Origin of the sequence: Staphylococcus sp. 11007852 (genome assembly GCF_011394325.1) — a bacterium.
GTDB classification, from domain to species: domain Bacteria; phylum Bacillota; class Bacilli; order Staphylococcales; family Staphylococcaceae; genus Staphylococcus; species Staphylococcus agnetis.
This window is the reverse complement of sequence record NZ_JAANBJ010000004.1, coordinates 1-57,671: the sequence shown is the minus strand read 5'-3', so window position 1 is coordinate 57,671 and position 57,671 is coordinate 1. Positions and strand designations below refer to the sequence as shown.

The 57,671-nt window shown below is 36.4% G+C and carries 51 protein-coding genes; 39 read left to right on the top strand and 12 right to left on the bottom strand.

Going from position 1 to position 57,671, the window contains the following annotated elements; all coding sequences use genetic code 11:
* Nucleotides 1-88 precede the first annotated feature (88 nt).
* Together G8Y85_RS00745 and G8Y85_RS00740 are read right to left on the bottom strand one after the other, a co-directional pair.
* Nucleotides 89-961, bottom strand: coding sequence for an SDR family oxidoreductase (locus tag G8Y85_RS00745; RefSeq protein ID WP_370672140.1), 873 nt, complete (start codon nucleotides 959-961; stop codon nucleotides 89-91).
* A gap of 21 nt (nucleotides 962-982) precedes the next feature.
* Nucleotides 983-2,977 carry a catalase gene (locus G8Y85_RS00740; RefSeq protein WP_107401098.1) on the bottom strand — a complete coding sequence of 665 codons (1,995 nt, stop codon included), beginning with the start codon at nucleotides 2,975-2,977 and terminating at the stop codon, nucleotides 983-985.
* 218 nt (nucleotides 2,978-3,195) lie between these two features.
* On the opposite strand from G8Y85_RS00740, the gene G8Y85_RS00735 reads away from it, so the two are divergent.
* Together G8Y85_RS00735 and G8Y85_RS00730 are read left to right on the top strand one after the other, a co-directional pair.
* Nucleotides 3,196-4,320: a hypothetical protein gene (locus G8Y85_RS00735; protein WP_165805278.1), complete on the top strand. Its 1,125-nt coding sequence runs from the start codon at nucleotides 3,196-3,198 to the stop codon at nucleotides 4,318-4,320.
* Nucleotides 4,321-4,546: 226 nt separating this feature from the next.
* A complete protein-coding gene (locus G8Y85_RS00730) occupies nucleotides 4,547-5,692 on the top strand; it encodes a dicarboxylate/amino acid:cation symporter (RefSeq protein WP_107370899.1) in 1,146 nt (381 codons plus the stop codon).
* 149 nt (nucleotides 5,693-5,841) lie between these two features.
* Here G8Y85_RS00730 and G8Y85_RS00725 read toward each other — a convergent pair whose 3' ends face one another.
* Nucleotides 5,842-6,054, bottom strand: coding sequence for a hypothetical protein (locus G8Y85_RS00725; protein ID WP_103345146.1), 213 nt, complete (start codon nucleotides 6,052-6,054; stop codon nucleotides 5,842-5,844).
* Between the two features lie 209 nt (nucleotides 6,055-6,263).
* The gene (locus G8Y85_RS00720) at nucleotides 6,264-6,464 is read right to left on the bottom strand and encodes a VraH family peptide resistance protein (protein ID WP_037567265.1); all 201 of its coding nucleotides are present in this window, start codon (nucleotides 6,462-6,464) and stop codon (nucleotides 6,264-6,266) included.
* A gap of 131 nt (nucleotides 6,465-6,595) precedes the next feature.
* Between G8Y85_RS00720 and G8Y85_RS00715 the strand changes: the two genes are divergently transcribed.
* From G8Y85_RS00715 to G8Y85_RS00630, 18 genes are all read left to right on the top strand, one after another.
* Nucleotides 6,596-7,477 (top strand): SDR family oxidoreductase, encoded by an 882-nt coding sequence (locus G8Y85_RS00715; protein WP_103345145.1) that lies wholly within the window; start codon nucleotides 6,596-6,598, stop codon nucleotides 7,475-7,477.
* A 378-nt stretch (nucleotides 7,478-7,855) separates the two neighbouring features.
* On the top strand, nucleotides 7,856-9,313 hold the full coding sequence (locus G8Y85_RS00710) for a DUF6056 family protein (protein ID WP_165805277.1): 1,458 nt from the start codon (nucleotides 7,856-7,858) through the stop codon (nucleotides 9,311-9,313).
* A gap of 460 nt (nucleotides 9,314-9,773) precedes the next feature.
* Nucleotides 9,774-10,436 carry a Wzz/FepE/Etk N-terminal domain-containing protein gene (locus G8Y85_RS00705; RefSeq protein WP_060551792.1) on the top strand — a complete coding sequence of 221 codons (663 nt, stop codon included), beginning with the start codon at nucleotides 9,774-9,776 and terminating at the stop codon, nucleotides 10,434-10,436.
* A gap of 16 nt (nucleotides 10,437-10,452) precedes the next feature.
* The gene (locus G8Y85_RS00700; protein ID WP_165805276.1) at nucleotides 10,453-11,160 is read left to right on the top strand and encodes a polysaccharide biosynthesis tyrosine autokinase; all 708 of its coding nucleotides are present in this window, start codon (nucleotides 10,453-10,455) and stop codon (nucleotides 11,158-11,160) included.
* Nucleotides 11,157-11,927 carry a tyrosine-protein phosphatase gene (locus G8Y85_RS00695; protein WP_060551790.1) on the top strand — a complete coding sequence of 257 codons (771 nt, stop codon included), beginning with the start codon at nucleotides 11,157-11,159 and terminating at the stop codon, nucleotides 11,925-11,927. Before G8Y85_RS00700 ends, G8Y85_RS00695 begins: the two co-directional genes overlap by 4 nt.
* Before the next feature lie 28 nt (nucleotides 11,928-11,955).
* Nucleotides 11,956-13,764 carry a polysaccharide biosynthesis protein gene (locus G8Y85_RS00690; protein WP_165805275.1) on the top strand — a complete coding sequence of 603 codons (1,809 nt, stop codon included), beginning with the start codon at nucleotides 11,956-11,958 and terminating at the stop codon, nucleotides 13,762-13,764.
* A 10-nt stretch (nucleotides 13,765-13,774) separates the two neighbouring features.
* Nucleotides 13,775-14,809 (top strand): nucleoside-diphosphate sugar epimerase/dehydratase, encoded by a 1,035-nt coding sequence (locus tag G8Y85_RS00685; protein ID WP_103345140.1) that lies wholly within the window; start codon nucleotides 13,775-13,777, stop codon nucleotides 14,807-14,809.
* Between the two features lie 3 nt (nucleotides 14,810-14,812).
* Complete coding sequence (locus tag G8Y85_RS00680) at nucleotides 14,813-15,922, top strand: polysaccharide biosynthesis C-terminal domain-containing protein (protein ID WP_107401209.1); 1,110 nt, start codon at nucleotides 14,813-14,815, stop codon at nucleotides 15,920-15,922.
* Between the two features lie 2 nt (nucleotides 15,923-15,924).
* Nucleotides 15,925-17,052: a non-hydrolyzing UDP-N-acetylglucosamine 2-epimerase gene (wecB, locus tag G8Y85_RS00675; RefSeq protein WP_103345138.1), complete on the top strand. Its 1,128-nt coding sequence runs from the start codon at nucleotides 15,925-15,927 to the stop codon at nucleotides 17,050-17,052.
* Nucleotides 17,049-17,660 (top strand): CatB-related O-acetyltransferase, encoded by a 612-nt coding sequence (locus G8Y85_RS00670; protein WP_234022038.1) that lies wholly within the window; start codon nucleotides 17,049-17,051, stop codon nucleotides 17,658-17,660. The genes wecB and G8Y85_RS00670 overlap by 4 nt, the downstream gene beginning before the upstream one ends.
* A 17-nt stretch (nucleotides 17,661-17,677) precedes the next feature.
* On the top strand, nucleotides 17,678-18,787 hold the full coding sequence (locus G8Y85_RS00665) for a glycosyltransferase (protein ID WP_107401211.1): 1,110 nt from the start codon (nucleotides 17,678-17,680) through the stop codon (nucleotides 18,785-18,787).
* 21 nt (nucleotides 18,788-18,808) lie between these two features.
* A complete protein-coding gene (locus tag G8Y85_RS00660; protein ID WP_107390073.1) occupies nucleotides 18,809-19,996 on the top strand; it encodes an O-antigen ligase family protein in 1,188 nt (395 codons plus the stop codon).
* The gene (locus G8Y85_RS00655) at nucleotides 19,971-21,173 is read left to right on the top strand and encodes a polysaccharide biosynthesis protein (protein ID WP_107401212.1); all 1,203 of its coding nucleotides are present in this window, start codon (nucleotides 19,971-19,973) and stop codon (nucleotides 21,171-21,173) included. Before G8Y85_RS00660 ends, G8Y85_RS00655 begins: the two co-directional genes overlap by 26 nt.
* A 9-nt stretch (nucleotides 21,174-21,182) precedes the next feature.
* Nucleotides 21,183-22,388: a glycosyltransferase family 4 protein gene (locus tag G8Y85_RS00650; protein ID WP_107401213.1), complete on the top strand. Its 1,206-nt coding sequence runs from the start codon at nucleotides 21,183-21,185 to the stop codon at nucleotides 22,386-22,388.
* A gap of 14 nt (nucleotides 22,389-22,402) precedes the next feature.
* A complete protein-coding gene (locus G8Y85_RS00645) occupies nucleotides 22,403-22,966 on the top strand; it encodes a sugar transferase (RefSeq protein ID WP_107371355.1) in 564 nt (187 codons plus the stop codon).
* Entirely contained in the window at nucleotides 22,966-23,820 is an 855-nt protein-coding gene (locus G8Y85_RS00640) for an NAD-dependent epimerase/dehydratase family protein (RefSeq protein ID WP_165805274.1), read from the top strand. The genes G8Y85_RS00645 and G8Y85_RS00640 overlap by 1 nt, the downstream gene beginning before the upstream one ends.
* Before the next feature lie 122 nt (nucleotides 23,821-23,942).
* Nucleotides 23,943-25,091 carry an FAD/NAD(P)-binding protein gene (locus tag G8Y85_RS00635; RefSeq protein WP_165805273.1) on the top strand — a complete coding sequence of 383 codons (1,149 nt, stop codon included), beginning with the start codon at nucleotides 23,943-23,945 and terminating at the stop codon, nucleotides 25,089-25,091.
* Between the two features lie 66 nt (nucleotides 25,092-25,157).
* Nucleotides 25,158-25,541 (top strand): NUDIX hydrolase, encoded by a 384-nt coding sequence (locus G8Y85_RS00630; RefSeq protein WP_037567245.1) that lies wholly within the window; start codon nucleotides 25,158-25,160, stop codon nucleotides 25,539-25,541.
* Between the two features lie 32 nt (nucleotides 25,542-25,573).
* On the opposite strand, the gene G8Y85_RS00625 is transcribed toward G8Y85_RS00630, so the two are convergent.
* Together G8Y85_RS00625 and G8Y85_RS00620 are read right to left on the bottom strand one after the other, a co-directional pair.
* The gene (locus G8Y85_RS00625; protein WP_225906106.1) at nucleotides 25,574-25,981 is read right to left on the bottom strand and encodes a hypothetical protein; all 408 of its coding nucleotides are present in this window, start codon (nucleotides 25,979-25,981) and stop codon (nucleotides 25,574-25,576) included.
* A 138-nt stretch (nucleotides 25,982-26,119) separates the two neighbouring features.
* On the bottom strand, nucleotides 26,120-27,247 hold the full coding sequence (locus tag G8Y85_RS00620; protein ID WP_107371358.1) for a PucR family transcriptional regulator: 1,128 nt from the start codon (nucleotides 27,245-27,247) through the stop codon (nucleotides 26,120-26,122).
* A 751-nt stretch (nucleotides 27,248-27,998) separates the two neighbouring features.
* On the opposite strand from G8Y85_RS00620, the gene G8Y85_RS00615 reads away from it, so the two are divergent.
* The 9 genes from G8Y85_RS00615 (at nucleotide 27,999) to G8Y85_RS00575 (ending at nucleotide 37,272) form a co-directional block, all read left to right on the top strand.
* Nucleotides 27,999-29,636 (top strand): alpha-keto acid decarboxylase family protein, encoded by a 1,638-nt coding sequence (locus G8Y85_RS00615; protein WP_103345676.1) that lies wholly within the window; start codon nucleotides 27,999-28,001, stop codon nucleotides 29,634-29,636.
* 481 nt (nucleotides 29,637-30,117) lie between these two features.
* On the top strand, nucleotides 30,118-31,521 hold the full coding sequence (locus tag G8Y85_RS00610) for an anthranilate synthase component I (RefSeq protein ID WP_103345675.1): 1,404 nt from the start codon (nucleotides 30,118-30,120) through the stop codon (nucleotides 31,519-31,521).
* Entirely contained in the window at nucleotides 31,518-32,084 is a 567-nt protein-coding gene (locus G8Y85_RS00605; RefSeq protein ID WP_103345674.1) for an anthranilate synthase component II, read from the top strand. Before G8Y85_RS00610 ends, G8Y85_RS00605 begins: the two co-directional genes overlap by 4 nt.
* 1 nt (nucleotide 32,085) lies before the next feature.
* On the top strand, nucleotides 32,086-33,102 hold the full coding sequence (gene trpD / locus G8Y85_RS00600; protein WP_165805272.1) for an anthranilate phosphoribosyltransferase: 1,017 nt from the start codon (nucleotides 32,086-32,088) through the stop codon (nucleotides 33,100-33,102).
* Entirely contained in the window at nucleotides 33,086-33,877 is a 792-nt protein-coding gene (trpC, locus tag G8Y85_RS00595) for an indole-3-glycerol phosphate synthase TrpC (RefSeq protein WP_165805271.1), read from the top strand. The genes trpD and trpC overlap by 17 nt, the downstream gene beginning before the upstream one ends.
* Entirely contained in the window at nucleotides 33,868-34,497 is a 630-nt protein-coding gene (gene trpF / locus G8Y85_RS00590; protein WP_165805270.1) for a phosphoribosylanthranilate isomerase, read from the top strand. Before trpC ends, trpF begins: the two co-directional genes overlap by 10 nt.
* On the top strand, nucleotides 34,494-35,708 hold the full coding sequence (gene trpB / locus G8Y85_RS00585; RefSeq protein ID WP_165805269.1) for a tryptophan synthase subunit beta: 1,215 nt from the start codon (nucleotides 34,494-34,496) through the stop codon (nucleotides 35,706-35,708). Before trpF ends, trpB begins: the two co-directional genes overlap by 4 nt.
* Nucleotides 35,701-36,441, top strand: coding sequence for a tryptophan synthase subunit alpha (trpA, locus tag G8Y85_RS00580; protein ID WP_165805268.1), 741 nt, complete (start codon nucleotides 35,701-35,703; stop codon nucleotides 36,439-36,441). Before trpB ends, trpA begins: the two co-directional genes overlap by 8 nt.
* Nucleotides 36,442-36,558: 117 nt before the next feature.
* Entirely contained in the window at nucleotides 36,559-37,272 is a 714-nt protein-coding gene (locus G8Y85_RS00575) for an HAD family hydrolase (RefSeq protein ID WP_165805267.1), read from the top strand.
* Between the two features lie 106 nt (nucleotides 37,273-37,378).
* On the opposite strand, the gene G8Y85_RS00570 is transcribed toward G8Y85_RS00575, so the two are convergent.
* Nucleotides 37,379-37,807 carry a 6-pyruvoyl trahydropterin synthase family protein gene (locus G8Y85_RS00570; RefSeq protein ID WP_037567228.1) on the bottom strand — a complete coding sequence of 143 codons (429 nt, stop codon included), beginning with the start codon at nucleotides 37,805-37,807 and terminating at the stop codon, nucleotides 37,379-37,381.
* A 69-nt stretch (nucleotides 37,808-37,876) separates the two neighbouring features.
* On the opposite strand from G8Y85_RS00570, the gene G8Y85_RS00565 reads away from it, so the two are divergent.
* The 5 genes from G8Y85_RS00565 (at nucleotide 37,877) to G8Y85_RS00545 (ending at nucleotide 44,976) form a co-directional block, all read left to right on the top strand.
* Nucleotides 37,877-38,437: a cbb3-type cytochrome c oxidase subunit I gene (locus G8Y85_RS00565; RefSeq protein WP_245203085.1), complete on the top strand. Its 561-nt coding sequence runs from the start codon at nucleotides 37,877-37,879 to the stop codon at nucleotides 38,435-38,437.
* A 216-nt stretch (nucleotides 38,438-38,653) separates the two neighbouring features.
* Complete coding sequence (locus tag G8Y85_RS00560) at nucleotides 38,654-40,063, top strand: FAD-binding oxidoreductase (RefSeq protein WP_165805266.1); 1,410 nt, start codon at nucleotides 38,654-38,656, stop codon at nucleotides 40,061-40,063.
* Nucleotides 40,056-41,327: a (Fe-S)-binding protein gene (locus G8Y85_RS00555; protein ID WP_085622941.1), complete on the top strand. Its 1,272-nt coding sequence runs from the start codon at nucleotides 40,056-40,058 to the stop codon at nucleotides 41,325-41,327. The genes G8Y85_RS00560 and G8Y85_RS00555 overlap by 8 nt, the downstream gene beginning before the upstream one ends.
* Nucleotides 41,328-41,426: 99 nt before the next feature.
* Nucleotides 41,427-43,208, top strand: a complete 1,782-nt coding sequence (locus G8Y85_RS00550; protein ID WP_165805265.1) for an ABC transporter ATP-binding protein — start codon at nucleotides 41,427-41,429, stop codon at nucleotides 43,206-43,208.
* Between the two features lie 13 nt (nucleotides 43,209-43,221).
* Nucleotides 43,222-44,976, top strand: a complete 1,755-nt coding sequence (locus G8Y85_RS00545; protein ID WP_165805303.1) for an ABC transporter ATP-binding protein — start codon at nucleotides 43,222-43,224, stop codon at nucleotides 44,974-44,976.
* Nucleotides 44,977-45,134: 158 nt separating this feature from the next.
* Here G8Y85_RS00545 and G8Y85_RS00540 read toward each other — a convergent pair whose 3' ends face one another.
* The 4 genes from G8Y85_RS00540 to G8Y85_RS00525 all read right to left on the bottom strand — a co-directional run bounded on the left by G8Y85_RS00540 (nucleotide 45,135) and on the right by G8Y85_RS00525 (nucleotide 50,052).
* The gene (locus G8Y85_RS00540) at nucleotides 45,135-45,506 is read right to left on the bottom strand and encodes a VOC family protein (protein WP_060551763.1); all 372 of its coding nucleotides are present in this window, start codon (nucleotides 45,504-45,506) and stop codon (nucleotides 45,135-45,137) included.
* A 44-nt stretch (nucleotides 45,507-45,550) separates the two neighbouring features.
* On the bottom strand, nucleotides 45,551-45,982 hold the full coding sequence (locus G8Y85_RS00535; RefSeq protein WP_348981038.1) for a pyridoxamine 5'-phosphate oxidase family protein: 432 nt from the start codon (nucleotides 45,980-45,982) through the stop codon (nucleotides 45,551-45,553).
* Between the two features lie 86 nt (nucleotides 45,983-46,068).
* Nucleotides 46,069-47,457: an alanine/glycine:cation symporter family protein gene (locus G8Y85_RS00530; RefSeq protein WP_085622989.1), complete on the bottom strand. Its 1,389-nt coding sequence runs from the start codon at nucleotides 47,455-47,457 to the stop codon at nucleotides 46,069-46,071.
* Nucleotides 47,458-48,093: 636 nt separating this feature from the next.
* Nucleotides 48,094-50,052 (bottom strand): fructose-bisphosphatase class III, encoded by a 1,959-nt coding sequence (locus G8Y85_RS00525; RefSeq protein ID WP_060551760.1) that lies wholly within the window; start codon nucleotides 50,050-50,052, stop codon nucleotides 48,094-48,096.
* Nucleotides 50,053-50,310: 258 nt separating this feature from the next.
* On the opposite strand from G8Y85_RS00525, the gene G8Y85_RS00520 reads away from it, so the two are divergent.
* The 4 genes from G8Y85_RS00520 to G8Y85_RS00505 all read left to right on the top strand — a co-directional run bounded on the left by G8Y85_RS00520 (nucleotide 50,311) and on the right by G8Y85_RS00505 (nucleotide 55,368).
* Nucleotides 50,311-51,492 (top strand): MFS transporter, encoded by a 1,182-nt coding sequence (locus G8Y85_RS00520; protein ID WP_165805263.1) that lies wholly within the window; start codon nucleotides 50,311-50,313, stop codon nucleotides 51,490-51,492.
* Nucleotides 51,493-51,725: 233 nt separating this feature from the next.
* Nucleotides 51,726-53,009, top strand: coding sequence for a pyruvate MFS transporter (locus G8Y85_RS00515; RefSeq protein WP_037567765.1), 1,284 nt, complete (start codon nucleotides 51,726-51,728; stop codon nucleotides 53,007-53,009).
* 549 nt (nucleotides 53,010-53,558) lie between these two features.
* Entirely contained in the window at nucleotides 53,559-54,161 is a 603-nt protein-coding gene (gene srtA / locus G8Y85_RS00510; protein WP_060551757.1) for a class A sortase SrtA, read from the top strand.
* Nucleotides 54,162-54,228: 67 nt separating this feature from the next.
* A complete protein-coding gene (locus tag G8Y85_RS00505; protein ID WP_165805262.1) occupies nucleotides 54,229-55,368 on the top strand; it encodes a glycerate kinase in 1,140 nt (379 codons plus the stop codon).
* Nucleotides 55,369-55,488: 120 nt separating this feature from the next.
* On the opposite strand, the gene scdA is transcribed toward G8Y85_RS00505, so the two are convergent.
* Nucleotides 55,489-56,181 (bottom strand): iron-sulfur cluster repair di-iron protein ScdA, encoded by a 693-nt coding sequence (scdA, locus tag G8Y85_RS00500; RefSeq protein WP_165805261.1) that lies wholly within the window; start codon nucleotides 56,179-56,181, stop codon nucleotides 55,489-55,491.
* Between the two features lie 327 nt (nucleotides 56,182-56,508).
* On the opposite strand from scdA, the gene G8Y85_RS00495 reads away from it, so the two are divergent.
* Complete coding sequence (locus G8Y85_RS00495; RefSeq protein WP_103345663.1) at nucleotides 56,509-57,600, top strand: Glu/Leu/Phe/Val family dehydrogenase; 1,092 nt, start codon at nucleotides 56,509-56,511, stop codon at nucleotides 57,598-57,600.
* The last annotated feature ends 71 nt before the right edge of the window (nucleotides 57,601-57,671 follow it).

The window sequence follows — 57,671 nt, the reverse complement described above, 5'->3', positions numbered from 1 at the left end:
CAATATTGTCTTAGAACTTTTACATTAATTTAAAGCCTTCAAAGTCCATTTTTGTAAATGTACCTTGAAGGCTTTGTTATGAAATAAATTAAGATGTTAAGAAATCGCCACCATTTAAGTGTAATGTTTGACCTGTCATATAAGAGCTATCAGTGGACGCAAGAAAAACATACGATGGTGCGAGTTCAGCTGGTTGTCCGCGACGTGCCATAGGCGTATCGCTTCCTTGATTTTCCACTTTATCTGCATCAAAAGTAGCCGGAATAAGTGGTGTATAAATTGGACCAGGTGCTACAGCATTGACGTAAATGCCTTTTTCCATTAATGATGTCGCGAGTGAACGTGTAAATGAGACGATTGCACCTTTCGTAGATGAATAATCAATTAAATGTGCTGAACCTCGATAAGCTGTCACACTCGTTGAATTAATGATTTTGTCTCCTTCTGAAAGATGAGGCAGTGCGGCTTGTGTTAAATACATCATGCCATAAATATTTGTTTCAAATGTCGCTTTAATTTGTTCCGGTGTGACATCTAAAAAGTCATCTTGTGGGAATTGTACGCCACCGTTGTTCACAAGTATGTTTAAGCCACCGAAATCTGAAACAACTTTGTCAATTAATACCTTAGACTCATCGACATGACGCAAATCATGTGCATACGCTTTGGCTTTTACACCAATTTCTTCTAAACGCTTCACAGTCTCTTCAGCATCAATATGCTCATTTAAATAGCCGATAGCTACATCCGCGCCTTCTTTCGCAAATAAAATGGCAACTGCACGTCCAATGCCCGAATCACCACCAGTAATTAATGCGACTTTACCTTTAAGCTTCCCAGCTGCTTTATAGCTGTCTAATTCACATACTGGTTTCGGATGCATATCTTTTTCTGAACCGGGTTGTGTATCTTGAGTATAGCCTTTAATTTCATCATGTAATTTTTTAAAATCCAATTCAATTCACCTCAGTTAAAATTGTCTTCATTGTCGATCCCAATATCTTGGTTTAGTAAATGCTTGTACAATTGCTTCAGGATCATTAGATGTGATGACGCCAGGTTGCGACGAATCTACGCGACTGTTAGCTAATGCAGTTGCCGCATTTTCTGAAAGCACAAGCGGTTTAAAATGTTGATACGTTAATTCTGCAAATTCTTCTGTTTTATCAAAAATCGTTGTGTTATTTGAAAGGATGATTAAACTGTCGAATAATGTTGGATGTACAGTATCAAAAGTTTCGGTAATTCCAAAATCTTCTTCAATATTGCGTGGTTTATCTGAAATAAATGCATAGTTGAGTTGATGATTAACCATCGTTTTGGCATAAGATTTTAAAATGTCATTTGAAACTTCTCCATCAACAACGATACCCACCGCATGACCTCTTAAAGGACGGTCAAATTTATCCATCGTAAGCTGACTATCAGCTTTTTCTAGTTGTACTTCTTCGTTCGTTTCAGGAACTGAGACACCAATATTTTCAGCTACACGCTCAGCAAGTATGCGTGAGACTTTATTAAGTTGATTAACCGCATTTTGTTTAACATTTACGTCTACACATTTACCGAGCTCGAATGAGAATCCTGATACTGTATGATCGAATTCTGGTTCAGATAAACTATTTAAATACAAACGGGCTTGTGTATAATAATCTTTAAAACTTTCGCTACGCTTTTGAATTTTATAGGCATCAATTTTTTCTTGATAATGCTCGAAACCACCATCTTCAGGTGCTGTTGTATGTGGGTTATTCGCATTAAGCGCATTTTTATGATACGCGACTTGACCTTGATGAATGTGCATTTGATGCATGCCATCACGTTGGTTGTTGTGTACTGGACTCACAGGTCTATTGATAGGAATTTGATGGAAGTTAGGACCACCAAGTCTAGAAATTTGTGTATCTGTATAAGAAAATAAACGGCCTTGTAGCAGTGGATCATTTGTAAAATCTAAACCTGGTACGATATGTCCTGGATGAAATGCCACTTGTTCTGTTTCGGCAAAAACATTATCAACATTACGGTTTAACGTCATTTTACCGACGATTTTCACTGGTACTTCGTCCTCTGGCCAAATTTTAGTAGGGTCTAATATATCAAAATCAAACTGGAATTCGTCACTTTCGGGAATAATTTGAAGCCCTAGTTCCCATACTGGGTAATCGCCTTTATCGATTGCCTCATATAAGTCTTGACGATGAAAATCTGTATTTTTACCTGCGACAATTTGAGCCTCATCCCAAACCATAGACTCTAAACCTTGTTTAGGCTTCCAATGAAATTTCACAAAATGTGCCTCTCCATTTTTATTAATTAAACGGAATGTATGCACACCGAATCCTTCCATTTGACGAAAGTTTTTAGGAATACCACGATCACTCATGACCCACATAGTTGTATGCGTTGATTCTGGATTTTGTGCAAAGAAATCCCAAAAAGTGTCATGTGCAGAACCGCCCTGTGGCATTTCGTGATGGGGTTCAGGTTTTACAGCGTGCACTAAATCTGGAAATTTCATCGCATCTTGAATGAAAAATACAGGGATATTGTTGCCTACCAAGTCAAATACACCCTGATCTGTATAAAATTTTGTCGCAAAGCCTCTGACGTCTCGAACAGAGTCAGCTGAACCTTTTGAACCTTGTACCGTTGAGAATCTAACGAATACAGGCGTTTTCTTTGAGGGTTGTGTTAAGAAATCTGCGTACGTGTATGCTGATAAATCCTCATACACTTCGAATTCACCGTGTGCACCATAACCTCGAGCATGTACAATACGTTCTGGAATGCGTTCATGGTCAAAATGGGTCATTTTTTCTCTGAAATGAAAATCTTCAAGTAAACTTGGTCCGCGCTCACCAGCACGTAATGTATTTTCATCCTCTGACACTTTTAAACCTTGATTTGTCGTCATTGCTTTACCGTCATTATTTTTGCGAAATGATTCTAAATTTTGATCTTTTTTGTTCATTATCTCAGCTGCACTCCTTTCTATAGAAATTAAGATATTACATTTTGTGTTTACCATTGAAACGGAATAGTCAAACACTGAAAGCCAATGACTTGTAAATAAAGATTGATGTGACCTTTCACTATTGGACAACAAAATTGCGTGGGTTTTTGGTGTTCATACAAAATTTACATTTATACGTTAAAATGAGTATGGGGAAAGAATAAGGAGACGTGTGTATCATGAAAATTACGTTTGATGATGTTATCAATCAACAAGGGTTTATTCAAGCACATTATTATGATGACGATCATATGGGGGACATTCGTTTTGAACTGACGGATCCCATTGATGTTAGAAATGATCTTGTCGCTGAAGCGCTAGGGGCGTTATGTGGACAATATTATGATGAGATTGAAATAGCATTTAAAGTATCAACAGTGACGAAAGCAGAAATAGAAAAGCGAACCAATGCAAAGGTGATTTGTAGCACGGGAATACGTTTTTGGAATTTGAATAAAATGATAAGTAATGATGTGAAGACACTTAATTTTAGTGGAGATGTAGCCAACTTATCTGCATTAACTTTAACGCCTGGAGATACGAATCAAGTTTCATTAGATTTTGGTGCAGAATCGATACATATGTATGAGATGTTTGATCGATGGCATAGTCGTATTGTGAAAACAAACGTCATGGAAACACATTTTCCATTAATCACATCAGATTATTATGCCATTGGTGCGATTTTATATAAAGATTACTTTAATACGCGTTATATGATTACAGGGTTACAATTGAATCCAATTACGGCAAATATGACGAAAATTGAAGCGGAACAAGCCATCGCAGGAATGGTGAATCTACCTCATACGCTAGGTTTAACTGCCGTAGGGCATACTCAGATTGCATGTCGGCAATGGGGTGAGGAGTTGAATACAGCGATTCAAACCGTTAAAGCTTCTCAACCTGAAGTGGTTACACAACAACACCTACTTGTTATGATTGAAAATGACCGTAAACGGTTAGGATTACCCATTGATAACACCGCGTTAACACCTACACACATATCTTGGGGAGAAAATATGAAGTTAGATTTTCTAGCATTGTATGTTTTAAAGCATCGAGGTCGAGCATTTGCAACTTATCTCGTAAAAGACATACCAAAAGAAGCGGAGGCATGGGTTGACCATATCCACTTAGATTTTTATGAGCGCTATTATCCAGGCGTTTTAAGTTATATGCCTCATGAAATTAAGATGTACGTCCAACAACAACTCGCGCAATTTGAAATTGCATTATATACCGATGACGACTGGCATGCATTTCAAATGATACGAGAAAAACTATTGAAAACAAGAAAATAAAATGAGTGTACAAAATCCTAGTAAAGCAATTAAAAGTTGCTTGATAATACTAGGGTTTTATTTTGTTATGGTAGAAAAGTATTTTGAAATTTTTATAAAAAGTATCCTGAAATTATGTTGCCTTTATTATCTTTATGTAGCAAAATAGTAGAAAGCACTTATCTTGCATCATCTTATGATACATATTGCATTTAGGGGTTTTGTAAACAAGGGAGGTTCTACATTCATGAAGTTAGTAGGTAAACTTTTAGCAGGGATTATTTTGGGGATTGTCATTGGATTACTCGATATCGACATTTTAAACCGAATACTTGTTACGGTAAAAGGGGTCTTTGGACAATTTATTAACTATATGATTCCGTTAATCATCTTTTTCTTTATTGCAGCGGGAATCACATCATTAGGAAAGGGGTCAGGGCGACTTGTAGGGATGACAGTTGGTGTCGCATACACGTCTACAATTATAGCGGGATTGCTTGCATTAACTGTAGCATATAACTTTATGCCAATGATTGCATCTAATGGGAAGATTCCAGGTGAGCCGCCAGAAATTAAACCATTTTTTACATTCGAGTTTGATCCTTTAATGGGCGTGTTAACTGCATTAATTACAGCATTTGCGTTTGGTATTATTGCACATGCGGTGAATGCCTCAACAATCATTAAAGTGATTGATGAAGGACAACGAATTGTTGAAGTATTGATTGAAAAGGTTATTATACCGTTTTTACCTTTATATATCGCAACAATTTTTGCAGAAATGACCGCTCAAGGGACTGTTGTGAGTATTTTAAAAGTATTCGGTCTGGTCCTTGTTATTGCGATTGTATTACATTGGGTATGGTTATGTGTCCTTTATACAATTGCCGGTGTGATTAACAAACGTAATCCGTTTAGCATGTTGAAAACAATGCTACCAGCATATTTTACAGCAGTGGGTACGATGAGTAGTGCGGCGACAATACCGGTAACGCTTAAACAAACGAAAGCTAATAAAGTAACACCAGCACTTGCAGATTTTAGTATACCGTTGCTTGCGACGATTCACTTATCAGGTTCAACGATTACGCTCGTGAGTTGTTCAGTTGCGGCGATGATTGTGTTGCCAAGTTTATCGCTTGTGAGCATTCCTACAATGTTAGGATTTATACTCATGCTTGGTGTGATCATGATTGCAGCACCGGGTGTTCCTGGTGGATCAGTTATGGCAGCAAGCGGTATCTTAGGTTCTATTCTAGGGTTTAATGAAGCGGCCATTGGTTTAATGATTGCGCTTTATATGGCACAAGATAGTTTTGGAACAGCTACAAACGTGACAGGTGATGGTGCCATTTCAGCTATCGTTGACCGCTTAGGATATAAAAATAAATGATAATGAAAAATAGCGTTTTTTAATACGTTTTAATACAAAAATAGCCTTCAACGATCAGTTAAAATGACGTTGAAGGCTTTTTGTATTTAAAATGAAATGATGTTGTGTCGAATGAAGAAAATGATCAGTTATGACATTTATGGTGTGAGTTACTTCTGACGATGTTCATCAAGATCATCTTCCTCACTTTCGTCAGTCTCATTAACCATAAATAAGAAGATAAAAAATGCGAGACCCGCTGGAATACCAATGAAAGGTCCAAATAGGATAGAGAATAATGATGGGAAAAACATAAGGAAAATAACATCTGTAAGTGACCAACGATAATCCATAAATTTTTTTAAAAGTTCATTTAGAGACATGACGATGCCCTCCTAAATCAGTCTGATGAATTACAAGTTATTCTCAATGTGATATACAACACCATTGTGCTACATGTGATCAGAAGACCTATCAAAGTTCCAAAAAGTTGAACTGGGAAAATAATCATTGTCGGTATCATCAATACATCCAAGGCGGTAAACGGTAATTGTTTGAATCGAAGCCACAAGCGTTTCATAATGTCCCCGTACTAGTAACGTGAGCGATTACGCATCGCTTGTTTTTCCTCTTCGGAAATATTGAAATAATAAAATACACCTATACCTGCCGGGATTCCGATGAGAGGTGTCACAATCATGCTGATGACAATGGTATATACTAATATTAAAACGACCTCTTTTAACGTCCATTGACGATTAATCATTCCTTCAAAAAATTGTTTAATTGACATGATATTACTCCTTATATAAATTATGATTCGTTAAAATTGTTATCTATATTATAACATGATTGATACAACGTTTCTCGTATAGAGGAGTGGGAATACTAAGATTAGCAATTAAAAAGAAATGAGGGTATGACATGGCAAAACAAAATCCATTAAATCAATTCTACAGTGACAAATATGAAGAGCAACCACAATCCTATCCCGGTATACAAAGTGAAATGACGCCTGTTCCTGATTGTGGCGAAGAGACATATCAAGGTTCTAACAAATTGACAGACAAAAAAGCACTTGTGACAGGTGGTGATTCAGGTATCGGTAGAGCTGCCGCAATTGCGTATGCAAAAGAAGGCGCGGATGTTGCGATTGCGTACCATCCTGATGAACAAGCTGATGCAGAAGATGTTAAACAAGTCATTGAAAAAGCAGGGCGTAAAGCGGTATTACTTCCTGGAGATTTACGCGATGCAGCATATGCGAAACAAATGGTCAAAGATGCACATCATCAGTTAGGTGGCTTAGACATATTAGTACTCAATGCAGGTATGCAACAATATGAATATGATATTCAAAAGTTATCATCAGAACAACTTACTGATACTTTTGAAGTGAATGTGTTTTCAAATGTCTATTCTATTCAAGAGGCATTAAACTATATGGAACCTGGATCAAGTATTATTATTACATCGTCTATTCAAGGGGTTAAGCCAAGCGCACATTTACTTGATTATGCGATGACGAAATCATGTAACATTTCATTAACCAAAGGCCTTGCAGCACAACTTGGACCTAAAGGTATTCGTGTCAATTCTGTCGCACCTGGTCCAGTATGGACACCGCTTCAAATTTGTGGTGGACAACCACAAGAAAATATTCCTAACTTCGGTAAGAAAGAGCCACTTCAACGCGCTGGCCAACCTGTAGAACTTGCGGACGTTTATGTCCTACTCGCTTCCGAAAATGCAAGTTTCATCACGGGTCAAGTGTACGGTATTACAGGAGGTTCTCCAATCAACTAGGTTGAGTCGGTGAATGGCTAAAAGTGATTTAGCGTTATAAAACGAGATAAATGATAGTCTATCCCTACAAGTTATTAAGGTTGGGACTAACCATCCTGTTTAGAAAAGTCAACATAACATAAGCTGTTACCCCTTATAAAGTAATCACGTAAAAAATGAATACTTTATAAGGGGTTTTTGTATGTGGAATGAAAACAATGACTAGGATTGCTATCCAACTCATGTTTACTTTAAAAAATTGTTTTGATGATATATTAAAAATATGAAGGGGAGATTGAGTATATATTTAATTTTTGTTGATACATATGTTTAAGTTAGAAATTCATAAAAAGTTTTAATATAATATTTTCAAATTATTGAGTAAAGGAAATGGGTTGAATGATGACAACGATTTTTCGCCATCAGTGGTTGCTATTAATCATTTTTACGTTTTATTTAATCATGAGCATCTTAACGCCACTCATACATGACGATTTACAGTGGGGAAGTGCATATGGTATCGACATGTTAAGAGAAGGATTCCAGTCTCTAAATGGCCGTTACCTCGGCAACACCTTTGAAATCATTGCAGTACGCATCCCTATATTGAGATTCATCAGTTATAGTGTGTGTGCTTTGAGCGTGATTGCATTAATCTTTCAATTTCAGACAGATATGAAATCTCAATGCAGTGAAAGGAATTTCTCTTATCTTGTCATTTTTATGTTTATGTTGTTGATTCCAACCACAATGTATAGTCAAATCTATGGTTGGTTTGCAGGATTTTATAATTATGTTCCCGCAACGTTATGTACACTCTTTCTATTACGATGTTATTTAAAACTCTATGAAGGATGGTCATTGACACGGCTTGAACGATATGTTGCTTTACTTTTGGCACTTATAGGTCAATGGTTTATGGAAAATATGACCATTTTTAATGTCGTTATCATTGCCTTACTTATCATCATGCTATGGTTTAAATATAAAACGATATCTTTGACGACGATTGCTTTATTTTTTATGAGTTTTTGTGGGGCGATCATCATGTTTTTAAATCCAAATTACATGAATATTTTAGCTGGACACTCACATTATCAAAAAGTTTCAGATGATCAACATGGCATAATTGCCAAAGTCATCGGGACACTTTTTACACAATTTCCTGAGCACTTGATTTATGAACCTATTTTAATTTTAACGATTATTGCTCTATTTTTGGTGCTTTTTATACGTCATAGCACATGCACGCCGCTTCAACAATGGGGTTATACTATCGGTTTAATGTCCGCACCACTTTATACGTTGTTAGTTCGGATACCTTTTAATTTCCATGACAAGCATTCGGATGTCAGTGTTGCACTCATGAATGGCATTGTTGGGATGATTTTTTTAATCAGCCTCTTTATAACAATGAAAAAAGTGTTACCACCTGGACGAATGAAACGCTATAGTCTCGTATTAATGGGAGTCATACCGATAATGGTGGCGCCATTACTTGTTGTGCAACCCATAGGGCCGAGAAACTTTTTTGCGATCTATGTCATTTATGTCATTATTACGATGGGATTATTAACAAAGGTCAATTTGAAGCCACATCGATTGGTATTATGTGTGACAACTGTTATGGCAACAAGTTTTATTGTGATTTTTAGTATGATTTCAATTGCACAATATCAACGCATTCAATCTTTGGAAGCAGCGATTAAACAGAACCCATCTCTAACATCTTATACTGTCGCACGTTTACCATTCGAATCCTATATGCAACACTCTACACCGTATGACGCAAAAAAGACTGAAATTTTTAAAATATATTGGAATGTACCTAAAAAAGTTAAATTACACTTCGAATGATGTTTGAACAGAAGGGGGAAGTGTTATATCAAACTGAGGTTAAGATAAATATAACGCCTTATCCATGCAAATGCATAACAAATTATGAAGGTAACTTATTTTGAAAGTGCTTTCATAACGAGGGTGGGGTGACAATGTAGTCACTCCACTTATTGTTTGCAACATTTATTTATTGGTTTCAGATTTTGAGATTTATGCATTTAAATATTTATTTTTACTATTATTATTAGGAAACTTGATGTATAATTTCTCTTAAAACAACCTTTTGAAATTAATGTGCTTTTAAGTCAATTTTAATACATTAATAAGATAAGGTTGTAAGTTGTGGGTTTTAAAAGAGAAATAAAATTATTTGCTTATTTTGAAAATAGTGTTTTTATTTTTAGAGTTGAATCTAAATATGTGTTTGAATGCTTTTGATGTAATAACACTATTTAATTTTTTAATCTTGGAGGTCAACATGGACAGTACGTTAGATTTAAGCAGATTATTACATATTTTAAAGAAAAATTTGTGGTTACTTATTGGATTGCCATTGTTGTTTTTAATCATTAGCGCAATTGTGACTTTCTTTATCATGACGCCTAAGTATCAAGCAACAACACAAATTTTAGTCAATCCAAAACAAACGAACGATAATATGCTTCAACAAAACGTTCAAGGTACATTACAACAAGTGAATACATATGCAGAGATTGTGACGAGTCCTAGAATTTTAGACAAGACAGCAAAGAAATTAGACCATCGATATAAATCATCCGAACTTGCTGGAAAAGTTAATGTCGAAAGTTCAGCTGAATCACAAGTCATTAAAGTACATGTGGTAGATGTAAAAAAAGGCGAGTCTGAAAAAATCGCAAATGCGATTGCGAAAGTATATCGTGATGAAATGCCAGACATTATGAATGTGGATAACGTGACAATTTTATCTCATGCAGATAATACAGCTCAACAAGTTTCTCCTAAGACAATGCTTAATTTAGTCGTGGCTTTATTTTTAGGATTAATTTTAGCATTACTGTTTATTTTTATTAAAGAACTGACAGATACACGTATTAAAGATGAACAAGATATTGAAGATCATCTGAAATTACCAGTTTTAGGTTCAATTAAACGATTCTAGAAAGGATGAAACATCGATGTTTAAATCAAAAAAGCCAAAAAAAACGGTGAGTAATAAAAAGAAACTCATTGTAGATCATACGCCGAAATCTCCAATAAGTGAACAATTTAGAGGTATTCGAACAAATATCAGTTTTTCAAACGTGAATGATGATTTAACAAGTGTTGTCATTACCTCTGCGCGTCCTTCTTCTGGTAAGTCAACATTAAGCGCGAATTTAGCAATTACGTATGCGCAATCGAATTACCGAACGCTTATAATTGATGCGGATATGCGAAAACCGACACAACATTTTATCTTTGAACTGAGTAACAAAGAAGGTTTATCAAGCTTACTTTCAGGTCAATCTTCAGGGGATATCGCAATTAAACAAACACATATAGAAAATTTAGATGTACTTACATCTGGTCCTGTGCCACCAAATCCATCCGAAATGTTAAACTCAAAAGCGTTTAAAAATGTTTTTGAATCTGCGCAAGAAGTTTATGATTTTATCGTCATCGATACGCCACCAGTGAATTCCGTAACGGACTCACAACTTGTCGCAAAAGTATCGAAGCAAGTTGTATTAGTCATTGACGTTAACAATAATAACCGCAAAGAAATTCAACGCGCTAAAGAATTATTGGAAAAAACAGGCGCGAATCTCCTCGGTGTGGTGCTGAATAAGCTAAAAGGTAAAAGTGATGAATATTATGCGTATTATGGAGCAGAAGAACGATGACTGTGGACATTCATGCGCACGTCTTATATGGCATTGACGACGGACCTAAAACAGTTGAAGATCAACTTCAACTGTTGCGTCAAGCCGAGCAAGACGGCATCACGGATATTATTGCTACACCACATCACCTACATCCTATGTTTGATAACACATTTATAGAAATTGAACCGCAAGTGAAAGCATTAAATGAACGACTGATCAAAGAAGGTATCAACGTTAGTATTTATCCTGGTCAAGAAGTAAGAATCAGTGACCAGTTTTTAAAAGCACTTGACGAAGGTTTAATTCAAGGGCTCAATCATACGAAATATCTCCTCATTGAATTTCCTTCAAATCAAATACCAAATTATACGCAAGAATTATTTTATGAATTAAAAATATTAGGTTATGTACCAATCATTGCACATCCTGAACGCAATAAAATCATCATTGAAGATTTGTCATTATTATATAATCTTGTTGAAGCAGGCGCATTAAGTCAAGTGACTGTGGGCGCTTTGACTGGTAAACATGGCAAAAATATTCAAAAAGCAGCGATCACAATTATCGATAATCATCTGGCACATTTGATTGCCTCTGATGCGCATCATGTAGAGCGTCGACCCTTTAATTACCGAACATTACAAGATGCTAAATTAAATCAGACAACTTTAGATCGAATTGAACAGTTACAACATAACGCAAGATACATCCTTAATGGAGAAGAGATAGAAAAACTTCAGCCCGAAATGAACTTTAAAAAGAAAAAATGGTTTGGGTTGTTTTAAGGGTAAGTAGTTATAGGGGGAATGTCGAGTGTCTAAAGTACCCGCTCGCTTAAGATTTTTATTATTAATATTATTAGATTCCATCATTGTAACTGGATCTATTTTTATAGGTTACTACATATTAGAACCGTTTTTTGCAGGATATTCTGTAAGAGTACTATTATTATCATCTTTACTATTACTGTGTTCTCACCATTTGTTTGCATGGCTATTTGATTTGTACCATCGCGCATGGGAATATGCTAGTGTGAACGAATTGTTACTAATCGTAAGAGCAGTCACAGCATCAATATTGGTCACGGCATTACTCGTCCCATTGATAACCTTCAAGCCACCGTTTTTTAGACTTTATTTCATCACATGGATGATGCATCTGATTTTAATTGGTGGGTCAAGGTTATCTTGGCGCGTCTATCGTCGTGTATTTATGTCGGACAATGTAAAGAAGAAACCCACAATGATAGTGGGTGCAGGTGAAGGCGGTTCGATGCTTATTAATCAAATGTATCGCAGTCCTTACATGGGGATGGAACCTGTACTTGCTGTAGACGATAATCCTCGAAAGCAAAACATGCATATTGCGCAAGGGGTTAAAGTGCAAGGGACAACTCAAGATATCCCCGAATTGATTAAACGATTCCGAATTAAGAAAGTGATTATAGCCATTCCGACATTACCGCATAAACGGCTTCAAGAAATTACTAAAATAGCAGAACATCCAGGTGTGGAAGTATTAATCATGCCAGATATTGAAAGTGTGATGACGGGTGAACTTGAAGTCCAACAACTGAAAAAAGTTGAAGTTGAAGACTTACTTGGACGTGATCCAGTGGAATTAGATATGGCAGCGATTTCAAAAGAACTCACTGGACGTACCGTTTTAGTGACTGGGGCTGGGGGTTCTATCGGATCAGAAATATGTCGACAAGTGTGTAAGTTTGAACCTGAGCGCATTGTCTTAGTCGGTCATGGTGAAAACAGCATTTATTTGATTCATCAAGAACTCCAAGGATTATATAAAGAGCGTATAGACATCATTCCAGTGATTGCAGATGTACAAGATCGCGACCGCATCGAGATGATTGTTAAAGCACATCAACCTTATGTAATCTATCATGCGGCAGCACATAAGCATGTGCCTTTGATGGAAGCGAATCCGCATGAAGCTGTAAAAAATAATGTGATAGGGACTAAAAATGTTGCCGAAATCGCAAAACAATATGAAGTACGAAAATTCGTAATGATTTCAACGGATAAAACGGTGAACCCACCTAATGTCATGGGGGCAAGTAAGCGTGTGGCTGAAATGATTGTTCAAAGTCTCAATGACCATTCAGGGAAAACCGATCTTGTCGCAGTAAGATTTGGCAATGTTTTAGGTTCAAGAGGTTCCGTAATTCCATTATTTAAAAAGCAAATTGAAGCAGGAGGTCCTGTAACGGTAACACATCCTGATATGACGCGGTATTTCATGACGATACCCGAAGCGTCGAGACTTGTTTTACAGGCTGGCACACTTGCTCAAGGTGGCGAAGTGTTTGTATTAGACATGGGAGAGCCTGTTAAAATTGTAGATCTTGCTAAAAATTTAATTCGGTTAAGTGGCTATAGCATTGAAGATATAGGCATTGAGTTTACAGGCGTACGACCTGGAGAAAAATTGTACGAAGAACTTTTAAGTGATGATGAAATACACCCAGAACAAGTTTATGACAAAATTTATCGCGGAAAAGTAAAAGAAGTGAGTAAGTCAGAAATCAACGCAATTTTAGATGAGTTAACACAACATTTTACGAAACAGCGTATTTTAGATATTGCAAATAATCATGATAAATAGGGTGATGTCGATGTTTAAAGATAAAACAATACTCATTACAGGGGGCACAGGGTCATTCGGCCAAGCTGTAGTGGATCGTTTTTTAGAAACAGATATAAAAGAAATTCGTGTTTTTTCACGCGATGAAAAAAAGCAAGACGATTTAAGAAAACAATACAATAACCCGAAACTTAAATTTTATTTAGGTGATGTACGTGACAGCTTGAGTGTTGAAACAGCGACACGTGGTGTTGATTTTGTCTTTCATGCGGCTGCGTTAAAACAAGTGCCATCGTGTGAGTTTTTCCCAATCGAAGCGGTGAAAACGAACATTTTAGGAACAGAGAACGTTATTCAAGCTGCTATTCGTGAAAATGTAAAAAAGGTCATTTGTCTTTCTACAGATAAAGCGGCATACCCAATCAATGCAATGGGCATTTCTAAAGCAATGATGGAAAAAGTATTTGTCGCTAAATCACGAAATGTTGATGCGGATGAAACGTTAATATGCGGGACGCGATATGGCAATGTGATGGCGTCACGCGGTTCTGTTATTCCGTTATTTATCGACAAAATTAAAAACGGTGAACCTTTAACAATTACAGATCCTGACATGACACGATTTTTAATGAGTTTAGAAGAAGCGGTGGAACTTGTTATCCATGCATTTAAACACGCCCATACCGGCGATATTATGGTTCAGAAAGCGCCAGCGTCAACAGTAGGAGACTTAGCACAAGCGTTACTTGAACTTTTCAATGCGGATAATGACATTAAAATTATTGGTACACGACATGGGGAAAAGAAAGCTGAAACGCTGCTCACACGTGAAGAATATGCGCAATCAGAGGATATGGGAGATTATTTTAGAGTACCGGCAGATGCGCGTGACTTAAATTATGATAAATATTATGAAAAAGGTAGTCATAAAATAACAGATGCGTACGAATACAATTCAGACAATACGCACCAACTGTCTATTGAAGAAATTAAAGAGAAGTTACTTACGTTGGAGTATGTCAGAAATGAAGTCGCAGCAGTTCAAAAAGCGCGCAAAGGGGAATAGAAAATGAAAGTTGTAATTACAGGTGCTAACGGCTTTGTAGGTCAAAACTTATATTACGATATGAAAGCAACGACGGACCATGAACTCCTCACTGTAACACGAGATACATCTGATTATGACCGAGAGCATGCTTATAAGATTGCAGACGTCATCGTCCATTTAGCCGGTGTTAATCGTCCAAAACATGAGGAAGAATTCAAAAAAGGCAACGTGTCATTACTTGATGACATGCTACGAATCGTTAAATCGAATCCGAAACATCCACGAATCATTTTATCATCATCAATACAAGCAGAGCGCGACAACCCTTATGGCAATAGTAAGCGTGAAGGAGAAAACGTACTTGAAGCTTTCAGTCAAGAAAATGGCAATGAGGTTGTCATTTATCGCTTCCCGAACTTATTTGGGAAGTGGTGTAGACCGAACTACAATTCTGTGGTCGCAACTTTTTGCCATAACATTGCACATGATGAACCGATTCAAGTTAATGATCCTAACGTGATGTTACGCCTTAATTATATTGATGATGTTGTTGAAGAATTGAAACGCGCAATTGAAGGGCATCCTACAATTGAAAATCATCGTCCTATCGTCCCACAAATATACGAAGTTTCATTAGGGGTTATTGCGGATTTAATTCAAAAATTCAAAGCAACGCGTACCAATCGACAACTTCCTAAACTAGACGATCCTTTTGAAAAAGCGCTCTATAGTACGTATTTAAGCTATTTACCTAAGGATGCATTTAGCTACGATTTAGTTATGCATAAAGATACGCGTGGGTCATTTACTGAATTTATAAAATCACCAGACCGCGGACAAGTATCGGTTAATATTTCTAAACCGGGTATTGTAAAAGGGAATCATTGGCACCATACAAAAAATGAAAAATTTTTAGTTGTTAGTGGTGAAGGGGTAATACGATTCCGGAAACCTGGTGAATCGGACATCATAGAATATTTTGTATCAGATCAAAAATTAGAAGTTGTCGATATACCAGTAGGCTATACACATAATATAGAAAATTTAGGTGAGTCAGATATGGTGACAATTATGTGGGTCAATGAAATGTTTGATCCTGACCATCCTGATACCTATTTCTTGGAGGTCTAACTATGACGAAACTCAAGCTCATGACAATTGTTGGTACACGACCTGAAATCATCCGTTTATCATCAACGATTAAAGCGTGCGACCGCTATTTTAATCAAGTACTCGTGCATACAGGTCAAAATTACGATTATACGTTAAACCAAGTGTTTTTTGATGATTTAGAACTTCGCGCACCTGATTATTATTTAGAAGCTGTAGGGACGCATTTAGGAGATACAATGGGAAATATCATTGCAAAATCTTACGAAGTCCTTTCGCAAGAACAACCTGACGCATTGCTCATTTTAGGCGATACGAATAGTTGTTTATCGGCAGTCGCTGCAAAACGGCTTAAAATACCAGTTTTTCATATGGAAGCGGGGAACCGTTGTTTCGATCAAAATGTCCCTGAAGAGATTAATCGTAAAATCGTAGACCACGTGAGTGACGTCAACTTACCATATACGGAACATAGTCGACGTTATCTACTTGATGAAGGGTTTAAAAAAGAAAATATTTTCGTGACAGGATCGCCTATGAAAGAAGTGCTAGAAGCACACGCAGACAAAATTAATCATAGTGATGTGTTAAACACGCTCAATTTAAAGCCGCAAGAATATATTTTAGTCTCTGCGCATCGTGAAGAAAACATTGATCATGAGGATAATTTTATGTCATTAATGAATGCGATTAATGACATTGCAGAAAAATATCAAATGCCAATTATTTATTCAACACACCCACGGAGTTGGAAAAAAATTGAGGAACGTAATTTTAAATTCCATCCATTAGTAAAACAACTGAAACCTTTTGGATTTTTTGATTATAATGCATTACAAAAAAATGCATTTGTCGTGCTTTCAGACAGTGGCACACTTTCAGAAGAGTCCTCGATGTTAAAGTTTCCAGGTGTATTAATACGAACTTCCACAGAACGCCCTGAAGTTTTAGATAAAGGTACCGTCATCATTGGCGGAATCACATATGAAAACTTAGTGCAATCTGTAGAAATGGCACGTGCCATGCAAAACAATAATGAGCCGATGATTGATGCGATTGATTATAAAGATACAAATGTTTCGATAAAAGTTGTGAAAATCATTCAAAGTTATAAAGATATTATCAATCGTAATACATGGAGAAAACTATAATGTCTATGATTTCAAAAGTTTTGAAGCTCTTTAAAAATCAATCGTCTAAAGAAAAAAATATAAAAATCAATCGGTTGGCTTATGTTCATAACAGTACGTTTGAGGGTCATAATTACATCGACCGTCTGTGTAAAATTAGGAACTGTCATTTTGGAAAGTATAGTTATGTCGGTTTCGAAAGTGATTTTAATAATGTAGAAATTGGGCATTATTGCTCAATCTCTTCTAATGTCAAAATGGGTCTAGGAAAACATCCAACACATTTGTTTAGCAGTTCACCAGTCTTTTATTCCAACAATAATCCATTTGGTTTAACATCAGCATATCTTAAGTTTGATGATCAGCCACAGCGAACGATAATTAAAAACGATGTATGGATTGGAGCGAATGTTGTAGTAAAAGATGGCGTAACCATTGGGGATGGCGCTGTTGTGGCAACTGGCGCTGTGGTTACTAAAGACGTTGAGCCATATACAATTGTTGGTGGAGTACCTGCACAATTTGTGAAAAAGCGTTTTGATGATGAAACTATAAAAAAATTACAAGAGAGTCAATGGTGGTTAAAGTCACACACTGAATTAAACGCAGAACACTTCTCCATTGATTAAATGTGTAGGTGGTATATATGAAGATTTTAAATATCGTATCGAGTAATGTTGTTCAAGACCCCAGGGTGCTAAAACAAGTTGAAACCATTAAATCTGTTACTAATACGTATCTTATATTGGGGAAGAATAACGAAAGAGCTACTACGAATCGACTTGAAAAAGTGGATTATCATTTGAAATTACTTGGTGAGAATATTGACGATTCTAGATTAATTACAAAAATCATGAATCGAATTAAATTTGCCTTTAACGTATCAAAGGAAATCAGGAAGTATCAACCTGATATTATCCATGCGAATGATTTTGATGTTTTATTTATGGTTTTCTTATCAGGGTACCGTAAAGCAAAAGTAATTTATGATGCGCATGAAATTTACGCAAAGAATGCCAATGTCAATCGTTTTACACTCATCTCATCTATTGTTCAGCAAATTGAAAAACTGATGATTCGACATATTGATGGTTTCATAACGGTGAGTCATGCTGCTAAAGGATATTATGAAGATAAAAATTATCCGATAACACCACAAGTGGTAACAAATGCGCCGATTTTAACAGATGTGTCTTTAGACCAAAATAAGCATGAGACATTTGAAGTGGTTTATCAAGGACAAATTGTAGCTGATCGTGGATACGATGAATTTATTCATGCTGCGAAAATTGAGAAAGATACGCGATTTGTAATTCGAGGCTTTGGCCCTTTAGAAAATCATTTAAAAGAAATTAAAGAAAAAGAACTTATTACTAATTGCGTTTTCGATCCAGCAGTCGAAGTGAGCGAACTGATACCTAAATTAACTGAAAGTCATATAGGAGTTATTTTAACAAAACCAGTGTCTATCAACTTTGAATATACAGTCTCTAACAAAATATTTGAATGTATTCACGCGGGACTGCCAGTTATATTATCACCTGTGAAAGAGCATGTTTATTTAAATGATAAATATAACTTTGGCATCGTCATCGAAGCAGTGACACCTGAAAATATTGCACAAGCAGTTAGAGAGTTAAAATCAGATCATTCACTTTATCAAACCCTTAGAAACAATGCAATACATGCAGCACATCAATTAAATTGGCAAAAAGAAAGTGAAAAGCTAAAGACATTATATGTATCTAATTCGTAACTAGGAAGAGAGTGTCCACTTATGAAGTATGTTGTTATTACATCAATTCTGAGTATGAATATATTTATTGTACTTTCAGGGTTAATGAAACAATTTTTTCAAATACCTATAGAAACACTTTATTACCCATCACAAATATTAGTCGCCTTGATTACGGGCTTATATGTACTCGTGCATACTTTTAAAACTAAACGGATACCATTGGGATTATTAATGTTAATCGCCGTTCTCATTTTAGTTTACGCGAGTTACTTCTTTTCACCATTTAGTCATGAAAAGCTCGCTCAAAATACTATTTTATTCTTCTCTTTATGGTGTGTGTCGGCATCTATTTGTGGAATTTATATAAAAGAGTTTGATAAGCAGCACGTTATAAAGTTCTTTAAACTGATATTTGTATTATTTTCATTTACCTTTATGGTCATTATTTTAGTGCCTTATTTCTTGAACTTGCTTCCACCAAAAATTAATTTTGGTTTAATGAACTATCAAAATGTATCTTATCTTGCTGCTTTTACAGTAGGAATAGGTATTTATATGTTAATAGAAAAAGTAGTCAAACATCGTTGGTTTTATTATTTAATGATTCTCATTACTGTACCATCTGTTTTTATACCAGGTGGTCGTGGTGGCGCTGTACTACTTATCCTATACGTGCTTATTTTTCTATTAATGTTAACTTTCCGCAAGGGCGTTAATGCTTTTGTAAAATTAATAATTTATGTGATTGGATTAGCATGTTTTGCATTACTAGTCAATTTCATCATAGAAAGTGCGGGTGAAAGTCGTACATTTTCTTACATTACGAGTGGTGGTATTGATATAGATAATGGAACATCTGGTCGTGGACCGATTTATCAAATGAGTACATATTTTATTGGGCAACAACCGTTGTTTGGTTATGGACCTTTTAACTATTATCATCTTATTCATAATATACCGCATAATTTCATTTTAGAAATTTTATTAACATTTGGTGTATTTGGATTGCTCTTAGTCATCTTATTTGGTGCACTTTTAATTTCAAAATTCATCAAGAATTATGATGCGAGTTCAATAGATTTATTAGTTGTTTTTATAGCAATTTATCCGTTAACGTTACTGATGTTTAGTTCGAATTATTTAGTTGTGAGTGAATTTTGGTTTGTATTATTTTATTTACTAACAAAAGGACGTCGTCGTCATGGCCAAAAAAATGTTTATCATTGATACTTTAAAAACGATTGTAAGCTCATTATTAATGGCTTTTGGACTCCAACTGGTGGCTTATCCATTAATACAACGAACGGTGGGCAATGCCGAGTTCGGTCATATTTTAACAAGTTATACGATTTTAACAATTACTAGTGTAGTAATGGCGAATACTTTAAATAATATACGTCTAGTGAATATAGAGTATTATGATTCAAATCATTACTATTCCTTATTTATACGGCTGTTTCTAATATCGATTGTTATAGAAAGTATAGGAATATATCTTGTTTTTCATATGATGTTTAATGTGTCATGGATAGGAATTTTGGCATTAGTCATCCTTAATTTATTCATGTGCTTACGCATCTATTTAAGTGTGTTTTTTAGAATGAAGTTACAATATAACAAGATCCTTATTGTTTCAGTATTTCAGTTTGTTGGTATACTTGTTGGATTAGCTTGTTTTAAAGTAATTCAAAGTTGGCTTATTATCTTTTTAGTAAGTGAGCTCTTTGCATTAGCATATACATTTTGGAAATTAAAACATATATTTGTTGTGAAAACGAAATCAGACGAACCACATATTGTTAATGATTATTTAATGTTATTGGGAACAAATGCATTAAATAATTCTAATTTATATTTAGATCGTTTAATCTTGTTGCCACTTATAAATGGGACAGCAGTTACATTTGCATTTTTAGCTACATTTGTGGGAAAAATGTTGGCAACATTTTTATATCCTGTCAATAACGTCCTATTATCTTATGTATCTGTTAATGCTAATGTGAACAAACTACGACAATATACATTAGTCAATACATATGGTATTCTCGCAATTATTTTTGTCACTATAGTAAGTTATCCAGCCACGCTTATAATTGTGAAGCTATTGTATCATTTGAATCCACACCAGCTCACTGAGTTCATTATCATAGGTAATATAGGTGTGTTGCTTAATGTTGTTAGTACGATGATTCAAACATTGAATACGAAACATAGTTCTATTACACGGCAAGCACATTTTATTACAGTGCATACAATTTTATATATTGTGTTAGCAATCGTACTCACACATTTTTATGGTCTAGTTGCATTTTTCTGGATTACACTTATTGCTAATTTTATCAAGTTAGTCATTTTAAATCTTTTAGGTATTAATGATGTAAAAAAACAAATGGTTAGAGGGTAGGTGATAATCATGGCTAAAAAGAAAATTTTGATTTTATGTCAATATTTCTATCCTGAGTATGTGTCCTCAGCGACTTTACCCACTCAAATGGCAGAGGACTTAATGAAAAAGGGTATTGATGTTGATGTGATATGTGGTTGGCCTTATGAATATAGTAAGAAAAAGCGTATAAAAAAACGAGAGACATACTATGGCATCAATATTGAACGACTCAAATATACTCAACTCAATAGTAAATCTAAAATCGGGCGTATTGTTAATTTCTTTTCATTGTTTTTAAGTTTTGTGACAAAAATGCCTAAAATGATGAAGTATGATGAAATATTAGTGTATTCCAATCCGCCCATTTTACCATTGATTCCAGATGTATTGTATCGATGTTTTAAGAAACCTTACTCATTTGTAGTTTATGATATTGCACCTGATAATGCGTTAAAAACAGGTGCAACACGGCCTGGTAGTATGATTGATCGTCTTATGAAATATATTAACAAGCATGTTTATCACAATGCCCGAAATATTATTGTACTAGGTAATGAAATGAAACATTATCTATTACAAAATAACATTGCAACACGTGAGGATCATATTCATGTGATTCCCAATTGGTATGATACTCAAAATCTATCTGACGATATTGTAAGAAACAGCGAATTTAAAATGTTGCGTACCCAATATGAAAAAATATTATTGTATAGCGGTAATATGGGACAATTGCAAGATATGGAAACACTTATTGCATTTATAAAAGAAAATAAGGATGATGACACTACTTTAACTATTTTTTGTGGTCATGGAAAAAAACAACATTTAGTGAAAGATGCGGTACAAAAATATCAGTTAAAACATGTACGTGTCTATGATTTTTTAACTGGGTCTGATTATGCGGATGTGCTGAAAATTGCAGATGCTTGCTTTGCCTCTCTTATTCCTGAGGGTGTTGGATTAGGTGTTCCGAGTAAAAACTATGGCTATCTCGCAGCAAAAAAACCACTCATTTTAATTATGGATAAACAATCTGATATTGTGCGTCATGTTGAAGCCTATGATGCAGGTATACAAGTTGCGAATGGTGATGCATCTGCAATAACACAATTTATTCATACCCATAGCCGAGATGCATTGAAAACAAAAGGCGTACATGCCTATCAATTGTTTGAAAATGAGTATACAAGGCAAAAGAATACCAACAAATATTATGAATTATTAAAGTAAGGAGCGGAGTGAGGATGGATTTTAAACGTGCCTTTGATATTGCAAGTGCTCTAGGGGGCATTATTGTATCTGGACCCATTTTATTGGGAACAGCAGCATTGATAAAGTTAGAGTCTCCCGGGCCTGTAATTTTTAAACAACGTCGCCCAGGGTTAGAGAATAAGATTTTCAACATCTATAAATTTAGATCAATGAAAATCGATACCCCGAATGTTGCGACAGATAAAATTGATGCTTCTTTATTTATCACAAAAACAGGTAAAGTGATTCGTAAAACATCTATAGATGAACTCCCCCAATTATTTAATATTTTAAAAGGGGATATGTCTGTTGTAGGTCCACGACCAGCATTATACAACCAGTATGAACTTATCGAAAAGCGAACAAATGCTAACGTACACACAATTAAACCTGGTTTAACAGGTTTAGCTCAAGTAATGGGACGAGATGATATTACGGATGACCAAAAAGTTGCTTATGACCGTTGGTATTTGGAAAATCAATCGACGTTGCTAGATATTTATATTATCTATAAAACAATTAAAAGTACAATTAAATCAGAAGGTGTGAGCCACTAATGAAAACCATATTAATTACTGGTCAAAATGGGTATGTAGGCAATCATTTAGAAAATAATTTAAAGCAATGTCATCGTGTAAGTCGTGTTGATGTTAAAACATATGAATGGAAAAATGAGGATTGGTCGCATATTGATGTGGTCATTCATGCCGCAGCACTTGTGCACAATAATCAACCTCATGCCAATATGGAAGATTACATGAAAGTGAATTATACGTTGACAAAAGAGGTTGCTGAAAAAGCAAAAAATGCAGGTGTAAAACAATTTATTTTCTTAAGTACGGCCAATGTATACGGTCTTACAGGTAGGGTAGGTGAAGATGTCTTTATTACACCTGAAACACCGATCCAACCACATACGGCTTATGGCATCTCAAAAATGTATGCAGAGCGTGCTTTAAACGAAATGGCTACGCCACAGTTTAATGTGGCACATATCAGACCACCAATGATATATGGTTATAAAGCTCCAGGTAATTTCAGTAAACTTGAAAAAGTGGCAAAATATTTACCAATCATCCCTGATATCCAAAATAAAAGAAGTGCGATTTATATTGATCATCTTGCACGCTTTATATCAGTGCTCATAGATAAAGGTACGGGAGGTATTTATCATCCTCAAGATGATTTTGATTTAAATACGACGCGTGTAATTCAAACGATTCGACATCATTTAGGCAAGCCAACTGTAACGATACCTTTTCCGCATCATTGTTTAAAATTACTCAATTACATTAGTCTTGCGAGAAAGCTTTATGGTAATTTAAAATATGATGAAACATTAGAAAATCATGCAATAACATATGAACAAGATGATTTTTACAGTGTTATGCAAGCAACATTAAATCAATAAATAATGAAGAGTACTAGAAATCGGTCACGCTTTCTAGTGCTTTTTTTATGAGTTGCAATTCTAATTGAAATCCATTATCATTTATAAAGCGTAATGATTACGATTTAAAACGAGGTGTTTTGATGTCCAAATGGATAATCATAGGTGGCGGTGTTCAAGCCACAACAATTGCAATTCATTTAAAAACATTAGGTTTATCTAATGAAAATTTAAATATTATCGATCCACATCGTGCACTGATGGCGCAATTTGAAGTGCAAACGAAGCGCATCGGTATGGAATATTTGCGTTCACCCATTGTGCACCATTGTCATCCAGCGCCATTTGATCTAAAACGCTTTGCGCGAGATGAAGACTATGCCCAACCTTTTAAAGGGCGTCATCAAAGGCCGCGCTTAGATATGTTTTTCGATCATACTCAACATTGGATAACACATTACAATCTAGAAGCGTGTCATATTCAAGATACTGCTATAGATATAAAACGAGAGAATGGTATATGGCATGTGCGCTTACAAAAAGGTGAATGGGTCACTGGAGACCACGTGATTTTAGCGATGGGCACGCATCATCATCCTTTTGTACCAGACATATTTAAAAATAAGCCTCACGTTACACATATTCATGATAGAGAAACAGCGCCTTATTATCATGCGTCACATGTTGTAGGAAGTGGTATCTCCGCGGGCCATTTAACATTAAAACTTATTCAAGATAATCCAAACCAAGTGATACATTTATGGATGAAAAAAGACTTTGAAATGTTCGATTTTGATGCAGATCCCGCTTGGTTGGGGCCTAAGAAAATGCGTGGATTCCAACAAGAAACTGATTTATCTGAACGTATTAAAATAAATAAATATGAACGACATAAAGGGTCGATGCCAAGAGATATGATTATGGCGTTAAAACACTTTCAACAAGAAGGCCGTCTGATCATACATCAAAACCCAATACAACGCTGTGATGAACATCATATTGTAACAGAGTCTGAAAGAATTAAATATGATCATATTTTACTTGCGACAGGCTTTAAATATGATGTGATGGAACAACCTTTAATGAAACAACTTTGTCATATGCATGAAGCAGAATGTATAGAAGGCTTTCCAAAAACGAATTTTCAATTGGAATGGTTGCCACAATTGTACGTTGCTGGAATGATGGCAGATTTAGAACTGGGTCCATTTGCACGTAATATTATGGGAGGACGCCAGGCTGCATTACGTATTGGTGAAGCGTTTCAACAACTGAATCATATCGCAAGCTAACCTTTGAAAGCACAAAGTATTTTAGATAAACTTTAATCATAAATCAGTACAAAGGGGGTTTGCATAATGATACGTTGTGTGTGTTTAGTGGATCGACAAGGTGATGCATTGAGACTTGTCGAAGTGCGTCATCGTGATAAAATGTATTTTCCAGGAGGGAAGATTGATCCTGGAGAAACTTTAGAAGCGGCACTTATAAGAGAAGTGAAAGAAGAATTGCAATTAGAGTTAACTGAAAACGATATTGAGTATATTGGGTCTGTTACGGGGCCTGCTTATCCACAACCGAATGAAACCACGGAATTACATGGCTTCCGAACAATATTTCCAATTGATTGGGCAGAAATTCAAATTGCGTCTGAAATTACGCACATCGATTGGGTGGATATGAATGATCATACACGCATCGCGCCAGCAGTGTTAAAATGGATTGAACAGTATGAAATATAAAGACACGCCCAATGTAGCCTAGGGCGTGTCTATTATTTTTTGATTTGTTCTACATGAGTTAAATTAGGATAAAATCCCCACTTAGGTAAGTAAAAACCTATCGTATCCACTTTGATTTGTTGACCTTCTTTAATTTGGTTTTGAATATCACGACTATCAAATTTTTGACGTAATAATATATCACCATTTTCAATTTTAATGATTTGATCCCCTTGTTTTACCTCTATATAGTATGTTTTACCTGTGGTCACACTATGATTTTCTGCATATTTTTGAACCACTTTTCCTTCATACGTATGGCGATTCAATTCCGGTATAAAAGTACCTAATCCTACAAACAAGATTATCAATATGAATCCACATATAAATATGATATTCATCACACGTGATCCAAGTTTGTCCATCACTTTAAAGATGCTTTCTTTAATTTTTCTCATCATATGTGGTCGCTCCTCATCACTGTTTACCTAAAGATACTACAAATTTAAAATTAAAACTACAAAGGACTATTCAATAAAAAATAGTAATAAGGAAACATGTATGCCAAAATTTCCCCATTACTATTTACCGAGTAGAACTTATTTAGATTTTTTATATAGCATTTGAGCAATTCTTAAAAGGACGATGCCATCAATCGTGTTTGGGTCCCATCCTGTAATATCATGAATTTTTTTAATACGATAATTTAACGTATTACGATGTATAAATAAGTCATTCGCGGTTTTAACTAACTTACCATGATTGCGGAAATAGGCTTCAACCGTTTCATTTAAATATTTGTCTTCACCAAAATCTAATAACTTCTTATAATTTGTCACCAGCGACGTTTCATTACTTGGTGTGAAATAACTGATGTTATTGCAAATGGTTTCTAACTCATACTCTTTATATGTGTGTACACCATCCGTATGGCGTAACGTACGTATCAGTTTTTGAAGAGACATCGCTTCATTATAAGACTGAACGAGTCCTTGAACACCCATATTGAATGTGCCTATTGTGATCACCGTTTTTTTCAAAATATCATCTTGTTGATTTGAAATGAAGTCCTTTAATGCTTTAAGTGATGTACCTCGATGTTTATTAGATTTAAAAAGGTAAATATAATCTTGAGGTGATGTTTCAATGACATCATCAGTAGGTAATTTCCATTTATCTAAAGCGTCTCGTAAACTACGTATTTTAGATTTACTCGTTGTTTCTATATGAATTAACGCAACAGCGGTTTGTTCATTTAATCCAAGTTGGTCAATAATGCCTTTGCGATTGTAGTTTTGAATTTGACGCTCTTGATTGAATAATATATAAGACAACATTTGAGTACGTGATAATTGGTTGCTATAGGATTCAGCACGTTCTTTTTCTTGATTAATGACGAATTCTGCATTTAACTTTAATAAACGTGAATAGTCTCTAATTTCATCAGGTTGTCCGAGGATGATTACTGTACCATGAGCAGTATTATCATGTTCAAAAGGAGTAACGATACAAGGACTGTCCACATTCCAAAATTTCATATCCTCGTCTTCAATCTCAATGGGAACATTTCGATTAACGGAATGGAGCGCAGCCTTATGTGATTGTCCTAAATAATTTGGTGTTGAAGCGGCAATAACCTGACCACTTTGGTTAGTGATTAGGATATCTTTTTTAATGATAGATGCTGTTTTCTTAATCGTCTTTTGTGCCCAATATTCTTTCCTCATTTTGAACGTCCATCCCCCATCTAGTCGTAGTATCACATGTGTATGCTAAATATATTGGATTTTCACACATAAAAGCACCGTTGGTAATGTTATGCATAGAAATATATTAACATTTTAAACTTAAAACTTTGAATGATTTGCCCAAATCTATTGTGCAATTTCACAATAAACGGTAATCATTTTCTAGAATATCAATACCAATAATATCCAAAATCATACTGATTAAACATAATTTAGAGTGGATTAAACTTTTTTAAACTCACTGTAATTTTAATACAATTATACTGTACAAAGTGTAATCAAAATGTAATGTATTCGTGTACAATTTCCTCTTCATATAATGTCATCTTAATTTCGCGTGGATTACTTAAAAAGTGAGGTGAATATGTGTTTACAAATTCTATATTTCCAAACCAATTCATTCAAATCAATTATATCAATTATATCTAACATTCTATATTTTTCTCCCTCACATTCTCCCTTAAATATTTTGTATGGAACGCACTTTATACGTTCGTAAAGTTATCGTTAAAATGAGATTGAATTACTAAACGAACAAAAGACGAGATCTTCAAAATTCAATTGAGTTGTGAAGATTTTTTGATATCTATCACATAAAGTTCTAAAGGTGACGTATGTTGTCGCATTAGTTATACGATATGTAACATAAATCTATTAAAGGTCAATATAATTGACTATTTTTGTATACTCATTTATACTAGGAGCAAATAATGAGAAAAAGGTGAAGCACATGAAAAAGAAAATCAGTCAATTTATATTTGATGAAATAGAACGCCATGGCGTGGATACAATTTTTGGTGTACCAGGAGATTTTAACTTAGCATTTTTAGATGATATCGTAGCCCATCCAAAATTAGAATGGGTGGGCAATACGAATGAATTAAACGCGGCGTATGCGGCAGATGGCTATGCGCGCCTTAAAGGATTAAGTGCAATGGTAACTACATTTGGTGTTGGAGAGTTAAGTGCTGTGAATGGCATTGCTGGTTCTTATGCAGAACGTGTGCCAGTGATTGCGATTACTGGAGGACCTACAACAGTCGTTGAAAAAGCGGGTAAATACGTTCATCATTCTTTAGGTGAAGGTGTTTTTGATGTGTATCAAAAAATGTATCAACATATTACGGTTGCTCAATCCTATATAACACCTGAGAATGCGCTAACTGAAATTCCTCGCGTCATTCAAGCAGCATTGGATGAAAAGCGTCCAGTTCATATCCATCTTCCTATTGATACGGCGATGGTTGAAATTGACGTGCCTGATACAGAGCAACATTCAAAAGAAGAAACAACTGCCACTGAATGGTTAACTGTGCTTGAACAAAAATTACAGCAGGCGAAGCAACCGACACTCATTGTTGGTCACGAAATAAATAGTTTTCATTTACAAAATGAAGTTAAAGTGCTAGTGGATCAGCTCGGATTACCCGTTGCGCAATTATCTTTAGGTAAATCAGCATTTGATGAAACGCACCCAAATTATATGGGAATTTATGACGGTAGCATTGCTCATCCAGCGATAAAAGATTATGTCGATAACAGTGATTTAGTGATTACTTTAGGTGCAAAATTAACGGATTCGGCAACGGCTGGTTTTTCTTATCAATTTGCAGATGAACAGATTGTGACGTTAAACCATAAAAATATTCAAGTAGATGAAGTAACGGTTGAAACGATGGCATTACCTGAAATTGTGAGCCAAATGTCAAAACTGAATACTCATTTTGATGGAGAATATCCACAATGTGAACACCCTTCTAATTCAGAAGTTGTCGTTGACGATGCACCACTTACACAACAGCACTATTTCGAGTTAATGCAACAATTTATTAAGCCAAACGATGTGTTAATCGCTGAGCAAGGAACGTCATTTTTTGGAGCATACGATTTAGTCTTACCACAAGGTGTAACGTTTATTGGGCAACCTTTATGGGGGTCTATTGGTTATACATTCCCAGCAACATTAGGTACGCAACTTGCAGACCGTCATCGACGCAATATTTTATTAATTGGTGATGGTTCACTTCAATTAACGGTTCAAGATATGGCCACAATGTTGCGTCAAAATATTCACCCAATCATTTTTATTATCAATAATGATGGTTATACTGTGGAACGTAAAATTCATGGTGAAAATGAACCGTACAACGATATTTCAAAATGGGACTATCATTTATTGCCAACTGTATTTGGTCATAAAGAGACGCCTACGTATCAAGTTTCAACGTCTAAAGCATTAAAAGAAGTTATGGATAAAGTGAATGATCAACCACAATCTATGCATGTGATTGAAGTGTTTATGGATAAACATGATGCTCCAGAGAAATTGACGAATATTGCGAAAGCATTCGCAACTCAAAATAAATAATTGGGTGTTGACACGTCAAAACTATGTCTGTATAGTATGAATTATCAAATAACTTAAATGGATTGATAAGTAACGTTTGATGTTGTAGTGTTCAGAAAGCTAACGGGTGATGGAAGTTAGCACAACGCAATCGCGAAATTGGGCAATCTTAAGGTTGAGAGTTAAATAATGTGAAAAGTGAACATGTTTTAAACATGTTAATAAAGGTGGCACCACGTTAACGCGTCCTTTTTGAAGCGTTAATGTGGTGTTTTATATTTTGTGAGGAAAAATGAAGTAACTTTATAACTGGTAGTGTCAGAAAATGAACGGTTGATGTGAGTTCATACCTTTATGAAGTGAATTGGGTTTTTCTGTAAGCAACCAATTGCATAATGAGAGTGAGCAGTTTTTACTGCTAATTAAGGTGGTACCGCGCGTGAAGCGTCCTTTATATGGACAATCATGCGTGGTTTTTTATTTTAAAAGGAGGGATGATTCAATGATTATAAAATATCGTGTGCTTAATGCGCCGGTGAATCCAGAAACTCTTGCAAGACACCAAGATAAAAAGATCATTCTAGAAAGTGCGACGACGGACCAGACGAAAGGACGTTTTTCCATTGTTGTTTTTGACACTTATGGACACTGTGCATTAAAAGATGAAGTGTTACATATTCAGACGCCAGACCATTACCAACAAATTACAACACATCCATACGAGGCATTGAAGGCATATATTAATGACTTTAAAGCAACTATAGAGGAGGCGTCATTAAAGACGCTGCCGTTTGTATCAGGCTTTATGGGATATTGTAGTTTTGATCTTGTACGTCATGCATTTCCAATATTAAAACAACAAAAAATCACAGGAGAGACGAATGATGCGTTGTTTCATATGGTTGAATCTGTGTATGTATTTGACCATTATAAAGAACAAATTTATGTTATTGCGACAAACTTTTTCTCGAAGGTATCAGATGCCACATTGTCAAAGCGACTAGATGAGATGATGCAAGTGTTTGATCATATTGAACTCTTTGAACGTCAGTATCCACTGCCAAATCGTTATAAAGAGATAGAAACGAACATTTCGAATACATTGTTTATTGAACGTGTTGCAATGTTCAAGAATTTAATTCAACAAGGTGATATGTTTCAAGTCGTTCCGTCACGTATTTATCGTTATAAACACCACTTTGGTGCATATAAAAATGCGTTGTCCTATCAACTCTATCAACAACTGAAACGTAATAATCCAAGTCCATATATGTTTTATTACAATATGGGAGCTGATATTTTTGTTGGTAGCTCACCTGAGAGTTTCGTAAAAGTGAAGCATCAAGAAGTGATGACGAATCCGATAGCAGGCACGATTCAACGAGGTGCTAACGATATGGAAGATGCCGAAAATGCTACGAAGCTTTTACAGGATGAAAAAGAATTAAGTGAACATCGCATGTTAGTTGATTTAGGTCGGAATGATATTTTAAGAATTGCCCAGCCTGGCTCATTGCGTATCCCAAAACTGATGACGATTGAACGATACGAGCATGTGATGCATATCGTGAGTGAAGTGATTGGTACATTAAATCAAGATGCGACTCCTATGGACGTTATCACCTCATTACTGCCAACTGGAACAGTATCAGGTGCACCTAAAATTAGAGCCATTCAGCGCCTGTATGAATATTATCCCTTTAAACGAGGGGTCTATAGTGGAGGGATTGGTTATATTAATTGTGATCATGCGTTAGATTTAGCATTAACGATACGTACAATGGTTATAGATGAGACGCATGTCAATGTTGAAGCGGGTTGTGGTGTAGTATATGATTCTGTACCTGAAAAAGAACTAGAAGAGACGCGTCTTAAAGCTAAAAGCCTATTGGAGGTAACGTTATGATTCTCGTTATCGATAATTATGATTCATTCACATATAACTTAGTTGATTTATTACATCCTTATGATGAAGTAAACGTCGTCTATTCTGATGATCCAACATTGTATCATTATCAACCAGATGTCGTAGTGATTTCTCCTGGACCAGGTCACCCAAACGATACGACACATTTAGCAGAAATTATTGAACACTTTAAACATTTACCAATTTTAGGCATTTGTTTAGGTGCACAGGCACTATATTGTTATTATGGTGGCACTGTGCGAGTGGGCGAAAAGGTGATGCATGGAAAAATGGATCAATTACAATTCCAAACACCATCACCTTTATATAAAAATATATCAGAATATTCAGATATTATGAGGTACCATTCACTTATTTGTGATGAAAGTACGTTACCAAAAGCGTTGCAAATTACTGGACGAACGATAGACGCGATTCAATCATTTCAACATCAATATCGATTACATGTAGGGGTCCAGTATCATCCGGAGTCGTTTGCGAGTCCAGATGTTGCGCACATCATCGCTAATTTTATCGCTATGGCGAGAAAGGAAGGGCACTAATATGAGGTTACTTGATACTTTAAGACAGAACCAATCATTATCAGAACAAGATATTCATACATTTGTACAAACATTACTTTCAGAAGATGTTCTATTACACGATAAAGTGACTTTGCTTAAAGCATACACAAAAAAAGGGGAGACGGCGGATGAATTATATCATCTTACAGCTAAACTGATTCAAACAACATATCATCCCCAACCTGAATATTCCGGAAGCATGTGTGTCTGTGGGACAGGTGGAGACGAATCAAATAGTTTTAACATTTCAACAACGGTTTCGTTTATAGTAGCGGCAGCTGGTGTGTCCGTAGTCAAACATGGTAATAAAAGTGTGACCTCCCAGTCAGGAAGCGTCGATGTGTTACAAGCATTAGGCATCTCAACGACACCTGTGAATAATGTTCCAAAACAGCTCACAGAAACGAACCTTGCTTTTGTAAGTGCCATAACGGCATATCCAATTATGAAGCAATTACAACCTGTCCGAAAAAGCATTCAGCATCCTACCATTTTTAATATTGTTGGACCTATGATCAACCCATTTAAACTCGACTATCAAGTAATGGGGATATATGATCCTCATCGTATTGCGATCACTGCTGAAACGTTATTACGTTTAGGGCGTAAAAAGGCTATTGTCATTCATGGTGCTGGCGGCATGGATGAAGCAACGCTTTCTGGAGATAACCTTATATATGAAGTTAATGAAGGTCAAGTGACGTCCTATACACTCAATGCGACAGAGCTAGGGTTACGTTCCGCTGATAATTCTGAACTTAGAGGTGGAACGCCTGAAGAAAATAAGGCACTTATGCTTAGTATTTTAAAAGGAGCGAATACGTCTGTATGTCGTGACGTCGTGATTTTAAATGCAGCGATAGCACTTTACGTTGCTGAAAAAGCCATTAATTTTCAAGACGGCGTGATACAAGCAGCACAGCTCATACAGAGTGGTCAAGCCTACCGTCAATATTTAAAAATGGTAAAGGAGTCAGAACATGAATCTGTTGGATGAAATCGTCTTATATAAAAAGCAATTGCTTAAAGAAGGTTATTACGAAGACAAATTAAATACTTTGCCTCGTGTTGATATACAGCATAAAAATACGTTACAACATCGGTTAGATCATAGTCATCAAATTGAAGTGATTGCAGAAATAAAATCGAAAAGCCCTACCGTTAATGATATACCAAAACGTTGTTTAGAAGACCAAGTGAAGGCATATACAGTAGGTGGTGCAGCCGCAATATCTATTTTGACTGATGAAGCATACTTTCAAGGGTCTTTTGAACGGCTCGCCGCATTATCACCCACGACGACATGTCCGATTTTATGCAAAGATTTTATCATTGATCAACGGCAAATTGATGTAGCAAAAAAAGCAGGGGCATCTGTAATTTTATTAATCGTCTATATTTTGGATGATACACAATTAAAAGCATTGTATGATTACGCGACAGCATTAGGATTAGAAGTATTAGTGGAAGTACACAGTAAAGCAGAATTAGCTCGAGCGCACCGCATTCATCCTAAATTGATTGGTGTGAATAACCGTGATTTAAGACGTTTTGTTACAAACGTGGAACACACCAATGACATACTCAAAACATCGCGTTCCGACATACATTATATTTCAGAAAGTGGTATTCAACATCATTCGCACATAGAGATGATTCAACCTTCTGGTATCCATGGGGTGCTCGTAGGAGAGGCATTGATGAAGTCGGATGACCCTAGCGCTTTAATACAGGCAATGAGGCTCCAAAGGGGGGATGAGCGTTGTACTTAAAGTTATGTGGATTTACACGTGAAGTCGATGTGCAAGCTGCATGTCAATTAAATATCGATGCACTAGGGTTTATCACTTTTCCTAAAAGTCAACGTTATGTTGATTTTACGCAATTGGCCAAATTAACAAAACATATTCCAGAACATATCGACCGTGTTGCGGTAACCGTTAATATGCCCCATGCGCATATAGAACAGATCATTAAATGTACACGAGTGAATACACTTCAGCTCCATGGTGATGAGATAGTATCTACATTACAAAAGTTGAGAGACCACAATCCTGAGTTGCAAATTTTTAAGGCATTACATGCAGATGATGAACTCATGTATCAGATTGAACATGTCGCGCCATATGTAGATAAAATCATTGTCGATACGCCGACCAGTATGTTTGGAGGCTCTGGGCAAACTTTTGATTGGCACAAACTCAAACAGCTGAGTGAGACCCCGGTAGTGGTAGCCGGTGGGGTCAATGACGAAAACATTCATCAATTGTTAACATCCTATCCATTTATAGAAGGGGTAGACATTGCAAGTGGTATCGAGAGTGATAAAGGTATTAAAGATACACAAAAAATGACGCAAATTGTTGAGACGGTGAGAGGAGTAATAAAATGAAAAACATTCAATTACATGCAGATGAAAATGGGTTGTTTGGTGGCTACGGCGGACGTTATGTGCCTGAAACATTAATGCCAGCGATTGCAGAATTAAAAGAGGCGTATCAGGAAGCGCAAGCAGATCCTAATTTCTTCAAAACATTCAAATCATATTTAAAAAACTATGTGGGTAGAGAAACACCGTTAACCTATGCGAAATCATACACAGAAGCACTAGGGGGTGCCAAAATTTATCTGAAGCGTGAAGATTTAAACCATACAGGCGCGCATAAAATTAATAATGCACTTGGTCAAGCATTAATCGCCAAACGCATGGGCAAAAAGAAACTTGTAGCTGAAACGGGCGCGGGTCAACATGGCGTGGCTAGTGCGACAGTTGCTGCATTATTCGATATGGAATTGGTCGTGTTCATGGGAGCAGAAGATATTAAACGTCAGCAATTAAATGTATTTCGTATGGAGTTACTTGGTGCAACAGTGGTCTCTGTAGAGGAAGGACAAGGAACGCTCTCTGATGCAGTGAATAAAGCATTACAATATTGGGTGGCACATGTGGATGATACGCACTATTTACTTGGTTCAGCGCTAGGTCCAGACCCGTTTCCAACGATGGTGCGCGATTTTCAACGCGTTATAGGTGATGAAATTAAAGCACAAATGCGCGCCCAAACAAAGCGCTTACCAGATGCGGTCGTGGCTTGTATTGGTGGTGGATCGAATGCGATTGGCACATTTTATCCGTTTATAGAAGATGATGTCAAACTTTATGGTGTAGAAGCGGCAGGTCATGGCGTTGATACCGATCGCTATGCCTTAGCAATCACAAAAGGTAAAAAAGGTATCTTGCACGGTGCAAAAATGTATTTAATTCAAGACGACGAACATCAAATTAAATTGGCGCATTCCATCTCTGCTGGGTTAGATTATCCGGGTGTAGGACCAGAACATTGTTATTATCATGATATAGGACGTGTCACATATGAATCGGCTTCAGATTCTGAAGCAATGGATGCCTTAATTCGTTTTTCTAAAGCAGAAGGAATCATACCGGCTATTGAAAGTGCACATGCATTAAGTTATGTTGAAAAACTTGCACCTCAAATGGATAAAGACCAAATCATCGTCGTGACAGTTTCAGGGCGTGGTGATAAAGATATGGAAACAATCCGAAATTATATAAAAAATAAGGAAGGTGGTCATCATGAATAAAGCGTTTGTCGCATATATAATGGGAGGGCCTCATTTTATCGAGGAGTTAAAAGTACTTGATCGTAGTGGTGCGGATTATGTAGAAATAGGCATTCCCTTTTCTGATCCTGTTGCAGATGGGCCGATCATAAAAGCAGCAGGTGAACGCGCGATAGCAGCAGGTATGACATTAGAGGTGATTTTAAATCAGCTCAGCGCACATCGTCATGAGCTGTCAACCCATCTTATTTTGATGACTTATGCCCATATGATTGAAACATATGGGGAAGCGGCATTTATGCATAAGATGGATGAGCTTCAGATCTACGGCGTAATCATTCCGGATATGCCTTTTGAATACATTGAACAATTAAAAGCGCGCTATCCAAAGCGTAAGGTCAAACTCATTTCCCTTGTCGCAATGACCGCTTCAGAAGATCGTATGAAAGCCATTGCTGAAAAAGCAGAAGGATTTATCTATACTGTGACGATGAATCAAACCACAGGTCAAGATGGCAACTTTCATCCTGAATTGAAACAGCGTATTCAAAAGTTAAAAACGTATACGCCACTTCCGGTGATGGCTGGTTTTGGTATCCGAGATGCTTCACAAGTTCATGATATCATTACCGTTTCAGACGGCGTCATCATAGGAAGTGAAATTGTGAAAAGATTTCATGAAACTGGGATGGACGAGACTGCAGCATACTTACAAAACATTAGGGACGTATTAAACGAAGCAACGATGACGTAAGCCGTTATTGTTAAATTTACAAAAATTAATTAAATCATTGTAGACAATAAGGGTGTTAAATGTAACGCAACACGTTATAATAACGGTAACAATAGTTATAGAAAGGGTGTGGCACGCATGACGTATACGTTTATTTTTGATTTAGATGATACGTTGTATGATCAACTCCAAGCATTTAATGTTGCGTATCATTATCACTTTGCAGATAGCGATATTAGTGTTGCGTCATTATATCGACATTTTCGTCACTATAGTGACCTCGTATTTGAACAAACGCAAGATGGTCGTATGACGGTAACTGAAATGCACATTTATCGTATTACAGCAGCACTTAATGATTTCGACATTGCTTTACCAGAAAGAAAAGCCATCGCATTTCAACATGATTATGAAAATGCTTTAAATGGGATTGCGTTGTCACATCCGATTAAAACGTTACTATATCTATTAAAATCACACGACATTCCTTGTGGCATCATTACCAATGGTGAGAGTCATCATCAACGATTAAAAATAAAAACACTTGAATTAGATCATTACATTCCAGAGTCACATATTTTTATTTCTGCAGAAGAGGGTATGTCAAAACCAGATGTAGCACTATTTCAACAAGTCGTTAGTGAATTGGATTTAAATCCTCAGCGTACATTTTATATAGGGGATAATTTTGAAAATGACGTCATCGGCGCGTTAAATGCAGGGTGGCGTGTCATTTGGTTCAATCGACGCAATCGCCCGGCAACGCATGAAGGTTATAAACCGGATTACTATGTAGATAGTGAAGAGGCATTAGTTGAAGTGATTCAAACACTAATGAATGAAAAAGCATAATGATATGTATATTAGAATGACAAAATTAATAACCTTCAAAGCTCATAAGCGAAAATGACTTTTGAAGGTTATTTTTGTGCGTCATAATATGAACATACCCGTAATGTTATTGTGCCATGATATCTCTGGTAAAGCGCACACCTTGCTCTGGGGTTTCATACATAGTGATGGCATTAAGAGAAACGTCTTCTGGCAAATGTGCACTCAACGTATCCCAAAACCAGTAAATTAAGTTTTCAAGTGTGATATTCATATCGGGTAATGTTTCATTTAATAATTGGCCGTCCAGTTTGGGTTTTAAATGCGTTTTATAAATGTTGTCGATGATTCTAAAGTCAACAGCCATCCCCAAATCATCTGTTTTTGACCACAATTCAATATCTATGAGATAGCGGTTGTCCTTTAAATCGTGATGTGCGGTTTCACTTAAAAATATGCGGGCATCCGCAGTAAACTCATAATGGCGTAACACTAAAATGGTTTTGTGATGTTGCGCAAATTGTTTTGGTGGTGTCACGTTATCAAATTTAGACATACATCCTACTCCCTCTTTTTTAGTATCATAACATAATATTATTGTGGTTCGAAGAAAGGTGTCTTGTGAATGGGAAACGTGGTGTGTCACTTGTACAAGTTTTTATTATTTACTTTAAATAGACAAGGAACATTTATTTTCTTAGCTTCTACAGGGCTATGGAATGCGTTAGGTGCAGGCGCTTTAGGTTTCTTAATCAATGCGCCAGCCATTAACTATTTCGAACATGGCACACAGTGGACTGCCGCTCATGCGCACGGTTCTATGGCTGGAGTGTATGGCATGTTTTCAATCGCAATTTTACTTTACGTATTACGTAATATCACACGGTCTGAACTATGGACACGCCGTACAGAAAAGTGGATATCCATTGCATGTTGGTTATTAAACATTGGTCTTGCTGGAATGGTGTTAGTGACATTGTTGCCAGTAGGGTATATACAGCTTAAAGATGCATTAGAACATGGATATTGGCATGCACGTTTACCAGTGTTTTATCAACAAGATACTGTTTTTTGGTTGATGTGGGGACGCATGCCTTGGGATTTAATTTTTACAGCAGGTGTGATCATCTTATTCGTCATTACTGTCCGTGCCTTTATGTACGTGAAAAAGGTAAATAATCATTAATCATACAAAGCGTGGTAACTATTGTTTTTAAACGTAGTCGCCACGCTTTTTACTGATGCGTAATGAAAAGTTGAAGGGTATAGGGATGTGCCACCATAAGTACGGTCTTATTCTATTGTAAAATGACAAAACATTGATAAAGACCATGCGAAACCAATTTGAATCGTGTAAAATAGATAGAAACATGAAATCGCTATCAAATAAAGGGGGAATTTGATGCAACATGAAAAAATGAAACAAATGTTAAAATCACTTTTAGATGAACGGGCGTTTGATGATACTGCATCACTGGTGTCATATGGTTATGACGGTTCATTTGGGCAATATATTTCCGATGTTGTGACGCAACCGTGTAGTACAAAAGAGGTTCAAGCGATTGTTAAACTTGCGAACCAATACCAATGTCCCATTTATCCTAGAGGGGCGGGCACCAATTTATCAGGCGGAACTTTACCTGTTCAAGGAGGCATTGTACTTGATTTTTCACAGTGGAATGACGCACCCGTCATATACCCAGAAGATTTAATCATCAAAACACGACCCGGGGTGAAAACGGCTGATATTCATGCCTTAGCAGAAAAGCATCAATTAATGTATCCACCTGATCCATCATCTTCAGCAGTGTGTACCATTGGAGGGAATTTAGCTGAAAATGCTGGAGGTCCCCACGGTGTTAAATATGGTGTTACGAAAGATTATGTCATTGGTCTTGAGGTGGTGACAGCACGTGGCGATATCATTAAAACGGGTGGTCAAACGATAAAAAATGTAACGGGGTATGATTTAACAAAATTACTCGTTGGAGCTGAAGGAACATTAGGCATTATCACAGAAGCGACCTTAAGATTGATACCTAAACCAAAAGCCACTCAAACTGCAATGATTGTATTTGAACAACTTGAGAAGGCTGGACAATCCATTTCTCAAATATTAACGTCAGGTGTACGTCCTTCTAAAATGGAAATATTAGATCATCACGCGGTGAATAAAGTAGTGGATTATGCTGGGTTAAATTTACCACGTAGTGCAGCAGCGATTCTTTTGGTTGAAGTTGATGGAGAGCCTGAAGCTTTGACGCAAGAAATGACGACAATCAAACAGGCGCTCGAAAACATAAATGTCACGGACATCAAAATTGCACAAACAAAAGAAGAAGAAAATGCATTGTGGCAAGTGCGTAAAGCGGTATCCCCTGCAGTAGTGGAAAGTGGCTATACGAAAATATCAGAAGATGCCACAGTACCTTTAAGTAAAATCCCACAAATGTTTAAAAAGATATCTGAATTAAAAGAAAAATATCAATTAAACATTGTCATTTTTGGTCATGCAGGTGATGGGAATCTACATCCAACAATTAATGCGAATATGCGAGATCCGATAGCGGTTAAAAATGTTGAACGTGCGGTAGAAGAAATTTTTGAATATGCGATTGCACTGGGAGGCACGCTTTCAGGTGAGCATGGCATAGGTACGATGAAAAAACCATTTATGACAAGAGAATTAGGGGAGAATGGTGTACACTTTCAGAAAGCGATTAAACAAGCATTAGATCCTGACAATCTATTAAATCCTGGCAAAATCTTTCCGGAAGTCGGAGAGTCAAGGTTGGTGTTGCAACATGACTAATTTAAAAACACAACTTGATTACGAGGCCACTTTTGATTGTGTGCAGTGCGGATATTGTTTACCTGCTTGTCCTACATATGTCACTTTTAAAAATGAAAAACATTCTCCAAGAGGACGTATAAATTTAGTGAAAATGGCTGCAGAAGAGAAAATTACTTTAGAAGATATGGGAGAAAGTATTGATTTATGTTTAGGATGCCGGGCATGTGAAACGGTGTGCCCAACCCATGTGCGTTATGGAGACATTTTAAGTTCAGCCGTTGAAGTATTATATGACGTGCGACCGAAGTCTAAAGTTGAAAAGATGATACGTTATACCACATTTCACGGATTACTTCCGCATAAAAATCGATTACGCCTTGTCAATAAAGGGTTGCGATTATATCAAAAATCGGGTCTTGAAAAAGTAATTAAATCAACAAATCTCTTAAAAATGGCGCCTAAATATGCACAGTTTCAAAGGGTGATGCCTGAAGTTCATCCATCGATTAATCACTGGGAGCGCACATTTAAGTGTGAAAGCACTGTTACAGTAGGCTTTTTTCAAGGATGTATGATGGATGCGTTCTTTAGTCATATTAACCAACTAGCGCTACGTATTATGGCAGCACAAGGACTTCAAGTGACGAATATCCCATCTCAAACATGTTGTGGTGCACTTCAACACCATGCAGGGCAAACGTTAAGTACGATTCAACTTGCAAAACAAAATATTGAGGCTTATGAACAATATGATTTTGATTACATCGTTAATACCATAGGGGGATGTGGTGCAGCGTTAAAAGAGTATGACACGTTATTTGAGGAAGGCACACTTTGGCATGACCGTGCCAAAGCGTTTGTTAACAAAGTACGTGATATATCAGAAATCTTAAATGATTATCCGTTACCTGTGCGACACACCTTAAATTATGAAGCGGTTTATCAACCGTCATGTCATTTAGAAAATGTGCAACGTGTTGTTCAAGAACCCGAATCACTATTAACGAAGTTACCTGGACTGACACTACATGATTTTCCAAATCAACATCACTGTTGTGGCTCGGCAGGAATTTATAATTTAGTACATTATGATGCAGCGATGCAAATTTTAGATGAAAAGATGAAACATGTTAAAACACAACAACCCAACCTCATCATTACCTCAAACCCTGGTTGTCATTTACAAATGAAATTGGGGGTTGAGCGTGAAGGTTTATCTGACCAGATTGACGTCAAACATGTCGTGGAAGTTGTCGCCGAAGCATGTCGTATCACATTATAAAATTGAGAAAGGGGCGTCAGAGATGTAACGATGCTTATCGCTCAGTCGAATTAATTTAATGTTAACAATGATAGAACGTCCGTGAAAGGGAGGGATGTTATGAAAGTATTTAGAACACTCGGTTGGTTCTTTAAGCAAGAAAAATGGCGGTTCAGTACCGCAATCATCGCGATGATGATTACAGCATGTTGCAGTTTAGTGCCTCCACACATCATTGGGCGTGTAATTGACCATATTACAGCACAGTCATTAACACCGTCGCGTTTAATGATGTACTTAATGATTATATTATTGACAGGCGTTACCGTGTATATCTTAAGATTTTACTCACGTACACAACTTTTTGGTGCTAGTGCTAAACTTGGTCGATTATTAAGAGGAGAACTTTATGATAAATATTTAAGTATGCGGCCATCCTTTTTCCAAAAATATCGTACAGGGGATCTCATGGCACATGCCACAAATGATATTCGTGCTGTTCAAAGTACCGCAGGGGTTGGGGTGATGACCATTGCGGATGCGGTAATTATGGGCGGTATAACCCTTGTGATTATGGCACTCACAGTCAGCCCAAAACTTACATTCATTGCGATGATACCACTACCGATTCTTGTAATATTAACGCAATATTATGGGAAATTACTTCATAAAGGATTTAAAGAAGCGCAAGGGGCATTTAGTGAATTAAATGATAAAACGCAAGAAAGTATTGCGGGAGTTAAAGTCACAAAATCATTTGGATACGAACGTGCGGATGAAGCGGATTTTCGTGAATTAAGTGACCGTGTTGTTTTAAAAAATCTCACTGTTACTAAAATCGATGCACTGTTTGATCCAACAATTCAGCTCGTCATTGGTACCAGTTATTTATTAAGTGTCATATTTGGTTCCTATATGGTAGTAGATAACGCCATTACGATTGGACAACTCGTCACTTTCACAACATACCTTGGTATGTTGGTATGGCCTTTACTTGCCTTAGGTTTTTTCTTTAACATTATTCAACGAGGTAGTGCTTCTTATGACCGTATTCGTGATTTATTAGCAGTTCCCAATGACACGCACACGCATGAAACACTATCTGAAAAGCCCCAAGGGAACATCGTATTTCAGTTGAAACAGTTTACCTTTGAAGACGATACAGAATCGCATTTACATCACGTACATTTCACCATTGAACCGGGGATGACTGTGGGGATTGTGGGAAATACAGGGTCTGGCAAAAGTTTGTTAATTCGATTACTATTAAGAGAATTTGATCCACCCCGTGCACAGGATATTACCTATGGTGGACATGCGCTCTATCAGTATCCGATTCATCTACTTAGAGAAAAATTTGGATATGTGCCGCAAGATCATTTTTTATTTTCATCAACAATTCGAGGTAACATTGCATTCAGCGAACCTGAAATAGATGACGCTACGCTTTATCACGTGAGTGAAATGAGTCGTATTCATCAAGACATTATGTCATTACCCGATCAGTATGACACAGTAGTGGGTGAAAGTGGGGTTTCGTTATCAGGAGGGCAAAAACAACGTATTTCCATCGCACGTGCCTTATTAATGAACCCGGAAGTACTCATCTTAGACGATGCTCTATCCGCTGTGGATGCTGAGACAGAAACACGAATTTTACAAAATTTGAAACAAGAACGAAAAGGCAAAACCAATATTATTACAGCACATCGTATGAGTGCTGTCATGCATGCGGATTTAATTATTGTGATGCGTGACGGTACCATTGTTGAAAAAGGAACACATGAAGCATTACTCCAACAACAAGGGTGGTATGCGGAAACGTTTCAAGCACAAGCAATGGAAAATCGTTTGAATCAAGCTTTAGATCAACAAACACAAAGGGGGGCTGATCGTGAGTGAAACACAACCACAAATGACATCGAAAGAACAGATGAAAACGCTAGGTCGTCTCCTTAAATATACGCTACCTTTTAAGTCGTTAATTGTACGTGCGTTATCATTACTAATATTAACAACCGCTGCGAGTATGGCGGTTCCCTATATCATTAAAGTGTTTATCGATCAATACCTTGTGCCTAGACATTTCCCAGGAAATGATCTGATCGTTATCCTCGTATTATTTATTGGTGTAGAACTATTAGGTGCATTAACAGCCTATTTTAGTTTGTATTATTTAGAATATTTAGCATTAAAAGTGATTCAACAACTGCGAATTGATGCTTTCAGAGATATAGCTAATTTAGGAATGCGGTTTTATGACCAGACTCCAAGTGGGAGTATTGTATCACGGTTAACAAACGATACTGAGGCTATCGTAGAAATGTTTACAGGTGTACTTGCGACATTTTTAATCGCGATTTTTATGGTAATGAGTAGTTTTATAATGATGTTTGTTTTAGATATAAAAATGGCATTTTTTGCGATGAGCTTTGTTCCATTAATCGTTTTAGTACTCGCATTATATAGAAAATATGCATCAGTATATTTTTATGAAACGAGACGCAAACTATCAGATTTAAACGCGAAACTTGGTGAATCAATTGAAGGTATGAAAATTATTCAAGTGTTCAACCAAGAACAACGTCTTAAAGCGGAATTTGAAACAATAAATCGTGCGCACTATGATTATATGCTTAAAACGATACGTCTTGATGGATTATTATTGAGGCCAGCGATTACACTTATTTCAACATTATCTATAGTTGCTATTTTGGCTTATTTTGGAATGTTGAGCTTTAAAACCGTGGTTACTGCTGGTACCATTTATGCTTTTATTCAATATATGCAACGTTTTTTTGAGCCGATTAACCAAGTCAGTCAAAATTTAAATATTTTCCAACAAGCAGTTGTGTCTGCTAGCCGTGTATTTCATATGATGGACAATGAGGACTTAGCACCTGTTCAATCTGAAAATGCATCGCGTATTACTGCGGGCCGTATTGAGTTTAAAAATGTGTCATTTAGTTATGATGGGCAGCATGATGTATTAAAAAACATTGATTTCACTGCAGAACCTGGTCAAACAGTCGCACTTGTAGGTCATACTGGTTCGGGGAAAACTTCGATTATCAACTTGTTTATGCGGTTTTATGAATTTGAACGAGGGGATATTTTAATTGATGGGCAATCAGTAAAAAACATCCCTAAAGGAGAACTGAAATCTAAAATTGGACTAGTGCTACAAGACCCATTTATGTTTTATGGTTCTATCGCGTCTAATATCAAACTATATCATCCAACGATGACATTTGAACAAATTGAAGGTGCAGCCAAATTTGTGTATGCACATGATTTTATTATGAAATTTAAAGACGGTTATGATCATAAAGTGATTGAAAAAGGAAGTACGCTTTCAAGTGGTCAACGTCAATTGATTGCTTTTGCACGTACTATGGCGATAGATCCGAAAATTTTAATTTTGGACGAAGCAACTGCCAACATTGATTCAGAAACGGAAGAGCTCATTCAACAGTCTTTAACGAAAATGAGACACGGTAGAACTACACTTGCGATAGCACATCGACTATCAACAATTCAAGATGCGGATTTAATCCTTGTCTTACACCAAGGTGAAATTGTAGAACGGGGAACGCATGATACGTTAATTCAACAAGGTGGTATTTACCAAAAAATGTATCAATTACAACGCAATGGCAAAACGCACTAGCATCTAAAACAGTTGCATTAATCGTAGTAATATTATGTTTGGAATCCCGATTTCTTATAAAACAATCGGCTATATGTTGCATGTAAAAAGCCTTCAAAGTTCATTTAAAAAATGAATTTTGAAGGCACTTTTGATGAGGTTCATTCATGGATACATTCTTAGTTTCTAACTGCAAAATAGTGATCTTCATCATCGGCGAAGTTAAATACAATGCCACCGTTCATTTCCACTTTTTCGCCAACAGTTACGCCTTTTGACTTTAAGTTATCATATAAAGCATGAATATCTTCCGAAACAAACATTAAAGAAGGCGTACCGGTATCGACGCCCATTTCCATCGCTTCGACTTTGGCTTTATCGTGTAACACAATGGCCGTTTCAGCGTCAGGTGTCGGTTTTAAAATAATGACGCGCATGTCATTCGTCACATCATCAGATACCACGTGGAAATTCAATTTGTCCGTCCAAAACTGTTTTGCATTCTCTTGATCATCGACATATAACATTACTTCTTGTAATTGTGCTATCATGTTGAACTCCTTATGTTTTATTCATTTCAGTATGATGCCCTATTTTAAAGGTTACTGACATCAATTTCAATTGGTCCGTTGCCATCTTTTTGTTCATGTAGCATAACTTTGTTCGGAATCACACGTAATACGACTAAATCAGGATCTTCTTTTGAATCAAAAAAAGTTTTATCTTGTTCTTGCCATAGCCAATCTATTTGCTGTTGATCTGTAACGATCTCAATTGCACCTTCAATTTCTACATAAGGCAATTGATTGTTCTCTTCGTAACCTAAGAGGACATGTGCTTTAGGATTATGTTTAATTTCTTCAAATTTTGGGGTTTGTTTACTTGTTTTTGTATATAAATCTAGACCATCATTATAAAAAATCATATAACGACTATTTGGTTGATCATGATAAGACGTTGCTAAAACACCGATACGTGAGTGTTCTATAACTTCATTAATTTTTTGAATTGCTTCTTGTTTCATTATATATCACCTCAGTATCATCTACCCATGTCAAGCGATAAAAAAACAAGTTGTGATGCGTAGTCATTACGTTCACAACTTGTTTTTTATTATTTAAATTCACGAGTCGACGGTTTAAAATAATCGTCTGTTTCTTGTTTAATAACTTTGAATAAGAATAAGAGACCTATCAAATTCGGAATCATCATTAATGCATTAGCCATATCAGCGAAAGCCCATACTAAACGCAAGTTTGCTACAGTACCTACAAATGTAGCAACGACATAAATCACTGCGTAAATGACAACAAGTTTTACGCCGAATAAGTATTCAAAACACTTCGCACCATAGACAAACCAAGCGATAATCGTTGAAAATCCAAAGAAGATAACAGAAAGTGACACAACGTATTCACCGATGATACCGAGTGAAGAGGCAAACGCTTTACTTGTGAGCGCACCAGCCTCTAATCCTGGATCATGACTGACACCTGATAGTAGACCACCTGATGGATCCCAAAAACCTGTGACAAGCAATACGAGTGCTGTCATGGTACATACAACAATCGTTACAATAAAAGTACCTGTCATTGCAACAAGTGCTTGAATCACAGGGTGACTCGTTTTGGCATTACCAGAAATAAGTGCGACTGTACCCAGCCCAGCTTCATTTGAGAAGATACCTTTTGATACACCATGTTGGACTGCTTGCATAACCACAATTCCTGAAAAGCCACCTGCAGCTGACACTGGTGTAAAAGCATGCTCAAAAATTAATCCGAACGCTGGAATGATTTTATCGTAATTCATAATGATAATTAAAATAGAAGCACCTATGTATAAAATGGCCATCATCGGCACGAAAAATCCTGCTACATCACTGATACGTTTGATTCCACCAAAAATGATAAAAGAGATGAGTATCACTAATATAATACCAGTAATAAATCCTTGAACATTAAAACTCGTAGACATGACATCTGCGATAGTATTAGATTGTACGCTGTTTCCGATACCTAAAGCGGCAAATGCTCCAAAAACGGCAAATGCAATAGCTAAAAATTTGAACTTTGGTCCTAATCCTTTTTCAATGTAATACATCGGACCACTAATATATTCACCAATCGGGTTCTTATCACGATATTTCATAGCAAGTAAGGCTTCGGCATATTTCGTTGTCATACCGAGTAAACCCACGACCCACATCCAAAAGACAGCACCTGGGCCACCTAATGTAACGGCTGTTGCGACACCAGCAATATTCCCGTTACCAATCATACCTGCAAGTGAGGTCATTAAGGCTTTGAAATTACTAATATCACCCTCACTTTCGTCCGTATCTTTTTTATTAGGAACAAAGGCAAGCTTAAATGCATGACCTAATTTACTGAATTGTAATCCTTTGAGGACGAACGTTAAGAATAATCCCGTACCTACTAATAAAATTAAACTCGGTGCACCCCAAAGAACCGCATTAATTTTATTTAATGATTCTAACACAAAAACCCCTCCATTTGACTTCATTAAAGAAAACGCTTTCATAATTATAAGATAGTTGTTCGTTGCTGTAAATTCATAATTTTTTTAATTAAAAACATGTCAAGTACTACGGACATGTGAAAGGGGTGTGGTTTCACATGTCGATAGACTTGAAAGATGTTTATATAGTTGATGATGCGCATCAATAAGGCCCGAAAAGTAATTCTACGCTTACGTTGGCATCAAAATTCACATTACTAAATTTTACACCCATATGATAAAAATTGCCAATTATATTTGAAAAAAGAGAAAAATAACACTTTTCTATTCATTACTGTTCACAATATTTATTTTAAAAAAGTGATATATGCATATTCAAAGAAGGGTAGAACATCAATCATTTCAATTTTGATTGTGCCTAACGCGTTTCTTTTTGGGGGAGCTTTATCTCATAATGGATTTTCAGTCTTGGCTTAATGCCTCAAAAGTCTCGCCTATGAAAGTCATCACAGAAATGTTTTCCTTCACCATTTTTCTCCTCTTATAGATTAAAATTGATACATGAAGATGAATAACAGCCAACAAAAGTTCATGGATGAATGAATTTTTGTTGGCTGTTTTGATATACAGGATGGTTATATCCCAATCCGTTGTTGATTATTTTTTCATATAACGATATGCCATGAGCGCTTTAAGCATTTCGATTTCTTCTTGCAGGGCTGCACCTTTATTCGTATCGCGGATAAGTTGACGTTCCAATTCTTCGTCTACAACACGTCGTATGGATAATTCGTCTTCACCTGTTTTTAGTACATTTTCTTTTGAGTTAAATTGCTGGTGTGCAACAAGTTGCATGCCAAATGAGTTATATAATAACGTATAGCCAGCGATACCTGTTGTACTTTGATAGGCTTTAGAGAAACCACCATCGATGACAAGCATTTTTCCATTAGCTTTGATTGGGTTTTCACCATCACGCTCTTTAATTGGTGTATGTCCGTTAATGATGCGTCCAGTTTCAGGATCCATATCAAACTCTTTAAGCATCTTTTTGACCATGTTTTCATCTTCACGTAGATGATAGTATGGATTTTTAACTTCTTTATGTGTTGCTTTGTCACTGATGAAGTAACGTTCAAATGTTGTCATTGCTCGTTTTCCAAATAAAGAAGAGTATTTTCCTGTCCATAAATACCAAACAAGGTCAGTCGAAATATCATCTTGTGTTTCAATATCGTTATAGGCTTTCCGCACGTGATATTCAAACTTATCAATGAGCGCATGACCATCATAATATTCACCCTCGATTTCCATACCTTCCATATTGCCATTTTCATCCACTGGTATGCAGCCGTGGATTAATAAGTTTCCATTGTAGCGCAAATAAAGATTTCCTTTTTTCATTAAGAAATCAATATGGCGACGCAACTTTTCAGATTCTTGGAAGGAAATAATTAATTTATCCATCACTTCTTTTTCTTCTTCTAATAGTGCAGTAGGATTTCTAGGGTCAATCGTTTTAAAACATGTATGTTCTAATGGATAGGTCTGACCGTTGATATCTAACGTAAGTTCACGATAATTGATGCGATCTAATATCAGACGACTCTCCATCTCAAACTCAGGACGACGTTTAATGATAGGACCTTCTAATTTAAATTGGATGATTGCGATAGCTTGGTGTATTTTTGTGATTTGTAACTTTTCAGATTCAGACGGTGTTTTTTCAGGATGCTTTTTTGGACGAAAAGCAGGATTATCATCATAATATTTTTCTGCTAACGTTAGTAAAGGTCTTAAGTTAATGCCATAAGCATCTTCTATAATATCTAAATTGTCATAGCGCGCACATATACGGAGTAGGTTGGCAAGACACACTTGAGAGCCAGCATAAGCGCCCATCCATAATGCATCGTGGTTCCCCCATTGAATATCTACAGAATGATAATCAATCAATGTGTCCATAATTTTATCTGGATCAGGACCACGGTCATAAATATCACCAACAACATGTAAATGATCTACCACGAGTCGTTGAATAGTGTTTGATAAGCTAATGATTAATTTATCCGCTTGATGAAGATTAATAATTTGTTCAATGATTGTGTTGTAATACACGTTTTTATTATTGTATTTGTTACTTTTATAAAGCAGCTCTTCAATAATAAATACATAGCGCTTAGGCAATGCTTTACGCAATTTTGAGCGTGTATATTTGGAAGATGTGTAAGTAATTAACTCAAGTAGTTGATGAATCGTACTTGTATACCAAGCATCGCGGTCAGCTTTAGAATTGAATTCACTTTTAATTAACTTAATTTTATCTTCAGGGTAGTAAACTAAGGCAGTAAGCTGATTCATTTCTTGAACTGTTAAGCGGTCATTAAAAATATCATGAATTTTTGCTTTAACATTACCTGATCCATTACGTAAGACGTGCTGAAACGCATTGAACTCACCATGTAAATCGCTCACAAAGTGCTCCGTACCTTTTGGTAGTTCTAGAATGGATTCTAAACTTATAATTTCTGTTGCTACTTTTTCCTCTGAATCATATTTTTCTGCTAGTAAATCAAGATATTGTTTCTTTAATTCAGATTCCTGTATTGATTGCATTCAACTGCCACCTCTAATTCGATTTTATTTAACATTGAAGTTGTTGAAGTGTTGTAACTTCTAATGGATATTTTTAAAAATTATGTATAAAAAAATTAAGCGCTTCCAACTCTATTAAATCACATTTGTGTATGAAATTAAATTCAGAATTACGTGCAAAACGGATTTCATGCATTAATGTGGATTGCGAAAATATTGGGAAGGGTTTAAACTTAAAATGCTATTAGTTAGCAAAACTAACTTTATGGGAGGGGTTTTTTGGCATCTACGACTACGCGGTTATTTACTAAAAACTATATCGTTAATTTTGTGGTGAGTTTATTACTTTACTTAACGATGTATTTATTAATTGTGGTAATCACACAATATGCTGTTGAAAAATACCATATATCTGAAAGTTTGGCAGGTCTTGTCATGGGGCTATTCATTGTAGGTTCACTATTCGGACGTTTTCTTACAGGGCGTTTTATTAACGTTATGGGTCCTAAAAAAATAGTATTGATTGGTCTAGCGGCATTTACAGTGACACAATGTCTTTATTTTTTAGAAGGATCATTGATTTTGTTAATGATTGTGCGCTTTTTAAATGGTTTTGCACTAGCTATCGCAACAACTGCGACGGGGACACTCGTTGCGTTATTATCGCCTGTTGAACGACGGGCAGAAGGTATCAGTTTATTTAGTTTGAGTTTAGTTATTGGTGCAGCAATCGGACCATTTGTAGGTTTAATGTTAGCACAACATTATCCGACGTATGTGCTATTTACACTATGTGTAGGTATTGCACTTTGTGCATTTGTATTAGCGTTAACTTTAAATGTTCGTTTTCAAACGCAACCTTTGAAGTCTGAAGATAAGCAGTTTAAACTGTCTCACTTTGTTTCAATCCCTGCATTACCGATTGCAAGTGTGATTTTAATTTGTGGTTTAGGTTATGCATCGGTACTATCATTTATACAAATTTATGCCCAACAACTGCAATTGCTCACATTAGCAGGTTACTATTTCATAGCGTATGCTATCGCATCGATTTTGACGCGTCCACTTATAGGGAAAATAATGGACCGCTATAATGAGAATAAAATTGCATACCCAGCACTTTTGCTTTTTTCTATAGGGTTAGCGATGCTTGCTGTGCTTTCAAGCAATACGGGGTGGCTGTTATTAACTTCAGGTGCATTACTTGGAATAGGGTATGGTGCGATGACAGCTGTATGTAACGTTGCTGCGATCAAAGTCTCAAACAAAGCACACATAGGAATCGCGACATCTACATTTTATATTGGTTTAGATTTTGGCTTGGGATTTGGTCCATTTTTACTTGGGTTTATAACAACTTCATTAGGGTTCCAAGCAATGTATGGTATAACAGCAATCATTATATTCATGTGTATAGCGCTATATTGGTTTGTACATGGGCGTTATGTCAAACTAAAATAATTTAAAGTAATGCAAAATATTAAATTAAATTAATCTCAGTTATTAATTATAAAAGCTAACTATAATTGGTTAAATCAATTTAAATATTACTTTGATATATGATAAATCTAAATATTGCGACTTCGTTCATAAAATTTTCAAATTTTTATTGTAACCGCTTTCTTGATGTGGTATATTCAAAAAGCTAACTGAATTGGTCATCAGATGACCTAATGAAAAAGAGGGGGCAAATCATGAATCAACTTAAAGAAAAGAGAACAAATATACGTTGGCTGTTTGCAGGGATGTTTTTCTTAATTGGGGTCATTGCATATATGGACCGAGCTAATATTTCATATATCGCAACACCAATGATGGAAGATTTAAACTTAACTAAAACACAATTTTCGCTTCTTGCGACATTTTTCTCACTCGGTTATGCTTTAATGCAAGTACCATCAGGATTTTTAGCAGAAAAATTTGGTCCGAAAAAGATGCTTTCAATTGCATTGGTTTGGTGGAGTGCATTCACAATTTTAACAGGGGTTATAAAAAATCACGGGGTATTATTTGCAGTACGTTTCTTATTTGGTGTTGGGGAGGCACCTATGTATCCGTCTAATGCTGTATTTAATACGTTCTGGTTTGCAAAAAATGAAAAAGGGCGTGCATCAAGTGCATTGTTAGCAGGATCCTATTTTGGACCTGTACTTGCGCCATTTATTACGGTGGCAATTTACAACACTTTCGGTTGGCAAGCGGTTTTCATTATATTTGGTATTGTTGGTTTTCTAATTGCTTTATTATGGGCGATTATTGCGAAAGATTTACCAGAACATCACAAAATGGTCAATGATGCTGAAAAGCTTTATATTATGGAAAACCGTGACGTAGTACAAACTGAAAAATCAACAGCACCATGGGGGCGCTTTTTCACAAGATTTAGCTTTTATGCTATTGCGGCTCAGTATTTTGTAGTACAGTTTGTCATCACTTTATTTTTAATTTGGTATCCGACATATTTAATTGATCAATATAAAATTGACACATTAACGATGAGTAAGCTAGCAGGTATTCCATGGTTACTCATGTTTATTTTAATCATGGTTGGTGGTGCCATTTCAGATAGAATTTTAAGTTCAGGAAAGTCGAGATTTATCGCACGTGCTTCAATCGCAATCTTTGGATTTGTAGTATTTGGTATTTCATTGTATTTTGCGGTTAATGCCACATCATTAGCAATGAATATAACATGGATGTCATTTTGTTTAGCTGGTGTTGGCTTATCGATGGTAATGAGCTGGGCTTCAGCCACTGATATTGGACGAAACTTCTCTGGGTCAGTATCAGGATGGATGAATCTATGGGGGAACATTGGTGCAATGTTAAGTCCAATCGTTGCGGCGGTTTTAGCAGATAGCATCGGTTGGAAATCAACGTTATTATCCATGCTTATCTTAGTCGTGATTGCAATCATTTTATGGTTCTTCGTGAAACCTGACCAACCACTGGTACAAGATGAAGCAGAACAAATATAATTCTTAATGTCGGGTTAGGACATAGCAGACCTGTTAATCACAAAAACCAACAAAGTTCATTTGTACATGAACTTTGTTGGTTTTATTTATTTATATAAATCGATTTAGTCTACTATGATGCATTGTGATTGATCCCTTACCCGAGACTTCTGAGGCATTTAGCCGCAACCGAAAATATATAAGGCAGTAGCTGACTGGATTGCGTATGCGCTTAAAAGCTTTCCGCAATTAGGCTATTGACCACCTATTCACGCATGTTCATAGGTGTACTGAAGACGTAATTCATTTCATTCCTAACGTCTTCATGCACCGGCGGGCATTACAACGAAATCAATTAGATTTCTGTAATGCTCCCTAGTTGAGGTAAGGCGCCTAGAAAAGCGAGGCGTTAGGGACAATCATAGGTTTAATGATTTATGTCTTATATACAAATTTAGTCTTTATGTGTCGCCCCGACTTTTTTAATGAAATGTCAATGTATAAATGATTCGTTTCACATTTTAATATGGTAAAATATAAATGATTCTATCATAGAAAGGCGTATAGCATATGAAGCGATTATCTCGAGTGATGATGCCTTTAATAGGTGTATTACTGATATTAGGTGGTTTATATTTAGCATTTCGACCACAAATTGATACGTATTTTACTAAAAAAGAAAATGATAAGAAAATAGAACAATATGAAAGTAATCAAAAAAAAGCAACCGCACCGCAACAAATTGAAATTCCTAAAGATAAATCACAAGTTGCAGGCGTATTGTCCATCCCTTCTGTAGATATTAATGAACCAGTGTATCCAGGGCCAGCAACACCACAACAATTAGAACGAGGTGTCAGTTTTGCAGAAGAACGTGAATCCTTAAGCGATCAAAATATCGCGATTGCAGGTCACACGGATTATGCTTTGAATTATCAGTTTACGAAATTGCACGATGCAAAAAAAGGGGATGACGTCTTCTTTACGGTAGGTAAAGAAAAGCGTAAATACAAAATTACATCAATTAAGGATGTAGACCCATACGCAGTTGAAGTGCTTAATGAAATGAAAAAAGATAAACATCAACTGACGTTAATTACGTGTGATGATTATGATGAAAAAACTGGTAAATGGTTAAAGCGCAGTATCTATGTTGCTGAACAAGTAGCGTAAGTGTATCAAATAAGGGTTGAGACGGTTTGTCTCGACCCTATTTATGTCGTATAAGGAGCGTGTGAAAATGAAACGTTTACTCATTGCACCAGACTCATTTAAAGAAAGTATGTCTGCCCTAGAAGTAGCAAATGCAATTGAACGGGGTTTTAGACGCGTGTTTAACGATACATGGATGATTGACAAAATACCTATGGCAGATGGCGGTGAGGGCACGTCACAATCATTACATGATGCGTTAAATGGACGGTGGCGCACAGTGACGGTAACCGGTCCTCTTGGTCATCCTGTTGATGCCACATATAGTATAGGGAATAAAGGGCGTACAGCGGTCATTGAAATGGCACAAGCGTCCGGATTAGAGTTAGTACCGCTACATTTACGAAACCCTTTAATCACGACGACTTACGGAACGGGGGAACTCATCATAGATGCGCTGAATCAAGGCGTCACGCATTTGATTCTTGGTATTGGTGGTAGTGCCACCAATGATGGTGGTGCAGGTTTAATACAAGCTTTAGGTGGACAATTGCGAGATGGCTGTGGAAAAACGATACCCTATGGTGGTGGCGCGCTACAGCAACTTGCTTCAATCGATATCTCGACGTTAGATGAACGGCTCAAAGCAGTGAAAATAGATGTTGCTTGTGATGTTGACAATCCTTTGTTAGGTGACCGTGGTGCAACAGCTGTGTATGGTCCTCAAAAAGGTGCAACAGCAGCGCAATGTAATCAATTAGAACGTGCATTGACGCATTTTAGTAAAATGATTCATAAAACATTAAATAAAGATGTTTCAAATGTTCCAGGAGCAGGCGCAGCAGGTGGTTTAGGCGCAGGGTTGCTCGCAACATTGAACGTTCAACTGAAACCAGGCATCGAAGTGGTACAAGCTGCTACTCAGTTCGAGTCACATGTGAAAGCATGTGATCTTGTAGTAACGGGTGAAGGAAAGATAGATGGTCAATCCATTTATGGCAAAACACCTATAGGCGTGGCCAAAGTAGCACAAGCACATCACAAGCCAGTCATCGCAGTGGCAGGGACGCTAGGTGAAGGATATGAAGCGGTGTATGAACATGGTATCGATGCCGTCTTTTCAATTGCGTCTCGACCAATGCCATTGTCAGAAGCGTTATTAAGAGGACCAGAATTACTAGAACGATGGGCATTTGATATGGCTCAGGTGCTGAGTTTAAAAACATAAACAATATTATCGTTTCGCTTTAGTTGATAACTTTTCAATATGCAAATGATACTCTAAAGTAATCGCCTTCAAAACACATCAGTGGATGTCGTTTGAAGGCGATTTTTAATGATTGTGCAATTATTTCGTTTCAGTTTCGCTTTGTTGAACTTTAGGGAATAATACATGATTTTCTAGATGTACATGATCATGTGTTTCTTTTTCTAACGCTTCAAGACGCGTATACACTAATCTCCATGTACCACATGCTTCCATAGGGGGTTGGTAGTCATTAGTAAGACGGCGCATGTGTTCTAATTTAGCACCTGCACTTGTATGATCATCGACAAGCGACTGAATTGCTGCATCAAGATGTTCGACGTGCTGTCCTTGATGCGCCTCAACAAGTTTTGGAAATGCTTGATGATCTTCTTCATCCGTATGGGTAAGCATTGCAGCTTTAAAATCATCATAAACCTCTTTTAATTCAACTAAGTGAGGATGATTAGGTCCATGTACTCGTGCTAATTTTGTCACGTAAGGCGTTAGTTGTTTGAATTCTTCTTTTAACGTTTCGTGATAACGTGCTTGAATATATTGCACAAGTGAAGGTACATCTAAGTAACTAGGGTTAATACCCTCTCCTTGTAAATGGCTTGCAGCTTCGAGTTTATCCATTAATTCGGGTAGTTCTATACGCTTGGCTTGGGTAGCAGCCTCTTCAATTGAAACTTGGCCTCCGCAACAAAAATCTATACCATATTGACGAAATACGTCTGCTGTTTTAGGGTGTTTCGTCACAACGTCAGCAACACGTTCATGTGCTTGAATCATGAGATATCTTCCTTTCTTCATTATGTTATCTATAGTTTAAAATTTTTGGCATAATAGCACTATTAGGGAAATATCTATAATCATTGTGGAAAAAGGCTTATTTTGTAAATTAAGCGTACGCATAGTAAACGATTAAAAATAAAAAACTTTTAATTAACATGAATGATTTTAATTGAAGATTGTGATAAGATAACGAAAGAGGTTTGTAAACGCTTACATTCCGTCGTTACATCTTTTTTCAAAGGGGTAATATAGTCTTAGTACATATATTTTATGGGAAGAGATGTATGTATAGGGTACGAGCGATCACACAAAGGAGGAATGGAAATGATTTTTGAACGAATGGAGCAAGCAGATTACGAGCAATTGGTGTTTTGTCATGATAAGGCGAGTGGTTTAAAAGCGATTATTTGTATTCATGACTCTACACTCGGACCAGCTTTAGGAGGATGTCGTTTTTGGAATTATCAATCAGAAGAGGACGCAATTGTTGATGTTATGCGTCTTGCGAAGGGCATGACGTATAAAAATGCTGCGGCTGGACTGAATCTAGGTGGTGCCAAAACAGTTGTAATCGGTAATCCCAAAACGGATAAATCAGAAGCTTTTTTTAGAGCTTTAGGACGTTATATTAATAGCCTTGATGGCCGTTATATTACTGCAGAGGATGTGGGTACAACGGTTGAAGATATGGATATGATTTTTCAAGAGACACCTTATGTTTGTGGTGTAAGTGAATCTTACGGTTCTAGTGGAAACCCTAGTCCGATGACTGCATTAGGTGTCTATTATGCGATGAAACGTACAGCTAAAGAAGTGTTTGGTACCGATCATTTAGAAGGTAAGACTGTTGCGGTTCAAGGCGTCGGTAATGTCGCTTATCATATGTGTAAGTTTTTACATGAAGAAGGCGCATCACTCATTGTAACGGACATTAATGAAGAGGCAGTACAACGCGCTGTAGATGCCTTTGGTGCCAAAGCTGTTCACATCGATGACATTTATAGTGTGGATGCGGATATCTTCGCACCATGTGCACTGGGTGGTATCCTGAATAGTGAAACGATCCCAACATTAAAAGTTAAAATGATTTGTGGTAGTGCGAATAACCAATTACTTGAGGACGATACACATGGTCAAATGTTAAAAGATCGTGGTATTTTATATGCACCAGATTTTGTAGTTAACAGCGGTGGTGTGATTAATGTTGCCGATGAATTAAATGGTTACAATCGTGAACGTGCTACAAAAAAAGTTCAAGGTGTCTATGATCAAATGGATAAAATTTTTACGATTGCGAAGGAACAGGATATCTTGCCTTTACAAGCAGCTGAACATTTAGCTGAAGCACGTATAGAAGCAATGATGCGTGTGCATAGTAAATTCTCTGCAAAACCTAACAATCAAATTAATCGCTAATACAGAAAATATTAAGTTTCAAATATACTAGAAAATCAGTTGAAAGTGTGTCAACAAAGGCACACTTTTTT

Excerpts from the sequence above, each read along its gene's own strand:
- G8Y85_RS00610 (WP_103345675.1), top strand. The coding sequence starts at position 30,118 with ATGATTATAAAATATCGTGTGCTTAATGCGCCGGTGAATCCAGAAACT.
- G8Y85_RS00570 (WP_037567228.1), bottom strand. The coding sequence starts at position 37,807 with ATGTCTAAATTTGATAACGTGACACCACCAAAACAATTTGCGCAACAT.
- srtA (WP_060551757.1), top strand. The coding sequence starts at position 53,559 with ATGAAGCGATTATCTCGAGTGATGATGCCTTTAATAGGTGTATTACTG.
- G8Y85_RS00635 (WP_165805273.1), top strand. The coding sequence starts at position 23,943 with ATGTCCAAATGGATAATCATAGGTGGCGGTGTTCAAGCCACAACAATT.
- G8Y85_RS00605 (WP_103345674.1), top strand. The coding sequence starts at position 31,518 with ATGATTCTCGTTATCGATAATTATGATTCATTCACATATAACTTAGTT.
- G8Y85_RS00735 (WP_165805278.1), top strand. The coding sequence starts at position 3,196 with ATGAAAATTACGTTTGATGATGTTATCAATCAACAAGGGTTTATTCAA.
- G8Y85_RS00715 (WP_103345145.1), top strand. The coding sequence starts at position 6,596 with ATGGCAAAACAAAATCCATTAAATCAATTCTACAGTGACAAATATGAA.
- G8Y85_RS00700 (WP_165805276.1), top strand. The coding sequence starts at position 10,453 with ATGTTTAAATCAAAAAAGCCAAAAAAAACGGTGAGTAATAAAAAGAAA.
- G8Y85_RS00665 (WP_107401211.1), top strand. The coding sequence starts at position 17,678 with ATGAAGATTTTAAATATCGTATCGAGTAATGTTGTTCAAGACCCCAGG.
- G8Y85_RS00555 (WP_085622941.1), top strand. The coding sequence starts at position 40,056 with ATGACTAATTTAAAAACACAACTTGATTACGAGGCCACTTTTGATTGT.
- G8Y85_RS00720 (WP_037567265.1), bottom strand. The coding sequence starts at position 6,464 with ATGTCAATTAAACAATTTTTTGAAGGAATGATTAATCGTCAATGGACG.
- G8Y85_RS00645 (WP_107371355.1), top strand. The coding sequence starts at position 22,403 with ATGGATTTTAAACGTGCCTTTGATATTGCAAGTGCTCTAGGGGGCATT.
- G8Y85_RS00575 (WP_165805267.1), top strand. The coding sequence starts at position 36,559 with ATGACGTATACGTTTATTTTTGATTTAGATGATACGTTGTATGATCAA.
- trpC (WP_165805271.1), top strand. The coding sequence starts at position 33,086 with ATGAATCTGTTGGATGAAATCGTCTTATATAAAAAGCAATTGCTTAAA.
- trpB (WP_165805269.1), top strand. The coding sequence starts at position 34,494 with ATGAAAAACATTCAATTACATGCAGATGAAAATGGGTTGTTTGGTGGC.
- G8Y85_RS00650 (WP_107401213.1), top strand. The coding sequence starts at position 21,183 with ATGGCTAAAAAGAAAATTTTGATTTTATGTCAATATTTCTATCCTGAG.
- G8Y85_RS00565 (WP_245203085.1), top strand. The coding sequence starts at position 37,877 with ATGGGAAACGTGGTGTGTCACTTGTACAAGTTTTTATTATTTACTTTA.
- G8Y85_RS00695 (WP_060551790.1), top strand. The coding sequence starts at position 11,157 with ATGACTGTGGACATTCATGCGCACGTCTTATATGGCATTGACGACGGA.
- G8Y85_RS00525 (WP_060551760.1), bottom strand. The coding sequence starts at position 50,052 with ATGCAATCAATACAGGAATCTGAATTAAAGAAACAATATCTTGATTTA.
- G8Y85_RS00725 (WP_103345146.1), bottom strand. The coding sequence starts at position 6,054 with ATGTCTCTAAATGAACTTTTAAAAAAATTTATGGATTATCGTTGGTCA.
- G8Y85_RS00710 (WP_165805277.1), top strand. The coding sequence starts at position 7,856 with ATGATGACAACGATTTTTCGCCATCAGTGGTTGCTATTAATCATTTTT.
- G8Y85_RS00705 (WP_060551792.1), top strand. The coding sequence starts at position 9,774 with ATGGACAGTACGTTAGATTTAAGCAGATTATTACATATTTTAAAGAAA.
- G8Y85_RS00505 (WP_165805262.1), top strand. The coding sequence starts at position 54,229 with ATGAAACGTTTACTCATTGCACCAGACTCATTTAAAGAAAGTATGTCT.
- wecB (WP_103345138.1), top strand. The coding sequence starts at position 15,925 with ATGACGAAACTCAAGCTCATGACAATTGTTGGTACACGACCTGAAATC.
- G8Y85_RS00640 (WP_165805274.1), top strand. The coding sequence starts at position 22,966 with ATGAAAACCATATTAATTACTGGTCAAAATGGGTATGTAGGCAATCAT.
- G8Y85_RS00515 (WP_037567765.1), top strand. The coding sequence starts at position 51,726 with ATGAATCAACTTAAAGAAAAGAGAACAAATATACGTTGGCTGTTTGCA.
- G8Y85_RS00615 (WP_103345676.1), top strand. The coding sequence starts at position 27,999 with ATGAAAAAGAAAATCAGTCAATTTATATTTGATGAAATAGAACGCCAT.
- G8Y85_RS00540 (WP_060551763.1), bottom strand. The coding sequence starts at position 45,506 with ATGATAGCACAATTACAAGAAGTAATGTTATATGTCGATGATCAAGAG.
- G8Y85_RS00630 (WP_037567245.1), top strand. The coding sequence starts at position 25,158 with ATGATACGTTGTGTGTGTTTAGTGGATCGACAAGGTGATGCATTGAGA.
- G8Y85_RS00660 (WP_107390073.1), top strand. The coding sequence starts at position 18,809 with ATGAAGTATGTTGTTATTACATCAATTCTGAGTATGAATATATTTATT.
- trpD (WP_165805272.1), top strand. The coding sequence starts at position 32,086 with ATGAGGTTACTTGATACTTTAAGACAGAACCAATCATTATCAGAACAA.
- scdA (WP_165805261.1), bottom strand. The coding sequence starts at position 56,181 with ATGATTCAAGCACATGAACGTGTTGCTGACGTTGTGACGAAACACCCT.
- G8Y85_RS00545 (WP_165805303.1), top strand. The coding sequence starts at position 43,222 with ATGACATCGAAAGAACAGATGAAAACGCTAGGTCGTCTCCTTAAATAT.
- G8Y85_RS00550 (WP_165805265.1), top strand. The coding sequence starts at position 41,427 with ATGAAAGTATTTAGAACACTCGGTTGGTTCTTTAAGCAAGAAAAATGG.
- G8Y85_RS00495 (WP_103345663.1), top strand. The coding sequence starts at position 56,509 with ATGATTTTTGAACGAATGGAGCAAGCAGATTACGAGCAATTGGTGTTT.
- trpA (WP_165805268.1), top strand. The coding sequence starts at position 35,701 with ATGAATAAAGCGTTTGTCGCATATATAATGGGAGGGCCTCATTTTATC.
- G8Y85_RS00680 (WP_107401209.1), top strand. The coding sequence starts at position 14,813 with ATGAAAGTTGTAATTACAGGTGCTAACGGCTTTGTAGGTCAAAACTTA.
- G8Y85_RS00655 (WP_107401212.1), top strand. The coding sequence starts at position 19,971 with ATGGCCAAAAAAATGTTTATCATTGATACTTTAAAAACGATTGTAAGC.
- G8Y85_RS00620 (WP_107371358.1), bottom strand. The coding sequence starts at position 27,247 with ATGAGGAAAGAATATTGGGCACAAAAGACGATTAAGAAAACAGCATCT.
- G8Y85_RS00625 (WP_225906106.1), bottom strand. The coding sequence starts at position 25,981 with ATGATGAGAAAAATTAAAGAAAGCATCTTTAAAGTGATGGACAAACTT.
- G8Y85_RS00560 (WP_165805266.1), top strand. The coding sequence starts at position 38,654 with ATGCAACATGAAAAAATGAAACAAATGTTAAAATCACTTTTAGATGAA.
- G8Y85_RS00685 (WP_103345140.1), top strand. The coding sequence starts at position 13,775 with ATGTTTAAAGATAAAACAATACTCATTACAGGGGGCACAGGGTCATTC.
- G8Y85_RS00730 (WP_107370899.1), top strand. The coding sequence starts at position 4,547 with ATGAAGTTAGTAGGTAAACTTTTAGCAGGGATTATTTTGGGGATTGTC.